This is a genomic window from Vibrio sp. G-C-1, assembly GCF_021728015.1.
In the GTDB taxonomy this organism is placed as follows: domain Bacteria; phylum Pseudomonadota; class Gammaproteobacteria; order Enterobacterales; family Vibrionaceae; genus Vibrio; species Vibrio splendidus.
Genome location: NZ_JAKKCR010000002.1, coordinates 115,343 through 173,013, shown reverse-complemented (window position 1 = coordinate 173,013; position 57,671 = coordinate 115,343). Strand labels below are relative to the sequence as shown.

Here is a 57,671-nt window from a genome sequence, read left to right as displayed (position 1 = left end):
CAGTGATGTAGAGTGGGGTTTTGTTCGGTGTGTGTTTCGCGTCGAGATGATAATCATCTTGGTGGTGATCATGATATTGAACAGTAAGCGTGAATAACGCGAACAGCGTCATCAGATCGTCAACCGTCATGATGTTTTTAGAAGATCGTGTCTCGATCACCGCTCGAGTGCCAGAGATCGAAACCATAGATTTCTGGTAACTCTTACGTGTTCTAGGTGGCGCCAACGCTTGATCAATAATCCCCGCCCAATTGGTTGGAGAAACAATGAATTGATCCGCTTCGTCTTTCATCGTCGGTGGTGTATTCAGTCCATGTTCATTCAGTAAGCGCTTGTTTACTTTGGTTTGAGCTAGTGCTTTAGAACGCTTCTGCTTTTCATTTTGCTTGACGCTTTCTGTCACTAAACTGGTGGCACCCAGTACCGATATCAATTGGTTTGGGTTCACAAAGCGATGCAACATGGTTTTACCCGCGAGGCCTTCTTCAAAACGAACTGGGATTTGTTTGAACAGACCAATACTTACAGCGGCTCTCAGCCTTTGTTGCAAGGCGGCGCGAGTCACTTGACCATCAGTTGATTCAATAATCTCGGTGGTGGAGACGTATCCATCTTTGCTGCTAAACCCACGTAGTGAAATTAGGTTAAGAAGCTCAACGATGCTTTTGGTGACCCCTTTGAAGTGTTGATATTGTTCTATCCATTCAACGGCTGTTTCAGATACCTCAAATAAATGACCATCTTTGTGGCTTCGTGCCTTAATTAACAATTTCTCTTCTGGTTTCATTTTTGATCCGTATCACACTAGCCGTAATTTCACTATAGTTCCTGAATGATAAAGAAAGAATGATCATAAATAAAGAGAATTTATTGGCTTTTAAATAACTGATCTTTTTGATTAATATGATCTTAAATGATTAAGTGATCTAATGATCTGGCTGTGAGTTTGCTTTTAAGTGCATGAATTATAAGTGTTAAAAAAAATCCGATTGGAAAGCATGATCATAAAGAACTCGAAACGATGATCATTAAATTAAAGAAAGCATGATCACAGAACCTCAGAACGATGATCATTAAGTCATTGTAAGCATGATCATTATCGGTTCGAAAGCATGATCATTATGCTTATACAGCTTATCCACAGTCCGTAATTGATCAAGTTGTATTAAGCGGCTTCTAAGTCACCTATGTGGATATTTTTGACAGCCAATTCATCGGAACAATGATCAAGTAATGCCCCTTTTACATCGTTTTTCCCCTTTGGCGTTCAAAATTCAATCGGTATTGGTTCCATAATCACTGGTTGGGGGTTTTTAGCTCGATACATCATAAATCAGGAAGCATGATCATGAAATTGTCATGTTTCTGTATTTGTAATCCGTGTCGATTGAATTTCCAAGCAATAAGGCCTTATAGAGCTTGAATCCCCATTGCAAAAGCATTTGTCCGTAAGTTAGCTCTATATTTATATGCTTCCGGAACGATATTTACTTGATCATTTTTCCGTGAGTTGATCATTTCTAACATGCACTTACTCCGATCAATATTGGTGAGTTTAGGCCTTGATCATGCTTCATAATTTGGCCCTGTCAATTATCTAACTGTTGATGTGCTCCATGATCATTCTTCCGGATAGGTTCCAATTCTCTTTTGTTTTATTACACTCGATTTTTACTTCGACTTTGAATTTTTTGTCTATTTAGTCTGTTTGGTTATTTTTTATTGAAAATCTGACAAATTCGAATGCAAATCACACCAACCGTAATCTATGGTTGTATTTCAATCGTTCCGAAGTTTATTTGTTGGAATTACATTTACATTGTAAATAAGTGACGATGTAACATTTTAAATGTAAGCCGGAAATAGCACTGTTAGCGGTGATAAAAATAGACGTTTTTGTGTTCATCTAAGCCTATTTTTCATCAAACTGTAAAAATACAGTCTATTTTATGTGATTTTACTCATAAATGTATGTTCATGTTTTTGTTGTGTTTGTTGTTAATCGCTGTACAATTTGTTCTAGGTTAATCATTACGGAAACTGGCAATGAAAAGAGAACAAACGATTGATAAGCTCTATCAGCTGGCCGAACAAACTCAACAAGTTCAGGCTGACCGAATTGAGATTATTCTGGAAGAGCGAAGTGATGAACATTTCCCTCCAATGTCTAAAGCTATGATGGAGACGCGTTCAGGCTTAACTCGTCGAAAATTGGATGAGGCTATCAACAAGCTTGAAGCGGATGGTCATCAGTTTACAAAGAACAACGCCAATCATTACTCGATTTCATTGACTGAAGCTCACATGCTGATGGACGCAGCTGAAGTGCCGAAGTTCCACCAACGTAAGCAGCATCTAGACAATAAGCCATGGGTTATTAACGTGCAGAACCAAAAGGGCGGTACGGGTAAATCAATGACTGCGGTTCACCTAGCGGCTTGTCTGTCTTTGAACTTAGATAAGCGCTACCGTATCTGCTTGATTGACTTGGATCCACAAGGTTCTTTGCGTCTGTTCTTAAACCCACAAATTAGTGGTGCAGAGCACGACAGTATCTATTCTGCTGTTGATATCATGTTGGACAATGTGCCTGAAGGCCAAGATGTTGACCTTGAATTCTTGCGTAAGAACGTACTATTACCAACACAGTATCCGAATCTAAAGACGATTTCGGCGTTCCCAGAAGACGCGATGTTTAACGCTGAAGCGTGGCAAAGCCTATCTCAAGATCAGTCACTTGATATTGTTCGTCTTTTAAAAGAGAAGCTTATCGACAAAATTGCTGATGATTTTGATGTGATTATGATTGATACCGGCCCGCACGTAGACCCTCTAGTGTGGAACGCAATGTACGCATCGAACGCTCTTCTGATTCCATGTGCTGCCAAGCGTTTGGATTGGGCTTCAACGGTTAACTTCTTCCAGCACTTACCAACCGTGTACGAGATGTTCCCGGACGACTGGAAAGGGCTCGAATTTGTTCGTCTAATGCCAACCATGTTTGAAGACGACAACAAGAAGCAGGTATCAGTATTAACTGAGATGAACTACCTGTTGAATGACCAAGTAATGATGGCCACTATTCCAAGAAGCCGCGCTTTTGAAACCTGTGCAGATACTTACAGCACGGTTTTCGATCTAACGGTGAGCGACTTTGAGGGTGGTAAGAAAACTCTGGCTGTCGCTCAAGACGCAGTACAAAAAAGTGCTCTAGAATTAGAGCGTGTATTACATAGCAACTGGCCTTCACTTAATCAGGGATAACAAGAATGGCAATTAAAACATCTGACTTAAATGCAAAGCTATTTGGTAAAGCAAACAAACGTCGCGTAGCTACGCCACAAGAAGCTCAAACAGCGGCTAAAGAACAGGCTCAAGTGATCGAGCTTTCTGTTGCAGGCGAAGAATTGGTTTCATTTGAACTAGTTCGAATCCCGGCGGCTGACGTAGCAACTCAAACGGTTGTTTTCGAAGAAAATGCTCGTGAGCAATCTTTCTTAAACGAGCACGCGCTTTCTGATGTTCTTACTACATTGAAAGAACGTGGCCAGCAATACCCAGCGGTTGGTCGTAAAAACAAAGACGGTAAGATTGAAGTTCTCGATGGTAGCCGTCGTCGTATGTCGTGTATTTTGGCTGACAAAGAGTTCCTTATCTATGTTGCTGAAAACATCAACGGCGAACACGCTAAGTTCCTATCTGATGTCGCTAACGCTCATAAACCGCTTTCTCTTTACGAGAAGGGTAAAGAGATGCAAGCGAAGCTAGATAAAGGCGAAGCTGAAGACCAGAAAGCACTAGCGAAAATGTTCCAGTGCAGTGAAGCTTTGGTGAGTGGCGCGTTGAAAGCGGCGGCTTTGCCTCTTGAACTGCTACAAGCTTACCCAAATGTGAGCGATCTTGGTCGCCCAACCATTGTTAAGCTACACAAACAATTTGGTGGCCTGACTGGCGAACAACAGCAAACATTACTGACTAAGTGTGATGCTTCTGAAGGTTTTGTATGGCAGCGTAGCGAAGCACAAGGTGTTACGCGTTTAACTAAAGACGTTACTGAAACTTTGGAAGGTTGGATTCTTGAATTGGCACCTGCGCCAGCGAAGAAAGCTTCTCCAAAAGTTGAGCTTATTAAGGGCCGCGCTTCATACAGCCGTAAGGGTTCAAACTTGGCGTTGAACCTTAAGAAAGTGGATGACGCGACAATGGAAGAGATTTTGGCCTTCGTTCAATCCAAGCTCGACTAAGTCGACAACTTTCCATTACGACTCTAAAGCCGCATTATGCGGCTTTTTATTTGGCTGTGATAAACTGTGTCTAGATGAATCTGGACGCTAACTATGACAAACCCAACCAACACTTTTCTGCATACACTTTCTGATGTTGCTCAACATAATGATCACCGTTACGGCGTGGTTTTTAACGGCGATGTCGACTGGCAAAACACGGCTATTTCAACTTTCCTTCAAGATAAGAACGTTAAATCCATTTTTCAGATTGGCGGTGTCCCATTCGACGATGTGACGCATGCACCGGTCAAGAAGGGGCAGAAACTTCTGGGGCGTGAATGCCAGATTCTTGTTTGTGATTTTAGAGAGCAGTTTGACGCGAATGGTTTCAGTGCAGCACTGGGGTCGTTAGTGGGTGGCGGTTTGTTGTTGGTGTTGCCGCCAAACGTCAATGAAGCTGAAGAGGGTAGGAGTTCTTGCTTTGGCCAACGTTGGTTAAAGGGGCATTTCGATAAACTCATTTCTGTTTCGCAAGCTAATGAAGCTGGCGATGTTACTCAAGCAAGTAACGCATTCCCCCCAAAACAAAACGCTGAAATCGGATTGGATAGATTTAAACAGCAAAACGTGGCAGTCGAGTTGGTCAAAAAGGTGTTGTCTGGGCATCGCAAACGTCCTTTGGTTCTCACCGCAGATAGGGGCCGTGGTAAAAGTTCGACGTTGGGGATTGCCGCAGCACAGCTTCTGGTTGAACGTTATGGATTAGATATTATTGTGACTGCGCCTTCAGTGAAAGCAATCGAGCCTGTTTTTTCCCATGCAATACAGCGACTCGAAGTCATCGAAGTGGTTAACGCTACACACATTCGCCATCAAGGGGGAAGTTTAAGATTCGTAGCTCCGGATGACTTACTTAAATCTAAGCCTGATTGCGACCTGCTATTGGTTGATGAAGCGGCTGCTATTCCAATTCCTATGCTCAAGTCCATGGTCGGCATTTATCATCGTATGGTTTTTTCAACCACGGTGCACGGTTACGAGGGTAGTGGACGAGGGTTTGGGATTAAGTTTGAATCTTGGCTTTCTGTACACCGCCCTGGTTGGAAAGGCTTTAAGCTTGAACAACCGATTCGTTGGAACAACAACGACCCACTAGAAGCTTGGTTGTTTGATTGCTTCCTACTTGGTAATGACGCATCACTCACTGAATCGGCTGTTGATGAAATCGATGGCTTTTCTGCTAACGCAATCAACCAATTAAACTTGGTCGAGTTATCAAAAGCAGAATGCTTGGCTAATCCTGAGCAGCTACAACAATGTTTTTCTCTTCTCGTGGATGCGCACTATCAGACCTCGCCTAATGACTTAATGCAGTTTCTCAACAATTCAGCAATCCGTTTGTACGCCGCCTGGAAGCAAGATGAATGCTTAGGTTGTATGTTGGTCATTGAAGAGGGTGGCTTAGATAAAGATTTGACTGCTCAGATTCAAATTGGAAAACGCAGGCCTCAAGGACACCTTGCACCTGTGTTACTGGCAAACCAACTTGGCTGTACAGAAGCGGCGACCAGTCGCTGCCTTCGAGTGATGCGCATTGCAGTTTCAACGCCTCATCAAGGTTTGGGCATTGGCGGTTGGATGTTGGCTAAGTTATCAGAGCAAACCAGCCAAGCGGATTATCTGGCGACAAGCTTCGGTGCGACTAGTGAGTTGATTTCATTCTGGCGCGATAACGATTTTGTACCTGTCCATATTGGCCACCAGCGCGATCAGGCAAGTGGCTGCCACTCGGTACTGATGGTTAAGGCGCTTACCTCAAACTCCCAAAGCTGGATTAACCAAGCTCTAAGTCACTTCGAGCGTAGCTACTGCTTTCTTGTTTCAGGTTCTTTAGTTTCACTTGAAACCGAAATGGTGCGCGTACTGCTGCCAAAGAGTGTCAATACCGTTAGCGAGTTTGAAACTCAGTTAGTTAGAAATTACGTGAACGGTGGCAACAGTTACGATGCGATTAGCTTCAGCGTACTGAACTTGATTCTACTTGGTAACGATCGAAATATAGGTATTTCTGACTTACTCATCGCAAAGGTCGTTCAGCAGAAAGAGTGGGGGACTTGTGTTGAACAGTCTAATCTTGTTGGTCGCAAACAAGCAGAGATTCAGTTTCGTAAAGACGTCGATGTTTTGCTAGCAAATTTACAGTGTAAATAGACAAGCCATCATTTAAATAGACTGACCGTTACAAATTAGATTTACAGTGTAAATTAGAATTTTGGATTTACACTGTAAACTGAAGCTCCATATTGAAATCCGTTTTTACCCTGATTATCAGCTTCATCACTTCTGTTCCACCTCTCCACAACAGCCTTTAATCATCTAAAGCTATTCGCCTTTACTATCTTGCTCTAATATCGAATCGACATTCAATCACACGAAATATTCTGAAAAATTTCCCTATGTATTTGTAAAGGCGAAGTAGATCATAAAATGTGTAAGTCTTATTTATGAGTCATGTTTGCAGAATCGAAAGTAAGTGATGTGACGCTGATTATTCTAATAATGTGATACTCAGCGCAGAACGAATTATATAGACTGAATAACAACTGAGTCATTAGGGATACTCAATTCGAATGTGGGATAACATTGTTACATTGTCAGAAGACAAGCAACAAGTGATGGCATGTCTGCCGTCGGGGTTTGTGGTTGAAGCAAGCTTTGATAACACGACGTTGCCACCAACCTTGGAAGCTTTGGACGCATCAAACTATTTTCTTTTTGAAGAAGAGGTGTTGCGCTTCGTCACTCTTGCCAAAGAAGGTAAAGGGGAAGCTTACGAAGGAGTCTTGATTGCCGAAGTTCGTAACGCAAGCGTTGCCGTCGAACTGTCTGATGACGAGATGCTCGCGAGTCTGGTGGTGACAGGACCACATCATGGTCACGCACTGCGCGGGAGCGACATCATTCACTGTTTAGCCCAAGCCCACATAACAAAGGGAATTAATAAGTTAGCGCTCAGAAAAGTGCTGATGATGAGTAACAAGCTTAAACCCGGTGAAAAGTTTACTCAACCCGTCGCGAAAGGGACGCAGCCAATAAAGGGCAAAGATGCTAAGTTTGCCGCCTTGGTTGAAGACATTACTCGCCAAGTCTTGAAGCCTCGCAGTAAAGACGAAGGCAAGATTGATATGCGAGACTTGGGGCAAACCATTACTGTTGGTCAAAATGATCACTTGATGAAGCGTACTCCCGCGACCAAAGGCATCGCTGGCTTTACAGTTCAAGGTCGAATTATCCCACCGCTTCCTGGACAAGACAGTTTAATTAAGCCTGGAAAGGGCACCTACATCTCCCCTGACGACCCCAATTTATTACTCGCTTCATTTCCTGGATTACCCATAATCAAAGATAGAACTATAGAAGTAGATGACGCCTTGTGTGTTAGCAACGTAGATGTATCAACCGGACACGTTAAATTCAAAGGCAATGTCTTTGTCTCTGGCAACATTGAACCGGGGATGATCGTCAAGGCGACAGGAAGTGTCACGGTTGGTGGCTTTATTGAATCGGCAGAAGTCCAAGCACAGGGTGATATAAAAGTCGCGAAGGGGATTATCGGTCATACGACTAAAGAGGGTGAGCCGAAAAGCTGCAAGGTGTTTAGCAAAGGTTCTATCACAGCAAGCTACGCGCAGAACGCCGAACTCCAAACCTCCACCGACCTTCGACTGGGTGTGCACAGCATGAGTAATGATATTCGTTGTGGTAACAACCTTATCGTGATGGACAGTTTGAAGAAGCACGGTACGCTCAGTGGCGGCGAAGCTAGAGTCGGTGGGAAAGTGGAGTGTGTCTTTTTAGGCGTAGAAGGAGATACCGCAACCAAGGTATACGGATTTGCACGTTACGATGGTTACCGACAAAAGATAGCCGAGCTGAAAGAAACTTATAAGCATGCTCAAGAGCAGACCATGGATGTGATTCGCCAAGAGCTCGAATTTAAGAAGCGACCAAAAGCGGAACGCAGCGAAGAGCAAGCACTAGAAATTGAGCAGCAAAGAGAAAAAAATAATCTTGCGATCGAAAATACTAAATCACAGTTAGATACGCTTGAAGCTGAGTTTGAAACCAACCTTGCCGAGTGCACAGTTGAGGCGCATGAAAAGGTGTATACGCGAGTGACGATTCAATTTTGTGATGAGACAGTCACCACCAAGCGAACCCACGGCGGCAGCGTATTCTCGTTCAACCAATACGAGATTCAATGTTCATTCAAAATGGAACAAGAAGATATCTCGTTGTAATTGGTGCCTATTTACGGCATCGACTCAGCGGTTATCAATAATATCTTCATCGCAATATGACATCATGTTAGAAGAGAGATATCTGTGAATGACATTGCCCCCTGATGTTCATTAGATAAAACAAAGACCAACGGCTATTCAATATTCTTCATTAATCAGAGGACCACACAGAGCGAATATCTGGCCATCCCCAATTAGTGAGCGATATATCTTCTAAGACGCCGTGAAAACGTAATGTTTGAGTGTGATGGAACATAGGAGCAATCCAATATTCACTGATTAGTGTTGAAGCGATGGGTTCTAGTGCGCTTAGGTAATCTTCAAGTGGAGTGAATGCTCGTACGTTTTCCAATTGTTCATCAAGCCATCTTGCATTTACCTCTCCTAAAGTGTGGTACAAAACGTTATTGCTGTAGAAATTAGAAAATGCTGAAGCATGACGGTTATCATCCAAATTGGTATTCGTTAAGATCAGTGTTTCATCGAGCGTGCCGTTCTCTGCTTTTTCACTCAACTCTCGATAGGAATACATTACTATTTCAACCTTACAGCCGTGATCGGTAAGTACAGAAGAAATAGCGCGAGCGCATCGACGCAATGCTGTGTAGTTGTAACCTGCGATGGTGATGGTTTTTGGTAACGCGCAGACTTCACCAAACGGGCGTAATACGGGGCTCCAAATGGGTAATAAGTTGTTGGCTAGTACGCTGCCATAATGCATTTTCTCTTTACGAAATAGTTCGAGCAGTCGCTGTGGGTGAATTAACTCCGTAATGTAACGACGTTGAGCGCGTGTTAATGGATGTTTCGTATGTTGGTTGAATAGAGCGAATAAGCAGCCGTCTTCAGTTCGACTGTGTTGACTCGAGTGAGAGGCATTAGGTGTTTGTATTGAAACCTCAATACCGCTCGTGGTTTCAGATACTTGGATAGGAGCATTACTTGATAGCGATGGGTTCTCCATTTTCTCATCATTTACAATCCAAATCGTGACTAAATCGACTAACACACGACACGAATAGTAGCCATCGAACGCTTGCAACTTTAGTTTATTTTTATCGTGCTCGACCACAGAGAATGGACCACTTCCAATCACCGAATTGTTGTTTGCAACATTCACTTGGTTCGCTGGCTGAATGCCGTATTTGACGCCTGAAATAAGCCCAGCGAACCCACGATCCGGTTTGTTCAATGTAAATACAATCTTTAAGGGATGTGGCGCCGCAATATCGGTGACGTGCGCTAGCTCTTTTTGATAATAATGAAGTGCGCTGAGCTTAGCAAAGAGACCCACAATCGTATCTGCGTTAATTGGTTCACCGTTGTGGAATGTGAGCCCTGGACGAAGATAAAACGTCCATTGATAATTATCCTCATCATAACGCCAATGATGAGCAAGTTCAGGCCTCACAACGCCTTTGTCATGACTGGATACCAAGCAGCAATAAACCTGACGCAAAAAGAAACGCTCACTACAACGGTGCAATTGGTGGGGGACAATGCGCTCAAACATTCGCTTGTATGTCAGCTGGATGTTCACTCGGCCTTCTTGAACAGAAGTCCCAGAGGTTGTTTTTAGTAGTCGGCCAAACATCGCTTCATCTTCATCGAGAATCGCTAATGCTCTCTCATACTTGCCTTGTTGGATTTGCTCTAGCGCTAGGTTCTCTTTTAGGGAGTTTAACTCAATGTTTAAAAGCAGCGTCGAGCGTTTGTTTCGACCTGCTTTTGGCTGCCAGGTCAACCACTCTAGCTCCTGCATTTGCGATAAAAGGTTGCGAGCATGTCGAGGAGAAGCACACAGTAAATCAGCAACTCCCTCTACTGTGGTCTTTATTTCGCTGCCGACTCCTGTGGGTATGAGTCGCTGGTAATACCTAAGCAGGTTGAGATTAGACACCAAAAGCCCTTAATTAGTGGATAGCCTGGTATTTTACTCAACTTAGGTCCAAGAAAATAAGAAAATGTTCGGTTACTTTTTTCCTCTTTTGTTACTTTGTAAGGTAAAAAAGGGGGAGCTGATGCTCCCCCTTTGCTTTTGCTGATATTGATTTAGTTAGATTCTTTAAGTCACATGAGCGCTTTAACTTGCTGCTCTTACCTTGCCTTGCTTCAAGTCTGACAGAACTTGTGCTTTCGGGCCGTCGGCAATAATGCTGCCTCTCTCCATCACAATCACTCTATCTACAATATCCAACATCGATGTTTTGTGGGTGATAAGAATCAATGTCTCGCTTGGCAATAACTGGTTGAGTTGATGTTTGATGTGCATCTCTGAGCGATTATCCATCGCACTGGTCGGTTCATCCATCAAAAGCACGGGTGGACGTCCTAAGAAGGCTCTCGCTATGGCAATCGACTGACGTTGACCACCAGATAGCAAAGCGCCACCTTCGCCCACTTGGCGTTCTAAGCCTGCTGGATCTTGCTGAGTAAAAGCGGTCACGCCTGCACGGTTGGCTGCGTCCATCACATCACGGTCATCGACCAACGGGCGACCTAAGGTAATGTTGTCTCTTACTGAGCCGTAGAACAGGTTACTGTCTTGCGGTACACAGCCTATATTGCGTCGTACGTCGACATGATGCAGTTGTTCCATGTCAGTGTCATCAATGCGCACATGACCTTCTGTAGGCTTGTATAGGCCCATAATCAAACGTTCTAGCGTGGTCTTGCCTGAACCAATTCGGCCAATGATCGCCACTTTTTCACCGGGTTTGATATTAAGGGTTAGGTCTCTGATAGAAGCGACAGGCGAGTCTGGGTAGTGGAACGTCACTTTATCTAGCGCAATATGACCCTGAATAATCGGACGGTGGATGTAGCGCTTACCTTCTTCCTGTTCATCAGGCATCGACATTACTTGTTCAATCAAGGTCATCGAAGACTTTGCTTGGTTGTAACGTGTAGAAAGCAAAGACAGTTGAACAAGAGGGCCAATTGCACGGCCGCTCAACATGGTCGCGGCAATCAAGCCACCCATGGTGAGTTCACCTTCTGCGATGAGGTACACACCAAAAATGATCATACCTACATTGGTACTTTGTTGAACAAAGCCAGCCGTGTTTTGGATGCTGTCGGTGATACGGCGACTTTTGATATTCCAGTTTGCCATGTGCGCAACCGCTTCTTCCCAACGGAATTGGAACTGACTTTGCGCGCTGAATAATTTAACGGTCTCTAACCCAGCCAAACTCTCAATCAGGTTCGCGTACTTCTGAGAAGCAAGTCTAGAGCCTTCTTCAATCGTACGACGTAGTGGCCCTTGGATTAACAGTGCATAGATGATCAAAATGACCACACCGACGACAGGAACAAACACAAGGTTTCCGGCCATCAGCCAAATTAACGCCAAGAACATCAGCGCGAATGGTAAGTCGATTAACGAGCCAATGGTTGCTGAGGTAAAGAACTCACGGATTGATTCAAATTCTTGCAGGTTTTTCGCGAAAGCGCCAACAGAGGCGGGCTTTGCTTCCATGCGAATCCCCAGAACTTTACTGAACAGTTTAGAGGAAATTAAGATATCGGATTTTTTCCCCGCGACATCAATGAAGTAACTGCGCATTAACTTGAGAAGCAGATCGAAAAGGAAGACGACGAAAATACCACTCGCCAACACCCACAGGGTTTCAAAGGCAAGGTTGGGGACTACTTTGTCGTACACCAAACGAGTAAACATTGGCGCGGCAATGGCGAAGATATTGATCAGAATGGATGCAATCAACACATCACGATAGATGTTTTTAGATTCCCAAATGGTGCTCCAAAACCAGTGACCTTTGCGTGTTTTTAGAACCTCTGGTGAACGTTCATCATAACGGAATTGTTTTTTTACCAAGAAGTAGCGGCCGATGAATTGTTCTTTGAGTTCATCGATTGTAATGACGATAGGCACCATCCCGCTTTCTGCGGTGATGATCTCTGCTTCTTGTTTTTCTAAATCGATACTATTTAGAACACATGCTTCGCCCTGTTTGAGAAGTAGAATAGCAGGCAGAATCAGGTGAGGAATACTTTCTAACTCGGAACGGTTTTCTTTCGCCACTAATCCTGCTCGTTCAGCAGAACGAGGGAATAGGAAAGGGGTTAGCTTTCCATCGGATAGTGGTAGCCCATTGATCAACGCTTCGGGCGAGTTAGCTAACCCGTAATACCGACTAACGTAGATCAGTGAGTTTAATAGTGGATCTTGCATGCGATATAACCCTTACAACTATTTATCAACAATGAAGCCTTGGAACACTTCTACGTAGTTATCAGACAGGATATCTAGCTGAGTCTGAGTTTCTATTCGAGACGCAATGGTAGTTATGCCTAGGTTGTGAGCGGTTCTAGAGATCGACGTTAAGGTGAATTTCTGTTTTTCATCATCAAGGTTGTGCGTAAACAAGTAATCCAACTTCACATAGCTTGGGCGGTACTCGTTGATGTAATCCAATGATTGGAAATTACGTCCGTAGTTATCAACCCCGAATACGGAGTCAGCGTTACGAATGGTGTTACACAGCAGCGCCGTGTAGTGCGGAACATTGATGAAACAATTTTCTGGAATCTCAAAATGTAACAGATGAGCAATTGAGGCATTGTGTTCAAGAGTTTTACCAATCCAGCGGATGAAGCTTGGCTGAGAAATACTGCTTGGCGAAATATTGATAGCAACGGGCCTCGTGACTTCTTTCGCATTCAGTTTCTCAATCATCTTCTCGATAACGTATTGGTCGAGAATGTGGCTCATTTCTAACTGTTCTAGTGCGTATAGATATTGGTTTGCACCGTAACGAACTCCCTCTTTTTCAATCGCAGAGAACACTTCTTGGTGATACGTTTTGCCAAAGCTATTGTTTGCAGCTTGCAGACGGAAGGTGACAAGGTCGTTGATGATCGCTTCTTCAACCAACATACGCCATTGTTGTTTGCCCATCACAGCACCATGATCGTCTGCCGTTACGTAGCCGTAAGTCAGTTCACGGTTCGCCTTCGCACTTGAGAGCGCGTTATCGACCAACGACATGATTTCGGTACTGGTTTTTCGCGTGTTGCTGTATGTAACACCTAGCGCGATGTGTGGATTCGCCGTACCTGTTGGGTCTGAACCTAGGTTTTGAATGCAGTTTACGATGCTGCCAGCAACAAGTTTAAGTTCGCTTTCATCAATGTTTGGCATGATGAAACCGAATTCGTCACTAGAAATACGGGCGATGGTGATATCTGGTGATGAGATTGAAGCTTGCAGCTGTTCAGCCAGTTGATGAACCAAGGCATCACCTTCTTGATAGCCTTTTTCGTCGTACTCTTCACTAATAAATTCGGCTTTTAGTACGGCTAAACCACCTAAACTCGACTCTTCTAACCATTGAGTTAACTGAGACATGTAGTAAGCGCGGTTGCCTAGCTGAGATACAGGATCGATATACGCTCTTTCACGCAGCTTTTGAGCTTCTTTCGCTTGGTTTTTAAAGGCCAGTTCAACTTGGGTCGACATGTGGTTGATACCGTCGACAACTAAGGTCAGGTCTTTTGTTTTCGGACGGGCCAGTGGTTCACCAAACTGATTCTTCGCGATCTGATCCATCTTGGTAATGATCAACGAGAGTGGGCGTAATGCGCGTTTAAGGATCCAAGAGATAGACACTAAACCGAGCAAGAAGATCGTGCCAAAGATGCCCAGTAAGCGGATGAACGCTTGCCAAAGTTGATCGTAGGCAGGACCAGGGTGACTTACGATCTCTACTTCTGCCAGTTGCATCCAGCCACTGGTAATCACGCGGCGGTCATGAACAGGCTCAAATAGATTTAGGTTGGTAAACCACTCTGGTACGCCGGTTGGCTTTACAGGGTATGAACGGAGAATGTCATCTCCGGTGTCTAGGAAAATCAATCGCACGACGGAATAAGAACTGCCATCAAATAGGGCGTTGATAACAGACTCCACTGCCACCTTGTCCTTTTCTTCTAGGTAAGGGGCGAGAGCCAGTCCAACAGTATTAATGGTATTACTTACCTCAGAGCGTTGCTGCTCCTCTAAGTATCCACGGGTGGTATTGAATTCGATCATAAAAACTGACGTCATCAGCAGTATGAATACCGCAACCATCCCGACCACAAGCTGTTTATATAAAGTCATTGTACCTACTCATCGTAATTGATAATGGGTTTGTTTAAATTGAGAGAGCGCTCACGAGAACGTAGGTCGTTCCATAAGCTCAATCTTGAAGATTTCCCTGCCAGCTTACCGCTGCCTGCTGCCGACTTAATTAACCAAAGGTTTTTACCATTGAAGCTGTATATCGGTCGCAGGTCTCCGCGTTTAGAACCGCGTTTTATTTCAGGGTTTAAGTTATCCAAAATTAGTGGTTCTGCACTGGGTGTTGAGTAGTACGCCAACACCATATGGAATTGGTTTAACTCAAGTGCTTTTACGTACACCAATCGTAATTTTTTATCTGGGACGCCGAGTTCAAGTAAAGAGAAGTATTTTGCGATAGTGAAGTCTTCGCAATCACCCGCGTTACTGCCTAAAAACTCCAGTGGTGTCGCCCAGTAGTCATTCTTTCCCCACAGTATGTTGTCATCGACAAAGTACATTTGGTTGAAGAACCGGTTTACCGAATCAAGCTTTTCCGTTTCACTTAGCCCTTCGTACGACGTCATATTGGAGCGCCATGTTGCCACTCGTTTTCCGGCTCTTTCCCCGTAGGTTGCAGTAACCGCGTCTATCCACCTTTGGTCGCTCTTGTTGAGCGCCACTGAGGTAAAAGAGGTGAGGACCAGCAACAATAACGAAATCCGAGATTTCATAGCCTCTGCTCTTGTCTGTTCACTGTGTATTGAAAGGCGCTATCAAGCATCAAACGTCCTTACTCTTTTAATGCGTTGTTTTGAGCGCTTAATAGTGGCTTCAACATGTATTCAAGTACGGTTCTCTTGCCCGTGATGATATCGACAGAGGCTGTCATACCAGGAATGATCGGCAACTCTTCGTTGTGTCCAAAGCTGTATTTATCGGTACGTACACGCACGATGTAGAAGCTATTGCCTTCTTCATCTTGAGTGGTATCGGCGCTGATGTGTTCTAGCACACCTTCTAAACCGCCATATTTTGTGAAGTCATAGGCACTAAATTTAACAATGGCGGTCAGTTCTGGGCGTAGGAATGCGATATCTTGCGGAGCGATTTTAGCTTCAACCAATAGCGAGTCTTCAGTCGGTACAATCTCAACAATGTCCATACCCGGCTGAATAACACCGCCCACGGTATTAATACCGAGTGTTTTGACTGTGCCCGTTACGGGAGAGACCACGATGGTACGGTTTACTCTGTCTTCAAGGCCAACCGAAGATTCGGTCATTGCAGAGAGCTTGTCTTGTGCTTGGTTCAGTTTTTCTTGTTGTTCCGAGCGGAAGCTCAATGCTGCATCAATACGGCTTAACATAGATTCTTTGATTGCGGAACGAAGGAGAGGGATTTTGAGTTCGCTCGAGGTCATTTCTCGACGAGTGTCATTCACTTGTCTTTGAAGCTTGAGGAGTTCAATTCTTGGCACAACGCCTTCATCGGCAAGCGGTTTTGTTATGTCTAATTCTTGGCGGGCAAATTTGTAACTTTGTCTTAAGTTATTGACGCGCGATTTTATTTCAACAAGGTCTTGTTGCTTTTGTTCAACTTGTTGATCAAAAACGGAAAGTTGGTTTCTTAGGTTGTTCAGGTCTTGACGATATTCGGCTTTTTGGCGATTAACCAGTTTAGGTTGAAGTTCGTATAGCTTTGGTGGGAAGGCGAGTTTGCCGTAGTCGAGTACCACACTTTGTTTCCAGTTTTCGACGGAGAACTCTTCGTTGATGACCACGCTGTTAAAGGAAGCTGAAAGCATCAACACGCTGGCAGTTAAGTTTGCCACTTGTTGTTCGCGCTCTCGGAAGTCAGAACGGAATCGAGTGTCATCGATCAACAGCAGCTGTTGACCTTTTTGAACGCGTTGACCTTCCCTTACTAATATCTCTTTTACGAGGCCGCCTTCAAGGTTTTGCACTACTTGGATTTGGGAAGAGGGAATGACTTTGCCTTGGCCAACGGTGACTTTATCGATCTCAGCCCAAGCGGACCACCCAATAGCAGCAATAAAAAACAGAACGATCACCCATAACATAATACGCGCACTGGTGGGCGTATTGAGTAGTAGTGCCGCTGTTTTATCATCGACATACTCAAGTTCGGTTTCGTTCAATTTGCTGTAATTCTTCTGGCTCATGACAGTCCTTGTTTGCTAAATAAAAGTGCAAGCCTATTGAGTGTATTCTTACTTTTGATAAATGTTAAGATTTTGCTCCTTTAAATCTTTGAATTTATATATTTTTTAAGACTTATCGGTTCTTGAAATCTGTTTTATCCAATTGGTGCTTTCTCAGCTTGTCATACAGTGTCTTTCGCGACACTTGCAGCTCTTGTTGCACTTCTTTTAAACGTCCTTGATGGCGATGCAGTGCCTCAATTAAGATAATTTGTTCAAAGCTATCAGTACGTTGGTTTAACGACTGTTGCTGCTCCTCAATGCTCACGTCACGTTCATCCGCGTCACTTTGCTCACCAGTATCACCGTCGAGCGACGGCTGCTTAATTTGAGTCAGCACTCTGAGTTCGGCATGTTGGCGAAGCTGACGAATGTTTTCCGTCCAATGAGTCGCAATGAGTCGTTGAATCTCTTTTTCTGTAATGACGGGTGGCGGCAGCTGATATCGACTTGCCGCACCACGAGCAAAATGCTTAAACAAGGAGCCAATATCTTCGGTTCGTTGCGCCAAGGTTAACAAATCAAATCGGCGGAACTCACCTACAATTGTAGTTGGAACTATTGTGGTTGCGATAATGATACAAGTTGCATTGGTCTTGCATGAGTTTTCACGAAGTAGAGTGGGTTTTAGAGCCGCTAACCAGCGCCACTGTTGTGAAGTTAATGCTTCTGTTTCATGGATATAAAGTGTTCCACCCTGATATTTTCTGAATAATTGCACGACAAACTGATCAAACGTAACTTGGTCATTGCGTGGTAAATTGAACGCAGCGACAGGGCAAAGCTCTGCGGATTGATGGCTGTGTAGATCGTGCGTGTACTGCGCCGTGACCCTTTTACCTGTCCCCAGATCGCCGACAAACAGTAGAAGAGGGTGAGTTTGGGTATCTAAAGTGATCAGTTCTCGGCGTAATGCCTGCATGGATGGCGATTGACCAATCAGTTTTGGTCCCACCTGATTCTGCATCGCCAACTCTTTACGCAATAAGTTGTTCTCTTCAACCAGTGCGAGTTTATCTGCGGCTTTTTTTACCGCGGTGAGTAGGCCATCGACCACAAATGGCTTTTCCAGAAAATCGTAAGCGCCGGCTTTCATTGCCGACACCGCGGTTTGCACGTCACCATGCCCAGTAAGGACGATGATCTGAAAATGAGGATTTTGGCTCAGCAACTTTTGTGTCAATTGAATGCCATCCATCACTGGCATGTGAATATCGGTGATGACAATTCCAGCTTGCGCGGTATCTATTTTCTTTAATACCTCAATAGCATTAGGAAAGCAGACGATATCGATGCCTTCAATGAGCATGGCTTGTTCTACGGAGTCTCGGATTGCGGGTTCATCGTCGACAAAATAGAGTTTAGGCATAGAGTGCAAAAGTCGAGTCCTTAACAGTATGTGATTTGCTGTATGTCAGATGAGCAGTATGTAACATTCGTTTTCTAATCAACAATAACAACCGCACGTCAGCCCTTATCGTTATATAACGGGATGTTTAGCGAGAATACCATGCCTGAAGGCTCTAATCGGTTCGCGCTGATCGTGCCGTGATACGCCTCAATAATCCGTTTCGATATTGAGAGCCCTAGCCCTAAGCCTTCCGGTTTAGTGGTAAAGAACGGGTCGAACAACTTTTCTAATTTGTCGTCCTGCATGCCAATTCCGTTATCCCAAATGATCACCTGACAAGAGTCATGATGCAGTTGCCATTCGATGCCTATCTGAGGGCTAGCCTGTTGGTCTACGTTTTCCAGGTTTTGTTGCTCCTGCAAGACTTTCTGTTCAAGAACTTGTTGTTGAAGCGCTTGAGTCGCGTTGTGAATCAGGTTAACCAGCACTTGTTCGAGCTCGGTTGGGTGAATCGCAATGTTAATGTCGTCTGGCACTGTGCTTAACCTTAGCGTGATGCCTTGTTTGATCATTAGCGCACTAAGAATACTGGTCGCGTTGTTGATCGATTGATGCAGGTTTGCGACGTGATGTTCTTGCTTGGTGACCTTACGAGTGAAGACTTTAAGACGCGCGATGATGTCGGTAATTGAGGTATTCAAAGCAATCATTTTATCGAGATTGCTTTTGACCAAGTCAGTCCGTTCCATTTCAAGCAGCTTTAAGCTGTTCTCACTGTATGTTCGCAGCGCTGCAAGTGGTTGGTTGATTTCGTGGTTAATGCTGGCTGACAGCTCACCGAGTACCGCTAATTTTGCGGTTTGTGTCAGCTCTTGTTCTGTCTGTTTCAACTTCGACTGCGACTCTTGGTATTGAAAAAGGGTTTGTTGCAGCTGTTGATTGGATTGCTTCAAGTAGTGAGTGCGTTTATCAACGGTTTGCTCAAGGTTTTGGTTGAGTCGGGTCAACGCCACTTTCGCGAGATAAGTCTGGCGCCACGACCAAGCGATGAGCACCACCAAGCTGTAAATCACCACGAAGATGACATCGATCTGCAAAACTTTAATAAGCTCCGCTCTGGTCTCTTTTAGGGCGACGACTTGGTACTGGTTGTTGCTGACCGTTGCAGGGTAAAGATTAAAAGCACTAAGCTTGAATAGCTGGTTAGCGGTGAGCTCTTTTCGGATTTCATTGGATTGAAGGTTCTTAGATTGATTGACGTTGCTAGCTTCTGACTGAGAGCTTGAAGAACGGAAGGCTTCGATGATCGAAATTTCGCTTTGACCGTATTGGCGTTGAAGTGCGATATCCGTTTGTTGTTGCTGGGTTAATGGCAACAATGAATGGTAAAGCCATGGAGCTTGGCTCGATAGAAAGACTACTTGGTTAGAGTCGAGTACCACGATTTCATAGTCGTCGCTGGTTAGGATGTTTTCGAGGTTCTCTAAACTCACCTTTACGGTGATAACACCAACAATGTCATTCTCAACATACAGTGGTGAAGATAAAAAATAACCGCGTACATTCGAGCGAGCGCCTAGCGCGACATATTGTGTATTGTTGCCTTGAATGGCTGAAGCAAAGTAGGGACGAAACGAGAAGTTCTCACCCACAAAAGTACGAGGCTTTTGGTAATTACTGGAAGCGACTACAGTGCCGCTCGGGTCATGAATATAGATGGTGTCAGCTTGGCTTTGGTTTGACCATTCAAACAGTAATTGATTGAGTTGAGTGGCGGAAATTTTGTCTGTTTGTGGTGATGAGTCAAAATAAGAGAGCAGACGCGGGTCATGGCTGAGTAAATCCGGGATCTGTTTGAACTTATCCAGTTCAGAATCGATTTGTAGATTGGCTTTATTAGCCGCTTCATTGAGTTGCTGAGTAACGATTTTTTCTTGGAATTGTACTGCCATAAAGTGGGTTGCAGTCAGCCCTGAAGCTCCCAGTAACAATGAGAATAAAACAAAGGGCGTCATTAGGTTAGGCAGTATCTTGGTCACTTGGATCTCAGCGTGTAATCGGTTTGTATAAAGATTATCAATATGATTGATTGAGTACCGAGATCTTGTTAACACCGAACACCTTCTGTGAGACAAAACCATGGCTTAGACTTGTGTTTCAAAGGATTACAGCGCAAAATCACAAAAAATTGAAAGGAGCAACCAAATGGAACTGACAGATATTCGTCGTGAATACGCTAAGGGTGGATTGAGACGTAAAGACTTGGCCGCAGACCCTATTGAGCAATTCAATCTATGGTTAGAGCAAGCCATCGAAGCTAAGATGACTGACCCTACTGCCATGACAGTTGCCACGGTTGATGAAAATGGTCAGCCATTCCAACGAATTGTTTTGCTAAAGAATGTTGATAAAGACGGTTTCGTTTTTTACACCAACTTAGGTAGCCGTAAAGCGCACCAACTTGAGCACAGCAGTAAGATAAGCCTGCATTTCCCTTGGCATCCTCTAGAACGACAAGTTCACATTACTGGCACCGCTGAAAAGCTGACAGCAATGGAAAACATGAAGTATTTCTCGTCACGTCCAAAAGAGAGCCAATTGGCAGCGATTGCAAGTAAGCAGAGTAGCCGTATCTCAGCTCGTGGCATTTTAGAAGGCAAGTATCTAGAGCTTAAACAGAAGTTTGCTAAAGGAGAGATTCCGGTGCCTTCTTTCTGGGGTGGCTTCCGAGTTCGCGTGGATAGCATTGAGTTTTGGCAGGGTGGTGAACACCGCTTGCATGACCGTTTCTTGTTCTCACGCCAAGACAACAGCTGGGATATTGATCGCCTAGCGCCTTAGGCTTACGGATCTTAAGTGGTCTACACCGAATAGAACATACAAAAATACCGCTGACTTAGTGATTAGAAACATCAAGCAGCGGTATTTTTTTATCTGTGCATTCCCAGATTCATCGACGAGTTGGTCATTCAACTCATTTATCACTGTGCAGCACAACGGAGATCTGTTTATTGAGCAGAGTTTCTGGGATCACGGAGCCTAAGCCCGAGTCCAGTGCATACTCAATTAATTGGCTTTTGCTGCGCGCATCGAACTTCTGTTTCAATCTCGCGACATGACCTTCGACCGTTTTGATTGAAATGTCTAACGTAGACGCAATGTATTGAGGCTTCTTGCCGAAAAGCAGTAAGAACAACACCTCTGATTCTCGCGAAGTCAGCCGCTTTTGCAGCTTAGACACGCGCGGCTCTGATCCCGCAAGTGATGCTTGATTACCTTTCGCTCCTGTTGCCTGACAAACCCAGTGGCCGACTTCTAAGATCGCAGTATCAGTGAGCTCTTGCCCATAGAAGATAGTGCCTTGGACATTGTCGTTATCATCAAGCCAAGGGGTTTTGGTAAAGATATGGGCGTGCCAGCGTCCGTCTGGATAGGGGTGAATATCGAGGATTTTAAGGGTACTGCGTGTATCCATCACATGTTTGTCTTGAGCTCTGAAATCTTGCGCGCACTCAATGGTTTGACTGGGCATGTCGAAGTCGGTCAAACCAGTACAAGTCTCATCGGGTTTTAAGCCAATCAGTTTGTTGTAGGCAAGGTTTGCGTACACGAAGACCGAATCAGTATCTTTGCAGCCCCAGCAACCTGGAAGTTGTTCAAATAAAGAACGATGTATGGAGTTGAATGGATCTGGCAAGGTTTTATCTCGTAAGCAGAGGTATAGCAATAATATCAGTTTCTTATAGCGCTGCAATGGCAATTAGAGTTTGTACTCTGCTCGAAAAATAGGGGGGTGAATGACAGTTAAACAGATTGTTGACTAACTGCTTCAATCACGGAGAATAGGTGGGCAGAAAGGGTGATAAACAGGCAAAAAAAAGCCAGCCTGAAGAGGGGCTGGCTAAAGACAAGATATGCCTTGTCGACATGTAGAAGATTTTCAGCTTAATTTACGAGGGTCAGGTAAATTAAACTGAGGCATCAATTTGATACCCAGAGTGACTTACTACTCTATCGACGAATCTACTCCTAGGAATGCTTATGCATAAGGGGGGAATTCCCCTATAAATGCTGCTCAATGTGATAATTGAGAACCTAAAGTAAATATTTGAGATCCAGAGTCAGTGATTGAAAGCCTACAGCTCTCGTACGACTCGGAATCCTAGATAGTTCGCTGCCGTTGAAGGCGGTACGTACAGTTCGTTAAACACTTTTGCCTCTTCTGGAGAGAAGCTCCACGCGCCACCTTTCGCTAAACCTTTCTGAATGGTTGTCCATTCCCATACGTTACCCACCATGTCGTAGAAGCCTGTTGGTGTTGGCAGGAATGATTTAACTGGAGATGTGCTAACGTTTGACCAAGGCGTACCCGCCCAGCCAGTGTTGGCCTTACCTGAGCGGAACTCGTTACCCCACCAGAAGTTGGTGTCTTGACCTGCTCTTGCTGCAGCTTCCCACTCTTGTGGTGTAGGTAAACGGTAAGTGAAGCCGGTATTTTGAGATAACCAACGAGTGTACGCTTTTGCATCATTTTGGCTGACACATACAACGGGTGAGTTATCTGCTTGTTTAAAGCCAGGGCTTTGCCAGTCATTGTCCGAAACGGTTGTGATCTCTGCATTCACGAACGTATCGCAGGTGTTCATCAGCTCAGCGTCTGTCTGGTAGCCAGTGCTGTCAACAAATGTTCTAAAGTCTTGAACACGGGTTGGAGTTGCGGCTAATGCAAACGGCTGTTTGATCGTCACTTGTTGTGCGTTGTTTTCACCGAGTAGGTAGCGACCTGAGCCGACAACAATCATTTCAGGGCTCTGAATGTTGTTTCCCATCGGGTCTGCAAACTTGGTACCGACATTCAATGAGTTCTGCTTGGCCTGTAATACGGCTCGTAGGTTGTGATCGCGGGCTATCTTCAGCTCTTGGTAGAAAGAAAGGTAACCCTCTTTCTCAATCGTGACCATGTGCTGGCCTGTTGGTAACATCACTTCAACGGGTGTGCTGCCATAGTTCACGCCGTTGATAGAAACCTTGTCGTTGTATTGATTTGAACGAACCACCAAGTTAACCCAAGCGACTTCTTTTTGCTGGTCGTTGGCTTGTTGATCGCTTTGAGTGAAACAGTTTGATGACTGAATACCAAGTAGACGACAAGGTGTGTTCTTATCTGGACGAGTTTCTAGGTTTGCCGCAATCACTGCTCGGTAACGGTTATCTTCAGAGAAGCCAGAGGATTTCACTTTGTGTTGCAGAACGTGAATGTTCAGCGAAGCAGACGCAAGGTGCTCTTTCACTGTTTTCGATTCAGTCGCGTTGTCCACCAGGCTGTGCTGGAATTGTTTTACCGCTTTTTGAAGTGCCAATGTCACCGTTTGGTTTGAACACTGCGCTAGTGTCATATCGCTGCTGCAACGGTTGGTAAAGCTAACAGTTTGCTCTTCCGTCTGAGTGATCTCGTTTCTGAGTCGCTCTGCTCTTGCTCTTAGCTTGTCTTGGTTCAGGTTTGCGATTGAAGCTTCTGCCGCGGCTTTCTCGGCTTGGATAGCCTCAAGCTCTATCACTAAGCCTTGCTGCTTCTGTTCTGAGTCTGAAATCGCAAGCTTGCCCTCTTTTACGGTTTTCCAAGCGTCTTGGAAGCGGTTTTGAGCAGGCGAGATATCGAAATCGGGCTCATCAATCATGCGCGTGTAATCTTGCTCTAGGCTGGCCTTTGCCTTTGCGAGTGTTAGCTCTGCTTGAGCCGATAACTTGGCTAGACGTGCCGTTTGCTGCGCTTGATTGTCGACTTCATTTTGTTTGTCAGCTAGTTTCTTCTCAACAGCCGTTAAGTCGGCATGCTTTTCGAAAAGTGAGCTTTCAATGTCGCTGACAGAAGACGCGATCGCTGGTGGTGTCGCCTCAGCGAAAACAGCAGGAGTCATTAGGCAGGGAGCAAGTGCAAATAGTAGAGTAGGAAGACCTTGGCGCATGATGGGCTACTTCAATCGTAATTTAGGTTAATCGAATATTCTAAACGAAAACGCCATTTCGTCTGCAGCTACTGTTTATAACGATCAAACAAGGTTATAACGACCGTACAGTTTATAACGATCATACAGATTATAACTACCAACAAAATGGCGAGTATTCATTCAGCTTTGTGAAATAGGCACGGCTATCTGAATTAGAGCGCTGAGCTATTCATACTGGACTTAGCTTTCCTTGCTAGGAAGAAGCTTAACCCAAATAGTGTCGCTACCGTTGATGGTAACTGTGCGGTTGTAAGACTCGTAACCTTGTTTTGAAATGGTTACTTGGTGACGACCACTTGGTAGCGCAACCTCAAGAGGGGTGCTGCCATACTTAATGCCGTTGATGGTCACTGAGTCATTGTACTGATCAGAACGTACCGTCACGTTAGCCCATTGTTTGTCACTCTTCTTAACGACTGCTGCGTCACTGCCCGTTAAACAGTAGCGCGTTGAAACGTTCAATAAGTTACATGCTGCAACCGCTTCAGGTTTTGCTTGAAGCTGAGCCTGCATCTTCATGAAGTAAGAGTTGTTACCAGAAAAGCCACTCTTGATCGCTTGGCTGTCTTGAACATGGATGTTCAGTTGAACACCTTGCAAGTTCTGTTTTGCTAATGAACTTTCCGTGAGCTGCTCAAGTAATTGGCTCTTGAACGTTTTCACCGCTTTTTGATTGGTCAGGTGTTTACCTTGAGCAGTACATTCACCCAATGTCATCGTTGATGAACATGTGGTGGTGTAGCTGGTTTCAAGAACGGCACTTTCGCGAAGTTCTGATGCAATACGTTTAACGCGAGCTTCAACTTTCGACTCTCTCAAGTTAGCCAGCTCATTATTCAGGCGAGCTTGCTTTTGCTTGATTTGAGAAAGGTGAATTTCGCTCTCGTTCATCGCTTGTTCGTTATCTAGCTGAGACGATTGATTCTCTTTAACCGCAGCCCAAGCGTCTTGGTAACTTTTCTGGAAAGAGACCAAATCCGTTTCTGGATCTTCAAGCAAGCGACTGTACTGTTTGTCGAGTACAGACTTGGCTCTGTTACGTTTTGCCTTAAGTTCTTCACCTTCGCGTAACAACTTGCTGTTCTTATTTTGAAGTTGTTTTAGGTTTTCAGTCGCCGATACTTTGGTTGCTGAAATACGCTCAATATCTGAGTTTTTCTCTGTTAGCTTTGCATCGATAGCTGAAACGGGATCGACTTGATTCAGTTCTTCAGCGGATACCGATGCAGATACCCAAAGTGGGGATAGCGCGAGTAAAAGCGCTGAAATTCGAAAGTTAGTCATAGGTCCCTGCAACTTGTAGATTGAAAATTGGCTCGTTAATAAAGTGTCTACTTCCTAGTTGTGAGTCACTAGTTATTAGCAATTAACACAGTACCCGTCTTTATACCGTTTTATTGCTATCCAATCTACTCAAAAGCCAAGTTTCGGTACTTCGGATACACTTTTTGCAGGTTTATCGCCAATTATTTGAGCTATATAAGAAAATTTATTCATTATGTTGGAGCGACAAAGTATTTATTGGTGGCATGGTTTGCTTGTCGGTGTGATTGCTTGTGAAGCCCCTAAACTCACCGGAACGATTGGTTTTACAATGCCCGTAGTTTGTGCACTCTTGATCATCTTTCCGGAGGCATGATCAAGACGATCTCGATGATGATCTTTTGTTTAAGGCGAGGAAATGACTCTCATGATCATTTACAAATTCATCTTATGCAGATTTCAGAGTATTATTCTTACTATGTCGACCTGAGTATTTTGATGTTATGCCTAAACCGTTACCCTTTCCGAACTTTGACTTGTCCCCGCTAAGCCTTACTGGCCCTCGCCCTGCGGAGATCATTACTTTGCCTTCGCATATGGATTGTCACGATCACCATTATTCGCAGGTAGTCATTGGTCTAAAAGGTCAGGCGGAATTTGAAGTGAGCGGTAAAGGTAATCTTGTCGGTCCAGGGCAAGGCTGTGTAGTCACGGCTCGCTCTGATCATGCTTTCGGTGGAGTGGTTGGTCAGTCGGATATTCTCGTACTCAACATGCCTATGCCAACCGATGATGACCCTCTGATGCTAGAGAAGATTAACCAGTTAGAATCCTCGAACGTCTACTTCCAATTAGATGCGCAAATTCAAAAGCTTATCCATATGTTGGTGCAAGAGATGCAGGCCAGTCCTGATGATCTGTTGTTGAGTCGAGCTTGTAATGACACGGTGATTGCGTTGATGCAAAGACACATCTCGGCATTTGAAACCTCGATTAAAGATTCGCGTTTCGATCTTGAGTCGTTGGATCGCTACATCGAACAACACTTGGCTAATAAGATCTCAGTCGCGCAGCTTGCAGGCAGTGTGTTCTTGGGCGAAAGCCAATTCCACATGCTATTCAAAGATCAAATGGGCATTACCCCTCACCAATATGTTTTAGGAAAGCGTATCGACCGCTCTCGACGCCTTATTGAACAAGGTAATCTTAGCCTTGGACAGGTTGCAGAACTGGCTGGTTTTTCCGGTCAATCCTCCTTTACTCACACCTTTTCTCGCCTTCAAGGCATGTCACCATCTCAATACAAAAAGCAAATTTCTGTTAAATAAAAAAACAAAACGGCATATTATATTAAAGTTTCATATGTGACCTTGTGTTTGTTTTGTTAATAAAGCGAGTTTTTAGCAAAAAACTCGGAGTTTTTGACAAGTAATCCTTATATACTCTAAATACACTGCAGCCATTGTAGAGATCCCGAACTCTTTTCGGGTGTGAGATTAAGGAAAACGCATGTTTACAGCTACTGATGTGTTAAAGCCAGAATTCAACGAGCAGTCGCTTGCTGATCTTTGGACGCTTATCTCACCATTATATATGGTGGATGAAACCCAATGGCTAGAGCAACTTCTGCCGCTAGCTACCCCTTCTGAGTCTGAAAAGCAGCAAATCACAGACAAAACGACATCATTGATCGAAGCTATCCGCGCGGATAAGACTTCTATCCAGATGATCGATGCACTGTTGCTTGAATACAGTCTAGATACTCAAGAGGGCATCTTGCTGATGTGTCTGGCGGAAGCCTTGATGCGTATTCCTGACTCAGCAACCGCTGATGCACTGATTCGTGACAAACTCAGCGTTGCGGATTGGAAATCTCACCTAAAGAATTCTGACTCAGTGTTTGTTAACGCATCCACTTGGGGCCTAATGCTAACAGGCAAGGTTGTTGGACTTTCATCTAACGAGCAGAGTGCGGGTCAAGCCGTTAACCGCTTAGTAAACAAGCTTTCTGAGCCGGTGATTCGTAAAGCGATGCACCAAGCGATGAAGGTGATGGGTCACCAATTCGTTCTTGGCCGTAGCATTGCTGAAGCGCAAAAGAACGGTAAGTCTATGCGTGATAAAGGCTTTACCTACTCATACGACATGCTAGGTGAAGCGGCACTGACTACTGCAGACGCAAACAAATACTTCAAAGATTACCTAATGGCGATTGAAGCCGTAGGTCGAGACACATATGTCTCTTCAAAATCGAGCCCTGCGCCATCGGTATCTATCAAGCTTTCTGCGCTTCACCCACGTTATGAAGTGGCGAACGAAGACCGCGTATTGACGGAACTTTGCGACACGCTAGAGCAGCTATTGCGCCGTGCAGTAGAGCTCGATGTTGCAATTACGATTGATGCGGAAGAAGCGGATCGCCTAGAGCTTTCTCTTAAATTATTCGAAAAACTGTACCGCACTGACCTTGTAAAAGGTTGGGGTAAATTTGGTCTGGTTATTCAAGCTTACTCAAAGCGTGCACTACCGGTTCTAGTATGGCTAAACCGCCTAGCGAAAGAGCAGGGTGATTTAATCCCGCTTCGCCTAGTGAAGGGCGCGTACTGGGACAGCGAAATCAAATGGTCACAGCAGGCTGGTTTCACTGATTACCCAGTTTACACTCGTAAAGAAGCGACAGACGTAGCTTACCTTGCTTGTGCGCGTTACCTATTGAGCCCAAGTGTTCGCGGCAATATCTTCCCGCAGTTTGCCAGCCACAATGCTCATACGGTTTCTGCTATTGCCGTAATGACCGACCATAAAGACTTTGAATTCCAACGCTTACACGGCATGGGTGATTCTCTGTACAACCACGCGATGGAAGCTTACCAGCAGTCGGTACGTATCTACGCACCTGTTGGTAGCCATAAAGACTTACTGCCATACCTAGTACGTCGCTTGCTAGAAAACGGCGCAAACAGCTCGTTTGTACACCGTTTAGTTGATGCTCGTTGCCCTGTGGCAGAGCTGACACAACACCCTGTCGATATGCTTCTTGCATTCGATACATTGCACAACACTAAGATTCCTCTGCCTCCAGCGGTATTCCCTGAGCGTAAGAACTCTTACGGTGTGAACATTGACATCGAGAGTGAAGCGCATCAGTTTGAAGAGCAGGTTAAAGCTTTCCTTAATAATCAATGGACTGCTGGCCCTGTGATCAACGGTGAATCTCTTGCCGAAAGCATGATCAAGGCTGAACAGAATGTTGAGCAAGTGACTGCACCTTACGATCGTCGTATTAATGTCGGTCAGGTGGCTTTCGCTAACCTTGATCATGTTTCCGCAGCGATCACTGGCGCAGATGCAGCATTTGCTGATTGGAACGCAACTTCAGTTGAAACCAAAGCGGCAGCGCTTGATAAGCTGGCTGACCTGATGGAAGACAACCTTGCTGAGCTGGTGGCAATTTGTCATCAAGAAGCAGGTAAGACGATTCACGACAGCGTTGATGAAGTGCGTGAAGCGGTCGACTTCTGTCGTTACTACGCAAAACAAGCGGATAACCTACAAGGTTTCGAACTAAAAGGTTTTGATGGCCAAACACGAATCGCTTCACGACAAGGTCGTGGTGTGTTCGTTTGTATCAGCCCTTGGAACTTCCCTCTAGCGATCTTCCTTGGCCAAATTACTGCAGCACTAGTGGCGGGTAACACGGTTGTGGCGAAGCCTGCCGAGCAAACAAGCTTGATTGCAGCTCGCGCGGTTGAACTGATGAATGAAGCGGGTTTCCCTGCTGGCACCATTCAGTTACTACCGGGTCGTGGCGCTGAGATCGGCAGTGCACTAACCAGCCATGATGCAATTGCTGGCGTTGCTTTTACGGGTTCAACACCAACAGCACAACGCATCAACGTTTCATTGGCAAGTCGTAACGCTAAGCCTGTTCCGTTTATTGCGGAAACCGGTGGTCAGAACGCGATGATCGTCGACAGTACCGCACTGCCTGAACAGGTAGTTCGTGATGTTATTCGTTCTGCATTCGCTTCAGCAGGTCAACGTTGTTCTGCGCTGCGTGTGCTTTACATTCAAGAAGACATCGCAGACCGCGTGGTTGCATTGATTCACGGTGCAATGGACGAATTGAGTGTGGGTATCCCACATCTTCATAAAACGGATGTTGGCCCTGTTATCGACCAAAATGCGAAACAGAAGTTGTTGGCGCACTTAGAAAACATGACCAATACCCAGAAGAAGGTGGCTCAACTTTCTCTAGGTAGTGATTGTGAACATGGTGATTTTGTTCCACCAAGTGCGTTTGAAATCGATGACATCAGCTGCTTGAAAGAGGAACAGTTTGGCCCTGTGCTGCACATTGTTCGCTTCAAAGCGAGTGAGTTGGCGCAAGTGGTCGATCAAATTAACCAAACGGGCTTTGGCCTAACCATGGGTATCCACAGCCGTAACGAGACAACTTACCGTTGGATCGAAAAACACGTTCGTGTGGGTAACTGCTACATCAACCGTGACCAAGTGGGCGCCGTTGTTGGGGTTCAGCCATTCGGCGGCCAAGGTTTGTCAGGTACTGGCCCTAAAGCGGGTGGTCCTCACTACCTATACCGTTTTACAGATGTTCATTTCTCTCAATCACAAGACAAGGCATAAGGAGCAGTATCATGGTTCATCAAGTGACAGGTTTTTCTGATGCTTTGCTAGCGTGGGAACAATGGAATCTTACCGACTTTGATTACAAGAGTGCTCAGGTACTTGCGCTGAAATCAGAGATCGAAAGTCAATCTGTGCCTTTGGCTGCAGTGGCAACTTATCATTTAGAGCAAGCGTCTGCGCTGCTTTCTGAGCATCATCTAATGGCGGGTCCTACGGGCGAAACCAATGAGTTGTATGCCGCAGGCCGCGGTGTGGCTTTGGTGATTGTTGATGATTGCGAAGAGAAAGTGCCCGCACTGCAAACTGCAACAGCGATGATTACTGCAGCACTATTGGCAGGTAACAGCGTTCAATTGTGCAGTGATGACGTGCAGTTCAACACCTTAATTGCAGATGCCGCGAAACAAGCGAATCTACCAACCAACCTGGTGCAGGTTGCCTCGTACGACGCTGCTCAACAGCTGTTGTCTTGCGATGTGCGAAGCGCGGGTTACGTAGGTAATTCACAAACGGCACAAGCTATCAATTTACAGCTTGCTAAGCGTGACGGTGCAATCGTCGGTTTAGTAGCTGAAACGGATCTGGCGACAATGAATGTTGCCAATGATCCACACCTATCGCTGCGCTTCATTACCGAGCGTACGCGAACTATAAATATAACAGCCGTGGGCGGTAACGCGACCTTGCTCGAACTTGGAAGCGAAGCTCACTAACCTTCAGTAAAATTGGCTCTAAAGACTTTTGGTTTCTCCATTGTTGGGTTTTCCCATTTTTGGATTTAACCCTGAGTGCTTTGGAGCCTCAATACCTAACTCAATGCACTTGCTTGCCTTTACGGTGAGTACCTTGCATTGAATTAGGCATGGAAGGCTTTCTACAAAATGAGGACTATCAAATGATAGAAAACAGTTTTGCAATAACGACGACGTTCATTGCGTATCTAATTATGATGCTAGCGATCGGTGTTATTGCTTACAAACGTACAGCTAACTCAACTGACTACTTCCTAGGTGGTCGTTCGTTAGGCCCATGGCCTGCTGCACTTTCTGCTGGTGCATCAGACATGAGTGGTTGGTTGCTGCTTGGCCTGCCTGGTTACGCTTACGCTGCTGGCTTTGAAGCATTTTGGCTTGCTGGTGGCCTACTTGTTGGTACTTGGGCAAACTGGTTAATCAGTGCAAAACGTCTACGTACTTACAGCATTACGACTGAATCACTGACGCTGCCTGAGTTCCTATCTCGTCGCTTCAACGATAATTCTAAGCTGATCCAAACAATTTCTGCTTTCTTTATCCTTTTATTCTTCCTTTTCTATACAAGTTCAGGCTTGGTAGCAGGTGGTAAATTGTTTGAAACGGTATTCGGCTTAGATTACACAACAGCGGTAATCATCGGCACGGTATGTGTGGTTTCGTACACCCTGTTTGGTGGCTTCCTAGCGGTATCTTGGACTGACTTAGTTCAAGGCCTGCTAATGTCGGCTGCGCTATTGATTGTACCAATCGCGGCAATGAACGGTGGCCTTGGTCAGCTATCTAGCGACCTGCACAACATCAACCCAGAGCTTCTAACGCTATGGAATGATGCGAAAGGTGAGCCACTGTCTGCTATTGCGATCATCTCGCTAGCGGCATGGGGCTTGGGTTACTTCGGTCAACCACACATCTTGGCTCGTTTTAAAGCAACTCGTTCAAACAAAGATCTTGTGACAGCACGCCGCATTGCGGTTATCTGGACTGCATTGTCTATGGTTGGTGCAATGCTTGTCGGTCTTGTTGGTCTAATCTACGTGACTAACTCTGGCGCGCCTAAACTAGACGATGGCGAGAAGATCTTCATGCTTCTTGTTAACGCGATGTTCCACCCAGTCATCGCCGGTATCCTACTTGCTGCAATCCTAGCGGCAATTATGAGTACTGCTGATTCACAGCTTCTTGTTTCTTCATCTGCAATGGCAGAAGACTTGTACAAGCAAATTCTGAAGAAAGACGCAACGTCAGAAGAGATTGTTCGTGTTGGCCGTTTCGCGGTTATCCTAATTTCTCTGATTGCTCTTGTGCTAGCGATGACGCCGGACAGTTCAGTTCTTGGCCTTGTATCTTACGCATGGGCTGGTTTCGGTGCTGCGTTTGGTCCAGCTATCGTATTGAGCCTTTACTGGCCTCGTATGAACCGTAACGGCGCTCTAGCGGGTATCGTGGTTGGTGGTGTTACGATTGTTCTTTGGAAGCAGTTCACGGGCGGTTGGTTCGATGTGTACGAAATCGTACCGGGAATCATCCTATCGACTCTTTCTATCGTTATCGTGAGCCTAATTACTGGCGAGCCTGAAGACGAAGTTAAGAAGCAACACGCTGAGTTCGAGAAGAACCTAGTTGAGCTAGACTAATTTACATTGTAAAACAGGTGTGAATTAGCAAAAAACATTAGCTAAAAAGCAATTGTAAAAAGAAATTGAAAAATAAAAGCAATAGAGTCACTTTGGTGGCTCTATTTTGTTGACTATACCTAAATGCTTTGACCTTTTGTTGCGTCTGGCAAGTTGAGTGTATTGAGCATGTTTACCTTGTTGGTGACGCTGGCTAAGTCATACTTCTAGGCTCGGAACATTTCAGTTCCCACTGGGATACATTACTCTTGCTAAGAGCTGTTGAGTAAATGAATAGGAAGGTAGTAGTGCCTCAAGTAATCCCGAATATTGGCTTTAACCATGAAAAAACGGCGCAGGCTGAGCTGGAGTTGGTGCCCTTATCTCGGCTCTATTCAGAAAGCAATATTAATCACGACCCTCAACTGCCACATCGTGTCAGCTTCTTCCTGATTCTGTTTATCGAGCAAGGCTCAGGCACACACATGGTCGACTTTGAGGACTACCCTTTTAGCCAAGGGAGCGTGTTGTTCATTCAAAGAGAGCAGGTGCACGCCTTTGATTTTAGTAATAAGCCACAAGGCACTGCGGTTTTGTTTACTCAAGCGTTCTTAGACAGCGTTCACGCTAACATGAAGTTGCCGAACTACACGCCTACTCATTTGAACAAGGCGCATTCGGCACTGTTGTCACTAGACGAATCCCACCAAGATCGAACGCAGAGCCTGTTACAGCAAATTACGATGGAACTGAATCAACCCGAATCTGATCCCTTGATCGCGATGTATCTGTTCTCGGCATTGGCGCTGATTCTTCATCGTCTTCGACCTGAAGTGAAGCAGGATGCCTTGAGCTTGCAGCAGAACATTAAGTTTGCCCGCTATTTTGAGCTTCTTCAAAACAACTACCTGCGCGTGCGAGATGCAAACTGGTACGCCAATCAAATTAACACCACCTACAAGACGTTGAACCAAGTGTGCAAAGTCGCAACGGGGTTAACTGCCAAGCAAATCATCGATTCTTTTACCGTTTTAGAAATGAAGCGTCAGCTGGTGGTAACCAATATTACGTCTCAAAAAATGGCGTCAGATTTTGGTTTTGAAGACGCCAGTAATTTCGTTAAGTACTTTAAAAATCATACTCAAATGACGCCTAGCGAGTTTCAAAAGAAGTATTCCAAGCCTTCCCTCTCTGAATAGTGAATGGGTCGACACGAATCATCTAAGGTTCGATATCTACCATTTTTCTGCCTAAATCCACTCTGCCGTGAGCCTCTCTCGTTGATTAATATAGTTTCCAAGCCAACGAGAGGACTTTAAAAATGAAAACAATAACTAAATCTACATTACTAGCGGCAAGCGTATTTAGCGCTTCTACTTTCGCAACCACTGCGACTGCACAAGAGCTGTCAATTCAAGAAAAAGCGGTAGCGGTTATTTCGAGCATTGAAACGGGCGACGCAAAAGCGGTGAGCTACATTAACCCTGAAAAGTACATTCAACATAACCTAGCAGTTGGCGATGGCTTAGCGGGCTTTGGTGAAGTGCTACAAATGCTGCCTGAGGGCTCTGCGAAAGCACAAGTGACGCGCTCATTTCAAGATGGCGACTATGTTGTTGCTCATACCGAATATAACTTCTTTGGCCCGAAAGTCGGCTTTGATGTGTTCCGCTTTGAAGATGGACAGATAGTTGAGCATTGGGACAACCTGCAAGAAATTGCCAAGCCAAACGCAAGTGGACGAACTCAATTAGATGGCGCGACTAAAGTCGTAGATCTCGATCAAACGGACAAAAATAAGCAGTTGGTCAGTGGTTTCGTTACTGACATCCTGATCGGCGGTGATATGGCGAAGATTAATAACTATATCGATAATGAAGACAGTGCTTACTTACAGCACAACTCAGGAGTAGCCGATGGTCTAAGCGGGTTGGGTGAAGCTTTGGGTGCGCTAGCAGAAGCGGGTATGCCAATGGTTTATACCGCCAACCATAAGATTTTAGGCCAAGGTAACTTTGTGTTGTCGATCAGTGAAGGCCAGTTCATGAATAATCACGTTGCTTTTTATGATCTATTCCGTGTTGATAACGGAAAAATCGTAGAGCACTGGGATACCATTGAAACTATTCCTGCTCGTTCAGAGTGGAAAAATGACAATGGTAAATTTGGCTTTTAAATTGTGAGCTAAATTTAACCAAACATGGTTTGCTTAAGCGGTACTTTCGCAGAGGAAGTGCCGTTTTTTTATCGATCAATTTGATGACTAAGACGGGGGAAGTACTGTCGCTATGGGGTTTTACAATGTAAATCGAAACCGCATGAACGAGGGAGGGTAAATGGAAGAAGAAGGATCTTGATGGCGTTTGATGTCAAAAAACGAAAGAGAAAAATGGCTATTTTTTGAACTTGGCGCTCACTTTTGTGATTAGCTCGGTGAATAGTGCAACCAAATTCGACATGATGTGTCAATTGTCAGTAACCACTAAAGACCTATAGGACAAAGGTATGCCTGATCTCTATTGCAAAGGATGTAAAAAAACAACACTACATAAGTCTATAATGAAACGTTGTGAATCTGAGCCCGAGACAACCTCTGGCCGTATGATGCAATGGACGTCAAAGCTATTTAGTGGAAACCTGTATTACGATATGGAAACTCAGCACTTCTGTCGAACGTGTAATTGTCGTTGTGAAACAGGAAGTACAGTTCCCCAAGTTGGAATGGCTTAACTTATAGTAAGTGCTTACCAACCTAGATAAAAAAACCTCCTTAATGGAGGTTTTTTCGTTTTTTATGCCGCTTTGAGTGCAAGTTTTGTGTCAATGGCGTTGCCATCAATCTTCACTTCCCATCCATAGTTCGAGTATTCACTTGCGAGTGCTTCAGCAACATCTTTTGATACTGTTACGTGTGTCCATGAGCCAATACCGTATGGTTTGTACGCGAGTTCTTGTGTCTTCATAATAGAGTTATCCTTTCTCTTTGATAATCCCATTATTCACTTTGGCCTATATCCTTTCTTTCGTTTCTGGCTCAACTTATTTGTTATCTGGGTCATTTCTATAATAATTTGTTAATAGTCAAAGATTGATTTATAAGGGGTCTTATCGTTCCATGTTGATTTATATTTGATGTGAATGCTAAAGGCATATTTAGTTTTTTAAATGTGTGAGCGAGGTTTTCTTCGATTGTTCGTGGTATGGAATATACTGAGCGGAATTTAGAATGTTTAAGGAATGTTATGTCTCAGCATCAACTCGATCGTATCGATAAAGAGATACTAAGAATTCTGCATATGAAAGGGCGTTTGCCTGTTGTTGAGTTGGCAAAGCAGGTCAACCTAACGACGTCCCCTTGTTCTGATAGATTGAAGCGATTGGAGAAAGAAGGCTATATAACGGGCTATCATGCCGAGCTCTGTTCAGAAAAGCTGGGACTCGATGTCCAGGTCTTTATCCATATTCGTCTCGACCAGACCAGCTTCTCGATTTTCGATAAATTCGCCCAAGCGGTTGAAATGATGCCTGAGGTGGAAGAGTGTTATTCGCTGTCGGGTGATTTTGACACCATGATCAAGGTTCGAGTGAAAGACATGAAGGCGTACCAAGCGTTTATGGCAACCAAGCTTGGTACACTGCCGGGCGTGATTCAGACTCGCAGCGAAGTGGTGATTGAAGAGCATAAGAAGGGCTTTGGTGTGAACCCTGAGCTATTAGCAACCCTAAAATAGCGGCCTGCTTTCGCCTTACCAAGGTGATTTAGATATAAAAAATGGAAGCTCGTGAGCTTCCATTTTTTATTGAGTGCCCGAGAAAAAGTCAATCAGATTAAGTTAGAGCAGTTAGAGCCGTTAGAGTGAGAACAGATAAACCGCTTACAGCGTAATTGCCGCAGAGATTAAGCCAATCACACCGCCAAACACACCGCCCCAAACCACTAGCCAACCAAGGTGCTTCTTGATCATGGCTTGAACCATCTCTTTAACCAGCTTTGGTGTCAGTTCATTCAAGCGCTGATCGATGATCGCTTCAATATTCTCTTTGATTTCATCCATCATTGCAGGCGATTCAAGTTCATCCTTGATGGCATTTTTTACAGAATCACTCTTGCTGATTTCAATCACAGACTCTTGCATCTTCTCCACGAATGGCGCTTTCATTGGCTCTAGTGCTTCAGTGCCGCCAACCATCGCTAACATGCCACCAAATTGTGAGTTCTCGATAACATGCACTAGTGAATCGAATGCAGGGTTGAAGTCGATCTTCTTAATCACGGGTTCTAGGTTGAGCGACTTACCGCTCATCTCGCTGCTTAGGAAGCGGTCGATATTACCTTCGGTAAAGAATTGTTCCATCATCAGTTGTTTAATAGCCGCCTTGAACTCTTCAAAACGAGCTGGAATAACGCCAGAACCGTATAAGCCGGGTACTTTTTCGAACAACATGTGAATCGCAAGCCAGTTGGTGATGGCACCAGAAAAGGCGAATAGGCCTGCATAAAGTAAGTATTGGTTTGCTGTCGCATAGCCGCCAGCAAGCAGTGCTAACGCGATTACGTTAGTTAAGACACTTTTGTTCATGGTTGATCTCTAGAAAGAATACTGCGCGCATTTTAAGAAAAAAACGCCAAGAAAAAAACAAAAGGATCGATGAAGTTTATGGGGCAGACGAAAATAGATGAGAAAGGGGCGAAGAATAACAGATATAAAAAAGGCTAGCCTCCCCCCGAAGTCTAGCCTTATTCCAGAACGCGCAAGCGAGGCGTCTTTGGTGTTAATGTCATTATATAATTACGACATAACATTCTGCCACGTGTAATTTACCATTAATTAACAAATTGGTGTGAATTACGCCGCACTTTTAAAGTAGCACATAAATTAAGCACTCGACGCTTGGTCAAGATTATCGGCAATGAAGCCTCCGGTCTGGTGATTCCACAATTGAGCATAGATGCCATTTTGTGTAATCAGCTCTTGGTGAGTGCCTTCTTCGACGATATTGCCTTGGTCGAGTACGATTAAGCGATCCATTGCTGCAATCGTCGATAAACGGTGTGCAATTGCAATCACGGTCTTGCCTTCCATCAACTCTATTAAGCTTTCTTGAATTGCGGCTTCTACTTCTGAATCAAGTGCTGATGTTGCTTCATCCAGAACCAACAGCGGTGCATTCTTCAGAAGTACGCGTGAGATAGCAACACGTTGACGCTGACCACCCGAAAGCTTAACGCCTCTCTCACCAACTTGAGCATCGTAACCAATGTTACCAAACGGGTCGGTGAGCGTTTCAATGAACTCGTGCGCGTGCGCTTGTTGGGTTGCGGCATACACTTCTTCATCTGTCGCGTCAGGTCGACCGTAAAGGATGTTCTCTTTGATTGAACGATGAAGCAGTGAGGTGTCTTGAGTCACCATGCCGATGTTGCTGCGCAGTGAGTCTTGGGTGACATCTGAGATCACTTGGTCATCAATCAGGATGCGGCCGCTTTCTACATCGTGGAAGCGCAGTAGCAAGTTAACCAAGGTTGATTTACCTGCACCTGAACGGCCAACCAAGCCGACTTTTTCACCCGGTTTGATGTTGAGGTTTAGGTTGTTAATTACACCCTTATTCTCGCCGTAGTTAAAGCTCACGTTATCGAAGTTGATGCCACCTTGTGGTACATCCAAAGGCTTAGCGTCTTTTTTGTCTTCAATAGCGATGGGCTTAGACAGCGTTTTAATGCCATCAATCACGGTGCCTAGGTTTTCAAACAAGCCACCAATTTCCCACATGATCCATTTCGACATACCGTTAATACGCAAAGCCAAGCTGACTGCGATGGCAATTGCACCAACAGTGATTGCGTTGTCTAGCCATAAGTAGATAGAGATGCCGGCAATACTGAACACCAACAAGTAGTTAGCGAACTCAACGCAGATGTTGAAGCCGGTCACTAAGCGCATTTGGCGATGGACGGTATCTAAGAAGCCTTCCATGCCTTCTTCGGCGTATTCTGTTTCTCTTTTGCTGTGTGAGAACAGTTTGACCGTTGCGATGTTGGTGTAGCTATCCACAATACGACCCGTCATCAACGAGCGAGCATCGGCTTGCTCAGAAGACACATCTTTGAGTTTCGGTACGAAGTGCAGCTGAATGCTGACGTAAATGAACAACCAAACCAGCATCGGAGCCATCAAGCGCCAATCTGATTCTGCGAGTATGAATAACATCGCCGTAAAGTAGACCGTCACATAGACGAACACATCGACCATTTTGGTCACGGTTTCACGTACTGCGAGCGAGGTTTGCATCACCTTGGTGGCGACACGTCCGGCAAAGTCATCTTGATAGAACGACAAGCTTTGCTTCAAAAGGTAGCGGTGCGCTAACCAACGAATCGACATTGGGTAGTTGCCCAGCAAAGTTTGGTGAAGCAATAGCGAGTAGACGCTGATCAAGATTGGCATCACGACCAACAGTAGAACGCCTAGCCCCATCAGTGTTGATTTATTATCAGCAAGGAAGGTTTCGGGATTGCTTGTTGATAGCCAGTCAACCAGTTGTCCCATGTAGCCGAACAGCGCGACTTCGATGATCGCGATGGTCATGCTCATCAACCCGAGCAAGATCAACGGCTTTTCGAAACCTCGAGTGTAATGGCGGCAGAATGCCAGTATTCCAGTAGGAGGTTGTATCGGCTCTCCTTTTGGAAAGGCTTCAGTAAAGCCTTCAAATTTCTTGTACATAGATTTCCCTTTATAAACTAGTGCATCTATAAGCGACTGCATCGTTGGTGCAGCTTTGTTTTTATAGTCTTGATTTGAAATTTTACCGTCTTAGTTTGAAATTATATAAGCGCCCATGGGTTCTTATAAGCATTGAGTCATTCGATGGGTGTTGTTCTAGCTCTTATCTAAGTACTTGGTTTAAGCGCTTAGCTTTAATTACTTAGCTTTAATCACTTGGTTTTAACGTTAAATGCTTAGTTTTAAAGTTAATTACTTAGTTTAAGTGACGAAGGAAAGATCCAAAGAGTGTCTTTCATGGCGCTTATTTTAGATTGAATTAGACAGGAAAAGTTAAGCTTATTTCAAACGTAATTGATGGTTATGCAACGATGATAATCCTAACGTTAAATGGATTGAATTGTAACCAAAACTCGTGGTGAGCGAGAAAATGAAATCGGAATATTTATCCATAAAGCGCCTTAACGAATATGCATACAGTTGGTTCTTTCTGATGTGCTGTTATCTTGCAGTAAAAATTACCGATTAATCTAAGATCTGCAGTGATTGTTTGGGATAAATATTCAAATCATTATTATTTTCAGTGAATCTTGTTGTAACAAGTTGTTTACAATTCTGAGGTAAATAAAAGATAGGGACGGTTGAGATGTTAAACCTACACAAAAAATCACTTCATATTACTAATGTTCAAAATGCCAATTGCGTTGTTATGGTTCCGCCAAAAGAGTTTCGATTTAACGAAGAAACAGCACGTGATAACGAGTTTCAGCACAGAGTCAATCTGACCGAAGCTGAGGTGAAGCTAGAAACGATGGCCGAATTTAAGGCTATGGTGGCTTCGTTGCGTAAAGAAGGTGTGCAAGTTGTAGAGTTTGATTACCCAGAATTGGGTGTCGAAACCCCTGACGCAGTGTTCCCAAACAACTGGTTCAGTACTTGTAGTGATGGAAGTTTATTCACTTTCCCTATGGCCTGTGAAAACCGTCAGCATGAAGTTAAGCCTACTGCTCTGATTGAAGTGTTGGAAGCGTCAGGTCGCATTGTTAACCACAGTGAGTCTATGGAGTCGTACGTTGCTCAAGGTTCTTATCTAGAGAGCACCGGTGTGATGGTTATCGATCACATCAATAAGACGATCTATGCTGCGCTTTCTCAGCGTTGCGACCGTGAAGTACTAGAAGATTATGCGAAGCGTATTGGTTATTCTCGCGTGGTTTCGTTCCAAACGGCATTACCGTCTGGTCAGCCGATTTATCACACCAATGTGATGATGGCGATTGGTGATAACTTCTGCGTGATCTGTGATGAAGTGATTCCTGAGTTTGAACGCCGCTTTGTGGTGAAATCTCTTGCCAAAGACAAGCAAGTTATCTCGATCTCGATCGATCAGATGAACCGATTCTGCGGCAACATTCTGCAATTGGAAACCGTGAATGGCGATAAGGTAATCGCGATGTCTCAGTCGGCTTACGATGCATTTTCTCCAGCTCAATTAGCTCAGCTTTCGACACACGGAAAGCTGCTGCCATTTAACGTGAAAACGATTGAAGACATTGGTGGTGGTTCGGTGCGATGCATGTTGGGTGAGGTGTTTTTACCAACGCGAGTGAATCGTCTGTAACAAGCATAGAAAGTATAACAAGCACTCACTTCCAGCATTGAATTTTTGAATACCACTCTCATCGCAGAGTGGTATTTTTGTTTTTATCTATCTTTGTATCGGTCTACCAGAAGTAAGAAAACAGCAATAAGAGAACCAGAGCTAGATACACGAGCTAACGCGCACAAAAGTTAACGGAAAACAGCTAACGCAAAAGCTATGAAGCGTCCTTAAAAGCTCTGTGTTCGATGAATTGAGCCGACAGTGCCACGACTTCCTTGGAGTAGACAAGCGCCGTGTGGTTGAGTTTGAGAGCGTAAGTATCCGTTGCCCCTCTCAGGTTTGCGTCTTCGAGTGTTACCGTGCCATCGCCCGGATTTTTTCCGAGTACAATACGTCCAACTCCGGCGTCGTAAGTGCCTGTAATCACGCCAATCGGCACATCAATATCGTAGTCACCCAAGCCATCGCTTAAGATCATTTTGCTCGAACCAAATATAAATCCAAGCCCATGATTCGACAGTGTTTTGGCGATGGTTGCCCCATTGTGCGGTGTGCCTGCGGTAATAATACAGGTGTCTGCAAAGTCGGGTTGGTAGAACTTAAAGTAGTGGCGAATCAGCAAGCCACCCAGTGAGTGACCAAAAAAGTAGACTTCATCATATTCATCGAAACGGGCATTAATGAAACGATTGAGACGTTTAGCGGCCGAAGGGAAGCGCAGCGAGTTGTAGGCAAACTTGTGGGTAGTAAAGCCGCGTTTTTTGAAGTTTCTATCCAGATATTGCATGATCAACGCAGGCATATATAGACCATGAATTAAAACTATATGTTTGTTTTTATTATTCATTTTTGTCCTCCGTCTGATGATATCCCCAGTATATTTAGTCGCAAATCTAAACTCAATAAAACTTGCCACTAATGGGACACAAAAGACAGAGGTGTACGTTATAAACAGGACGTTTGTTATAGATAGAGCGTTCGTTATAGAAAGAATGCGCGTTATAGACAAAGAGTGCTTGATGGACAAAAGGTGGGTTAGTCCGATCTCACTCCACCATAAACATCTATGGTTAAGCCGCCTTGTTTAGCGTAAGTATTGGGTGTTAGACCGATGGTTTTCTTTAGGTAACGAATCAGGTGCGGTTGGTCGCTAAACCCAAATTGAAAGGCGACGTCCATCCAGTCGATGTCATCCAAATTTCGCTTATACAAGTATTCCAACATCGCTTCGAGTTTGTTCATCGATTGGCACTGTTTTAATGTCAGCCCAGTTACCTTGTTGAAGCTTCTTTCCAATGTTCTTTGCGAGCAAAACAGCTTGTCGCCAAGCTCTGCAATCGGTGTCGAACCAAGCACAGCCAACACCTTACGTGTGAGTTCGCTGTGCCTATCCGTTTTACCTGTCGATATCCAAGGACGTAGCAAATCATCTAACTGCTGACAGCAGGCCTCAACATCAGTTTGAGCGAGTTTGATCAGTAGCGTTGCATCGGCGTTTGGGTTGTTTAGTAAACCTGCGAGATCGACTGGACTAACACTGTCTAAGCTAGGGTGAGGACTATCTGGGATAGCCAATGAATACAAGGCACCGACATGGAATTTGATGCCCAAGTGAATAAATGGCCGCGAGTGGTCCAATTCGATGGCTTTATGGTGTGGCAGCAGTAGATGGCAACCAACGCCTTGATCGACCTGTTGCTCAATCGTGTAGTGATATGCCTGCTCGCTTGGCGATAAGATCAGGTGTGCCGATGGATCGGGATTGAGTATCGGAAATTGATGAGTTTGAGCGTCGGGCGTCTTTTCAATTAGCCAGTAGCAATCAATGAACTGAGCAACTACAGGGGACTTTGGAGACTGTAACCAATTGATCATTAGACCTTCTATTTCAGATGACTGTCACCTCCAACTATATGTGGATATCGTTGGAGGTGACAGTTTTTATCAGTATCTATTGTTAGAACTTAGTCTTGATGTTTGTTAATCCGAATCAAGGCTAATCAGCTTCCTTTAATTCGCTAAAATCAAACTGCAAGATACGATGCTTTGATGATAACCCAGCGCGTGTGATGGCCTTTTGTGCGCCAATATTACTGCTTTCCGTAGAGCACATAGCTTCTAATCCTTGGCTATTAGCGTGTTGCTTTAGAAAGTGAATAACACGCGTCGCTAAGCCTTTACCGCGTTCTTCTTGTGCGACAATCATACCTAGGTCGGCAAACTGTATTTGATGCTCATCGAACTTACGGCACTCTCCAGTAGCGAGAATGTCGTCACTTTCCCAGTAGCCCCATAGCTCTTGACGGGCAATCAAATTACCGTAGTAACCGGTGAGCCACTCTTTTGGCGCGCCAATCGCTGATGAGGCAAACTTAACGAACTGATCCAGTTGTTCTTCTGTCGCGAGGCTCATCTCTATCTCTTCAATACGGTCTGAATGACAATCAGATCTGGCTTGAGAGTTTTGGCGGTACATCATCGCATTCACTTTAAATGACTCTGTGTTGTCGACACACAGTGATAAATATTGTGGTTCAGCGGTGCTCACGAATGCGCCTTTCACCTTACCAATCACAGAGCTGTTGTTCTCTACGATTAAGGGGAACAAGTCTTCAATATGAGTACTGGCTGTTGGTGCTAGGTAGAACTGAAGTAAGTAGCCTTCGCCATTCAATACGCAATAACCGACAAGATTACCGTTTTCGTAAAAACCAAAATGGTCAGACATTGGCACAAAGCCCAAGTGCCACATGCCATCGAGTGGCGCTGTTGACTCAGCAAAGTAAGCCGTTTTAAATTCGTTTAAGTCGCTAAGTGTTGAGATTTTTTTGATGTCTAACATCGCTTGAATTCCTGCTGTCTTGATTCGGTAGAGTGCGTGGTCGTCATCTTGTTCTCAGGTACGTCAATTGACGATGAGATAATTGATTAGCTGAGCCACGTTTCAATAACTGCAATTGTAGGCGACGGCTTGAGGCCGGTATTGAATAAAAACGACAGTTTTGAAAGGTGTGTAGGTGTTAACAGAAGAGCTGATGTTAATTGAAAGAGGGCAAGATATTTTGCCCTCTGCTGAACTTATTGATTGGGACGTTGAATAGGGCGCATTACTTTCCTGAGTCTTCAGCTTTGATGAGTTTTGTATCGACAGTTTCACTCTTTAACTCAGGCTCAACTAATACCTTTATCACGCCTTTTTGTAGGATCAGGTTATTAGGGTAGGTGATGATGTTGCCCGAACTGTGTCGAAGAATAACGTGGAACATGGTGATATCGATGATCACACCGCTGATGTCTTCGTCTTTCTCCGCGACTCTTACTCTGTCGCCAATGCGATAAGGGAATACGAAAAATATTAGTACACTGGCTGTGAGGTTACTTAGAATCGACCATTGCGCGAATAAAGCGACACCCAGCACCGCAAATATGGATGATAAAAACAGCGAAATATCACCAAAACCCAAGTTAAGAACAATCGTAAACACAGCGATGAAGAGTAGAAACAGAACGATATTGAAACACTTAATCACGAACTGCTTTCGCTTCAATTCGACGCGCTTATTTTCCGCTAATGTTTCTATCCAGTTTTTCCCCAAGCGTTTTATCACCCAATAAACAGTGATAAGAAGTAAACCTAAACCCACTTGTTTAAGCCACATATTGGATTGCAAAAACTCAACCATTAAATAAACCTCAATTTTTTCAAAATAATGACCTCTGCCGCTATGACCACGAGCAGCCCAACGCAAAATAGTGGGAATGCTATTGGGTTATCTGTTCCGGGTATCCCAGCGATATTGACCCCCAGTAAACCGGTGAAAAACCCAGCAGGGAGGAAAATACCTGCAATGATAGAAAATAGGTACGTATTTCTATTCATTTTTTCAGCTTGTTGCTGACTTAGGCTCGCTAAAAATACATTAATTTGTTCGATGTAAAACTCAACAGACTCATTAATTCTCAGGATGGTATCAAGGCTGTTCTTTATATGACTGTTGTGCTTACTCAATGGTGCAGGCAGGTCACTCATTAAATCCTCAAAAACGTATTTCTGTGGCTTCAAATAGCGCCTTAGTCTAAGTAGCCTTGAATGCAGAGCGTTAATGGTTCTTATGTCGATATTGGATGTAGATTCTAACTCGTCAATTAAGAGTTCGACGGGTACTAGGAAGGTTGAAATACTGTGGTTGATTCCACGTATCATGCCCAGTAATACATCAGGTAATGATGTCGGGCCTTGGTTTTGTTTGAGATCAGATATCAGATTACTGACCGCTTTTGAAGGAACTTTGCGTGTCGATATTAAAGTGCCTTTGTACCATAAGATGCGTAGGCTAAGCATGTCGTCAGGGTTAGCACCTTCGTTTAGATTAATACCTCGCAGAATCATCAAAAAACAGTCGTGGCCAAACTGTTCGAACCGAGGACGGGTGTCATCGGTGAGTAATGAATCGATGATGGCATTTGGAACCGTATTACTGTGGAGCCATTCTCTCAAACCGTCAGCATCTCTTTGGCAGTGATACCAAGTTGATTGCTCGAATGAGGCTGGGCTGGTGGTGTGTTCATGTGCCACACCCTCAGAAAAAAGCCAGCTTGAAATTATGAAAGCGTCCATTCATTTGTCCTTAATGATATGACGTAAACATTGATATTGCGGCGCCATTCAGGTGCCGTATTGAACTGAGCTTAATCGTGGTAAGTTCAATGAGCGATGTGAGTGAGATAAAGTCTAATAAGACTAGTTGGTCTTTGGAGCACGCCGGACTCTTCCATTATTGTGTCTATTAAATGTAGCTCATTGTTTCATCGTTATAAATTAGCACTCTGGCTCCATGTTAGCGACGAAAAAAAAGAAAAGACCGAGGTCTTTTCTTTTTAGGAGAAGTTGAGGAGAGCTTGTTCAGGCAACTCGAGTTTTCCGATGGTTTACATAAGCAAAAGCACTACCGACACGCAGAAAAAATGTCTTGGTTCTCTCGATATTCTTTGGTTTGTACATCCATCAAGCCAAGTAAGGAGTCGAACAGATTATCTTGGGAGAAGCTCTGTTCTTTGCCTGCCTTTCTTAAGCAGGTCTGGTTTATCCCTTTCTGCTCGGCGAAACCATCAGACATCCATAGGATCATAGGCACATGGGTTTGCTCTTTCGGTGCCAATGAATAAGGCATGCCGTGTAAGTAGATGCCATTTTCTCCCAATGATTCTCCGTGATCGGAAATGTACATCAGCGCGACATTGTACTTATCGGTGAGTTTCTCTAGTTTCTGAATAGCCTGTGATAGAAAGAAATCTGTGTACAAGATGGTGTTGTCGTAGGTGTTGACCACTTGCTCTTTGGTGCAGTTTTCGATATCAGAACGTGGGCAGTCTGGTACAAACTTCTTATGATCTTCTGGGTATCGCTCAAAGTAAGTTGGGCCGTGAGATCCGGAGATATGATAGAAAATGATGCTATCTTGTTTAAGATCTTGAGTATCTTGTTCGAAGTTCTCTAGCATGGCTGTGTCATAGCACACATCTTTATTACACAGCGGGTCGCTGTCTTTGGCGACGAGAGTCATCTCTTTGATTCGATGTGCGACCGCCTTGTCTCCACCATCGTGCTCTCGCCAGATAGAGTGAATGCCCGCGCGGTTCATAATGTCGACCACGTTATCTTGGTTGTAGGCTTTGTCGCGATCGTAGTTGCTGCGGTTCATGTTAGAAAACATACACGGCACAGAAACCGCAGTGGCTGTTCCGCATGACTGAACATCAGAGAAAAAAATCGGATTATAGGGTTTGGTATGAGCATTGGTTTCTTTCTCATAGCCATAATATTGGTAGTTATATACACGTGCTGTTTCACCAAGAACAAACACCAATAAGGTTGGTTTTTCAGCTTGTTTAGCTTCTGGTTTTAGCTGCGCATCTAAGCCGATTTCTTGGTAAGGAATCGGTTCTTTGATGTAAGTATTGTTGATGTATTTTGCGGTTGAAGCGACGTATTCGGTCGGAATGATCATCTTTTTAAGATGAGAGTTATTACGACCAATCGACACATAATCTTTGTAAAACAGTCCAGCAATAATCGCTATGACAATCAACGAAGAGAGCAATCCAATCGCCTTCCAAATAGCAAAATCTTTCCAAGATTCTCTTTCAAGATCCGTAAATAATAGCAGCAGTGACGGGACTCCTCCCATCAGAACAAACCATAAAATAGAATAGCTGCTTAGGTAGCTAGCGGCTTCTCCGCTGTTGGTTTCGAAGACGTTTTCTATCATTCCATAGTCTACAAAAATGCCGTAGTTGAACATGCTGTAGCTGACTAAAGAGGAAGTAAGTAGTAACAAGATAAAAAAAGCTTTGGCGAATATCGGCCAGTTGAATACTTGAAAGATAAAGTTGAATGCGGCGAGAAAGAAAAATGGGATCGAGATGATAAACCCAATACTTTCGGCTTGTGAGGCACTAAGAATATTGAACAGTTCGCGTGAGATAGGCAAGTTAATGACAAGCAGGTAATACACTGCCAAAACGAAAGGGAGTTTGTTTATCGACATGTTTAAGCGTGGTAGATTCATAGGTATTGTTTTCCTGTGTCACTTATCCCTTTATTTTAGTCTCGCTACCAAGAAAGCTCTAATATCATTGCATAAAGCTCAAATAGAAGGCGCTGAGCGATAAACTGGCTAAAGTGAAATGACGCTAAGGTGTGTAGATACAAAAAATTCACTTTACTGAGAGACCTTCATGACAAGGTGGAACAGCAAAGTGAATTAGTATGTTCAGCTTATTCTATGTGGTTCAATCACATTAGAAGTTGTATGAGCCACCGAAGCTAATGCTGCTGAATGCTAGTGTTTTGTCTTCTTTCTTAAAGCCGTAGTCGTTTTCAACACTCACTGCGTCTGCTTGTGAAATTAGACGTAGTGTTAGATGCTCGATTGGCGTGTATTCAACACCAACACCAAAGTGGAAACCAGTACCGCTGTCATCAGCGTAACCAGCACTCTTATTTGCGTTTAGGTCAACAGAGCTTAAACCAGCCAAAACGAATGGGCGGATTGTGTTGTCGAATGTGTAACCAAGATTTGCTGACAAAGACACAGATGTTGGAGACAGTTTTGTAGTCCCTTTTTTGTAGTCTGCGTAGTCGTTGTAGCCAAGTTCAACACCAACGATACGGTTGAATTGGTAGCCGCCGTATAGGTTGTAGCCCATGCCATCTGAATCTAAGCTACCTTGACCGTCTGTATCAGAATCTTGGTATATGCCAAGACCGCCACCAATGTAAGCACCGCCGTCAGTACCTGCTGCTAAAGCTGGAAGAGAAACTGCGCTGATTAAACTCAGTGCTAATGCTGATTTTGTTATCTTGTTCATCTTTGTTACTCACTCTGTCATGTCTTCAAATGTGATTGTCGGTCACTGTCGATTTTTAATCGTTATTGGTTTTAGGTCTCTCGACCGTTGTTGACAATTATCCCTGAGTCTTTTGCTCATTACTGTATGGCTTTGTAAGTTGAATCGTTACATAGATACAAAAAATTCACTTTACTGTGCTGCCTTATCACAGGGCAGAGTAGCAAAGTGAATTGGAGCTACTTACTTACGACTTAGTCGTTTGGGGAGAATATTAGAAGTCGTATGAACCACCGAAGCTCACACTGTTGAACGCCAGCGTATGGTCATCAGTTTTGAATGAACTATTATTTCCAATGTAGTAATCATCTACACTAACCGCATCAGCTTGCGAAATTAGGCGAAGTGTTAAGTGCTCAACTGGTGTGTATTCAACACCAACACCAAAGTGGAAGCCGGTGCCGCTATCATCATTGTAGCCAGCGCCGCTATTCGCATTGAGGTCGACTGAGCTTAAACCTGCTAGTACAAATGGGCGAATGGTGTTGTCGAACGTGTAACCGACATTTGCTGATACAGAGATAGACGTTGGTGAAAGCTTGTCTGTGCTGTTCTTGTAATCTGCATAGTCGTTGTAGCCAAGTTCCACACCAACGATACGGTTGAATTGGTAACCGCCGTATAGGTTGTAGCCCATGCCGTCTGAATCCAGACTTGGTGCTCCATCCGTATCGGAACCTTGATAGGCACTAAGTCCGCCACCTACGTATGCGCCACCATCGATACCTGCTGCAAAAGTTGGAAGTGAAACTAAACCGATTAAGCCGAGTGCTAATGCTGATTTTTTCATGATAATACCTTGTTTACTCATCCTGTGATGCAAATCACGGTATCGCTGATGATTGATTTATAAAACCCTCACAAATGAAACCTATTTTTTCATTGATAACGTGATTACCTGCGCCCCTTGATTTATCAAGAGCTAACGAAATATTTGTTGGTTATATTGTTTATAAATAAAATTCATATATTGACAAATGGTTAAATTTGCTAAATAAAACGATGTTTTTTAAAGTTGAAGTGAGATTGGGTTTATATAACTGATTGAAAAATAAAACATAATAAATAATAAATATTGAATTTGTTCTATTGTAGTATTTATTGCGGTGTTTATTGAGAGTAAAGCAGTACGCTGATTCTAATCATGACAAGGAGAGTTGGATGTTAAACCGAGCAAATACAGGTTTGGTGGTTGTGGACGTACAAGGCAAGCTCGCACGCCTTGTTGATGAGAGCGATACGCTGATTGCTAATTGCGGAAAGTTAGCTCACGGAGCGCAGGTTTTGGGGCTGCCAATTATTCGTTTGGAGCAGAACCCAGAGAAGCTAGGTGCAACGGTCGACGAACTGAATGACCTATTGAGTGATGCTAAGCCGATACCAAAATTTACCTTCAACGCGTGTGATGAGCCTAAGTTTGTTGAGGCGGTGCAAGCCAAGGACGTGGATACTTGGTTAGTGTGTGGTATTGAGGCTCACATTTGTGTTTATCAAACCGCAATGGGGTTGTTGGAACTTGGGTACAAGGTTCAGGTAGTTGGCGACTGTGTTAGCTCGCGAACGGCGCTCAACAAGGATCTGGCAATCCGTCGACTAATGGATGCTGGTATCGAAATCACAGGATTGGAAATGAGCTTATACGAACTGGTAAAGGACTGCCGCGCACCAGAATTTAAGCTCATTCTATCCTTGATTCGTTAATCACCGAGAGGCTGTCGGTCGCCACCGCCTCGGTAGGAATCTAACGCAACCTTCAAACGACGCAGCTTGTCGCGCGAACGATTCTTATGATTGACCGCAATCCCCATAGAAAGCACATCCACTAACGCCAACATGGCGTAGCGAGAAGCCGACGGTTTGTAGATGAAGTCAGTTTCCATATGCTTGATGGGTAACAAGATATCGGCAATCTTTGCTAGCGGTGTATCTTGTGGGGTAATCGCAATGATCTTAAGTCCGTACTGCTTAGCCAGCTCTGCCGTTTCTGTGATCACTGGTGTAAAGCCAGTCGCAGAGATCATCACCATTACGTCATTAGCATCTGCCGTGGCTGCAACCATACGTGACATCAAGCCATCGTTGTACGACACCACTGGATAGCCCAAACGAAACAGTCTATGTTGCAGCTCTTGAGAAGCAATGGTTGAACCACCACCCATACCAATAGCAATGATCTGTCTGGCGTTATGCAGCCAGCTGACTGCGGTTTCAACGTCTTGCTCTTTGAACAGAGTGCGGTTGATGTCTAGGCTCTGCTTGATCGATTCGTAGATACCTTGATAGCCCGTTTGGTCAACAGGTTCGAGGATAAAGCGCTGGCCAACGGTTAGTGTCTGAGCCAACTTAATCTTCATATCACGCACGTTGTTACAGCCGATCGCTTTAGCAAAACGTGTGATGGTGGCTTCACTGACTTGAGCACCCTCAGCAAGTTCTGTAATGCTGGCATTGGCAGCAAAATCAATGTCGTCCATGATCAACTTGGCGACTTTCTTTTCTGCATCACGAAGAACAGGGAAACGCTCTGTTATCTGTGAAATGATATCTACTTCTAAACTCAAGAATCCTGATCCTTTGTTGATGGGGCTAATCGTATCACTTAGTTTTTAAGAACCTAGCTCTTAAAGCTGAGCCTTAGCCCCGTTAGTATATCTTATTGCTTCGCTGATTCTAGCTTATTGAAAAATCGAACTAGAAGCAGGTTTCTACCCATTTGGTCACCTGATGTTCGTCATCGCTGATGGCAATGTAGCGCCATTTGTCGAAGGTTAAACACGGGTGTGAGGTCGAGAAGGCAATCATGTCGCCCACTTCAATCTCAGAAGAGCCGTCCGTTTCAACAAAGGTATGTTGATCCATCACGGCAGTAGAGGTTAAGCCTTTCACTGAGATCGCTTCACCATTGCGATAGCCGCGCTCGGCAATCGGTAAACCTGCATCAAAGGCCACATCACGCTTGCCTAGCCCAACCACTAACTTGGTCGGCTCTGGGCGAGAGATAACATATGCCCACACCTCAAGTGCCGATTCTAAATCACCCCCCAATTCACACGCGTAACCTTGGTTTACTTGGGCACGTTGCAACACCTTGCTCTGTGCGTCTAGGTAAATACCTGTGTCGTGAATGGCATAGCAACCCGGGCGGATGATCGCCAAGTAATCGGTTAGGTTTGCTAAACATTCTGCAACCACATCGTACCAAGCAGAGCCGGCACCCGTGATGATAGGTTGCCCTGTAATTAGGCCATCTGATGCCAGGCTTTCGACCGAAGTGAGCGCCTGATTTAAGAAGGTACGAATGTCTTGTTCTGCATTGTCACCGTGAATTACACCCTCGTACACTTCAATACCTGCCAGCGAAAGGGTTGGTGTGTCTTGGATGGTTTGAGCCAGTTCTAGAACTTCTTGTGGTGAACGACAACCACAGCGACCGCCCGGTACACCAAATTCGATCAGTACCTTTAGCGTCTGCTTTGTATTGGTGAAATATTGGTTAAGTTGCTGCACGTTTACCGATGAATCTACACAACAGTAAAAATCGACATCAAATTCGCGAATAAGCTGTTCGATGATCGCCATGTTGGCTTTACCCACCAATTGGTTTGCCATGATGATTCGTTTCGCACCCGCCATAGCGGCAACTTCTGCCTGTGCAGGCGTTGCTACTGTAATACCCCAAGCGCCATTTTCTAGCTGTTGGCGGAAAAAAGCAGGTGTCATTGATGTTTTGCCATGTGGCGACAATTTAACCTGATGGTGATCGGCGAATGATTGCATCCAATTCAGGTTATTGGTTAAGGCGGATTGTTTGATAATTGCTACCGGAAGCGAAATATCTTCATCAACCAGTCGGTAAATACCGTTCTCAGATTGTGATATTGCTCTCCCTTTTTGGCCTTTTTCAGTCAAGACGAAACTATCGTTTTGATACTTTATAACATCTTTATGCGCGGGGTTATGTTTCATTGCTGATTCCTAACATGATTTAAGTTGTTGTTATTTAATGTTTAAATATATCCGTAATCTAATTTGTGGTAGAAACTATCACACAAATTAAAATATTATGTGTGTTTTGTCACTGAAAATAATCGGCTGGATTCTTAATATAGCTCCATCAACACAGTGGATTGAGAGAGTGAAAAATGTTGTTCGATACGATAATCAAAAATGTAGAGGTGTTTGACGGCACCGGCGAACAATCGTTTTGTGCCGATGTAGCAATCCGAGATGGAAAAATCGCCGAAATTGGTCAAATCGATCATGAAGATTGTGGCCAGTTGGTTGAGGGAGCTGGCTTAGCATTGGCTCCTGGTTTTATCGATGTACACACACATGACGATACCAATGTAATTCGTTACCCAGACTGCCTGCCTAAGATCAGCCAAGGTGTTACAACCGTGATTGTTGGTAACTGTGGTATCAGCGCATCACCAACCGTTTTGGCTGGCGATCCACCAGACCCAATGAATCTTTTAGGCGCACAAGCTGACTTTAAATACCCAACTTTCGCCGCGTATGCACAAGCGGTAGAGCAAGCTAAACCCGCAGTAAACGTTGCAGCGTTAGTCGGCCATACGACATTACGTAACCAAGTGATGGACGACCTGCAGCGCACTGCAAGCGAAGACGAAATCGGAGCGATGCAAACCAACCTTGATTTGGCGATGGAACAAGGCGCATTAGGTTTGAGCTCGGGTTTGGCTTACGCCAGCGCTAAACAAGCGAATGCCAACGAAGTGATGCAATTAGCGAAAGTGCTTTCTAGTCACGGCGGCATCTATACCACGCATATGCGCACCGAATTTGAAGAGATCTTAAGCGCGATGGAAGAGGCGTTTGAGACAGGACAATACGCAAAAGTGCCGGTTGTTATCTCTCACCTTAAATGTGCAGGTGCGGGCAATTGGGGCAGAACCGTTGAAGTGCTTGATTTGATGGACAAGGTTTCTGAGCACCAAGATGTGTCTTGCGACTGTTACCCATACTCTGCGAGCTCTTCGACATTAGATTTGAAACAAGTGACTGACGATTTCGACATCTTCATCACTTGGTCTGAAGCAAAACCAGAACACGCAGGCAAAACGCTGAAGCAGATTGCTGATGAAATGAATCTCCCCCTGATGGACGCGGCAAAAGCGCTTCAACCAGCGGGTGCGGTTTACCACTGCATGGATGAGAACGACGTAAAGCGTGTATTGAAATACAAACTGACCATGGTCGGTTCAGACGGTTTACCTAATGACCCGCATCCACATCCAAGATTGTGGGGCACCTTCCCGAAAGTGCTAGGCCACTACTGCCGAGATGAAAAACTGTTCTCGTTGCCAGAAGCGATTCACAAGATGACCGGAATGTCGGCTCAGCGTTACAACTTAGCGGGTCGAGGCGAAGTTCGCTGTGGTGCCTTTGCCGATTTAGTTTTATTTGATCCAAAGAATATTAAAGACACAGCAACATTTGAAAATCCTATTTCAGTTGCTGAAGGAATAGAAAGTGTATTTGTAAATGGTGAGTTAACTTACCAGCAAGGAAAAGTAAGAAATAATCGTTCAGGCGTTTTTATTTATCGAAACTAGAGTTTAAATTATTTATTAAATTCAGGTAATTATAAAAACGGCGAATTAATTTAAATATATTGGAATAGAATTTGTTTTATCTATAAAGCCAATGTTATCTATAAATAAGTGGAGTTAAAAAATGACTATTAAACGTTACGGTGTTGAAGGCGGTACAGGTACAGGCGGACAACATTTACCATTTGCACGTGCAACTGAAGCAGGTGGTTTCCTATACGTTTCTGGCCAGACACCGATGACAGATGGTGAAGTGGTTGAGGGTGGCATTGTTGACCAGTCTCGCCTAGCGATCCAAAACTGTGTCGATATCATGACTGAAGCGGGCTACGGCCTAGAAGACGTAATGCACGTAAAGGTTGTGCTAACGGATTCTCGTTACTTCCAATCTTTTAATAAGGTATTCAAAGAGTTCTTCGGTGCTAACCCACCGGCTCGTATCTGCATGGTTTGCGACTTAGTTGTAGACGTGAAGGTTGAAGTAGATGTGACTTGCTACCGCGCCGATCGCGGATAGTAATAACCTAATCACAATTACCTACTTAGAGAGTATTAGGGGTTAGTCATCCCTGTTATTATCCTTTAATACTCTCACCCTACATTTATAAAAATTACTTTAATTAAAAAAGATAAAATCAATGAAGTAATTATATGAAATATAAAATGAATGAATCATAAATAAAGTTCAGGAATGAACTCAATATTTCACTGAGAGGTGTCAAATGAACAGCACACTTTTTCTTACAGGCTTCGGCGTGTACGTATTATTTTTAATTTGGTTAGGCTGGTTTGTCTCGCGTAATCAAAAATCTGGCGAAGATTTCTTATTAGGTGGCCGTGGCCTACCTATGTTCTTAGTACTTGGTACAACAGTAGCGACGATGGTCGGTACGGGTTCAAGTATGGGTGCGGTTGGCTTCGGCTACGCAAATGGCTGGGCAGGTGCTCTGTACGGCATTGGTGGTGCGATAGGCATCCTATTACTTGCACTTTGGTTTGCTCCGGTTCGTAAATTGAACTTCATGACCATGAGTGAAGAGCTGGCTTATTATGTTGGCGCTAACCGCATCGTGAAAAACGTTGTAGGTGTACTGATCTTTGTTGCTTCAATTGGTTGGTTAGGCGCCCACATTCTAGGTGGCGGCATGTACTTAGCGTGGATTGCGGACATCGATCTCAACCTAGCGAAAATCATTATTGCTGCAGCATTCACTATTTATGTGGTGATCGGTGGTTACACGGCGGTGGTGTGGACCGATACCATTCAAGCTATCATCCTTTTTGCTGGCTTCATCTTGATGGCGGTAATGTCAGTCGATTACATCGGCGGCATGGATAACCTTTACGCTGCGATGGACCCTGCTGCTACAAGCTTTTTAGCAATCGATAAACTGGGCCTTCTGCCTGCTGTGTCTCTGGCTGTGGTTATTGGTGTGGGTGTACTGGCGACGCCTTCATTCCGTCAGCGTATCTACTCGGGTAAAGACGTATCAACCGTTCGTCGCTCGTTTGTTGCATCGGGTGTGTTGTACCTTTTCTTCTCAATCATCCCTGCAATCATTGGTATGGCAGCACATGCGATTGACCCATCATTGGATAACGCGAACTACTCGTTCCCTTACGTTGCTGCAACGGTTCTTCCGGTTGGCGTTGGCATGATTGTTCTTATCGCGGGTCTTTCTGCAACCATGTCGAGCGCAAGTTCAGATGCGATAGCTGGTGTTTCTATCCTACTTCGTGATGTTTACGTGATGTTCACTGGTCGCGTACCAAACAAAGAGTCAATGGTGAACTATTCTCGCTTGGCATTGATTGTGGTGATTGGTTTTGCCCTGTTGTTCGCACTAACGTCAAACGACATCATTGGCTACATCACGAAAATGATTTCAACCGTAATGTCGGGCATGTTTGTGTGCGGTATGTTGGGTCGATTCTGGAAACGTTACAACTGGCAGGGTGCGCTTGCTACTCTAGCGGGTGCATCTGTGGCTTCATTTGTTGTAATGCTAAACGCAGACTACACGGCTTTCTGGGGTAACCCTGTGATTCCTTCTTGTCTAGTAGCTCTAACGGCTGGTGTGCTGGTAAGCCTATGTACTCCAGCTAACCAAGTGACACCAGAAATGGCGAAAGCAATTCTTGATGACGAGCGCGCTCTGATGGAAATGGAATTGTCAGACTCAGGTGTGCTTGAAGAAGACGCGTCTTCTCAACGTCCTGCTAATCAAACAAGCTAATCTAAAACGCTCCACAGCTAGTTAGTACAACAAATTCAGTACAACAAGTTGTGGAGTGGCTTAGCTAGCTCAGGCTCTGCTTCTCGGTAGGGCCTTCTTCCCCATTTATCTCTCTATTTTAGGATCTGCTATGCCTGCATCTTCTAACTTCAATATTGTTTTCTTTGGCGAGTGCATGGTCGAAATCAGCGGCTCTCCATTAACCAAAAAATTCGGCGGTGACACACTCAATACCGCACTTTACCTTTCTCGCTTAACCCAATATCAAAACCTCTCTGTTCATTACGCGACAGGTCTTGGTTGCGATGAACTGTCTCAAAATATGATTGATAGCTGGCAGCTCGAAGGTATCCAAACCAATTTCGTTGAACGCATTGCGAACAAGCTTCCTGGACTCTACATGGTCGAAACCGATGAAACGGGTGAGCGACACTTTCACTACTGGCGCAACGACGCGGCAGTAAAATCTTACTTTCAAATCGATAACTTAAACAAGCAAACCGACAACCTGAATAAGCTTGAAATCGCTCTGACAGAGAAGCAAGTCGACGCGGTTTACATCAGCGGTATCAGTATCGCGATCTTGGATGACGCCTCTCGCGAACGCCTATTCAAAGCCATTAGCGTGTTCTCAAACCAAGGTGGCAAGGTGATTTTTGATAACAACTATCGCCCACAGCTTTGGAGCACTGAACAAGCTCAACATTGGTACGCCAAGTTACTGCCGCTGGTGGACATCGCTTTGATTACCGAAGACGACGACCTGCTGGTTTGGGGTAACTCAGAGAGCGTTCAACAACGCTGCCTGCGTTTGGGTTGCCAAGAGATCGTCATCAAACGTGGCTGTGAGCCATGCAAGATTGTTCAAATTGAACAGGACGATATTGTTGAGAATTATGTTTCAGCGACTCGTGTTTCTAACGTGGTCGACACCTGCGCGGCGGGCGATTCATTCGCGGCGGGTTATTTAGCTGCGCGCCTTACAGGTGAGAGCACCACCGATGCAGCTGAACTAGGCCACCAACTGGCTTCAATCGTTATTCAATACTCTGGCGCAATCATCCCCGTGAGCGTTATGAGCCAACTGATTAAAAAGTAAAATAAAAAGCGGAATTATTATGTCTCAAGAAATGATCAACAAACTTAAGCAATTCAAAGTTATCCCTGTTATCCAAATCAACAAGGTTGAACACGCGATTCCACTGGCAAAAGTGTTAGTAGAAAACGGCCTGCCCGTTGCTGAAGTGACATTCCGCACTGAAGCGGCAGCAGACGCGATTCGTGCAATGCGCGATGCGTACCCAGAGATGTGTATCGGTGCCGGCACAGTATTAACGCCTGCGCAGATCGACCTTGCAAAAGAGTCGGGCAGCGAATTCATCGTGGCTCCGGGCCTGAATCCAAACACCGTAAAACGCTGCCAAGAAATCGGCATGCCAATCGTTCCGGGTGTAAACAACCCAAGCCAAGTTGAGCAAGCGCTGGAACTGGGCCTTAACTTCTTGAAGTTCTTCCCTGCAGAAGCATCTGGTGGCATCAACATGGTGAAGTCTCTGCTAGCGCCATATGTTGATGTGTCTTTAATGCCAACGGGCGGTATCGGTAAACACAACGTGAATGACTACTTAGCAGTGGATCGCGTGGTGTGCTGTGGTGGTACTT

General features: G+C 44.6%; 44 protein-coding genes (2 of these 44 running past the window's edge). 20 read left to right on the top strand and 24 right to left on the bottom strand.

The window, feature by feature from the left end; all coding sequences use genetic code 11:
* On the bottom strand, positions 1 to 787 hold the start of the coding sequence (locus L3V36_RS03865) for a replication initiator protein RctB domain-containing protein (RefSeq protein ID WP_004732568.1). It extends 1,193 nt beyond the left edge of the window; 787 of the gene's 1,980 nt are visible here — the first part of the coding sequence; its start codon is at positions 785 to 787; its stop codon lies off the left edge, out of view.
* Between the two features lie 1,259 nt (positions 788 to 2,046).
* Here L3V36_RS03865 and L3V36_RS03860 point away from each other — a divergent pair.
* From L3V36_RS03860 to L3V36_RS03845, 4 genes are all read left to right on the top strand, one after another.
* The gene (locus L3V36_RS03860; RefSeq protein WP_065680953.1) at positions 2,047 to 3,264 is read left to right on the top strand and encodes a ParA family protein; all 1,218 of its coding nucleotides are present in this window, start codon (positions 2,047 to 2,049) and stop codon (positions 3,262 to 3,264) included.
* Positions 3,265 to 3,269: 5 nt separating this feature from the next.
* Positions 3,270 to 4,244, top strand: a complete 975-nt coding sequence (locus tag L3V36_RS03855; protein ID WP_004732564.1) for a ParB/RepB/Spo0J family partition protein — start codon at positions 3,270 to 3,272, stop codon at positions 4,242 to 4,244.
* 93 nt (positions 4,245 to 4,337) lie between these two features.
* The gene (locus tag L3V36_RS03850) at positions 4,338 to 6,437 is read left to right on the top strand and encodes a GNAT family N-acetyltransferase (RefSeq protein WP_065680952.1); all 2,100 of its coding nucleotides are present in this window, start codon (positions 4,338 to 4,340) and stop codon (positions 6,435 to 6,437) included.
* 419 nt (positions 6,438 to 6,856) lie between these two features.
* Complete coding sequence (locus tag L3V36_RS03845) at positions 6,857 to 8,527, top strand: FapA family protein (protein ID WP_065680951.1); 1,671 nt, start codon at positions 6,857 to 6,859, stop codon at positions 8,525 to 8,527.
* A 151-nt stretch (positions 8,528 to 8,678) separates the two neighbouring features.
* Here L3V36_RS03845 and L3V36_RS03840 read toward each other — a convergent pair whose 3' ends face one another.
* The 7 genes from L3V36_RS03840 to L3V36_RS03810 form a co-directional block, all read right to left on the bottom strand.
* Positions 8,679 to 10,427, bottom strand: coding sequence for an SgrR family transcriptional regulator (locus tag L3V36_RS03840; RefSeq protein ID WP_065680950.1), 1,749 nt, complete (start codon positions 10,425 to 10,427; stop codon positions 8,679 to 8,681).
* 183 nt (positions 10,428 to 10,610) lie between these two features.
* Positions 10,611 to 12,725, bottom strand: a complete 2,115-nt coding sequence (locus L3V36_RS03835) for a type I secretion system permease/ATPase (protein ID WP_017084947.1) — start codon at positions 12,723 to 12,725, stop codon at positions 10,611 to 10,613.
* Positions 12,726 to 12,743: 18 nt separating this feature from the next.
* Entirely contained in the window at positions 12,744 to 14,654 is a 1,911-nt protein-coding gene (locus tag L3V36_RS03830) for a LapD/MoxY N-terminal periplasmic domain-containing protein (RefSeq protein WP_065680949.1), read from the bottom strand.
* 5 nt (positions 14,655 to 14,659) lie between these two features.
* On the bottom strand, positions 14,660 to 15,328 hold the full coding sequence (locus L3V36_RS03825; protein WP_017078414.1) for a transglutaminase-like cysteine peptidase: 669 nt from the start codon (positions 15,326 to 15,328) through the stop codon (positions 14,660 to 14,662).
* 59 nt (positions 15,329 to 15,387) lie between these two features.
* Positions 15,388 to 16,779: an HlyD family type I secretion periplasmic adaptor subunit gene (locus L3V36_RS03820; protein WP_017081323.1), complete on the bottom strand. Its 1,392-nt coding sequence runs from the start codon at positions 16,777 to 16,779 to the stop codon at positions 15,388 to 15,390.
* 112 nt (positions 16,780 to 16,891) lie between these two features.
* On the bottom strand, positions 16,892 to 18,187 hold the full coding sequence (locus L3V36_RS03815; RefSeq protein ID WP_208774605.1) for a response regulator: 1,296 nt from the start codon (positions 18,185 to 18,187) through the stop codon (positions 16,892 to 16,894).
* 98 nt (positions 18,188 to 18,285) lie between these two features.
* Positions 18,286 to 20,208 carry an ATP-binding protein gene (locus tag L3V36_RS03810; RefSeq protein WP_029406058.1) on the bottom strand — a complete coding sequence of 641 codons (1,923 nt, stop codon included), beginning with the start codon at positions 20,206 to 20,208 and terminating at the stop codon, positions 18,286 to 18,288.
* 166 nt (positions 20,209 to 20,374) lie between these two features.
* Between L3V36_RS03810 and pdxH the strand changes: the two genes are divergently transcribed.
* Positions 20,375 to 21,010, top strand: a complete 636-nt coding sequence (gene pdxH, locus L3V36_RS03805) for a pyridoxamine 5'-phosphate oxidase (RefSeq protein WP_065680947.1) — start codon at positions 20,375 to 20,377, stop codon at positions 21,008 to 21,010.
* A 133-nt stretch (positions 21,011 to 21,143) separates the two neighbouring features.
* Here pdxH and L3V36_RS03800 read toward each other — a convergent pair whose 3' ends face one another.
* The 3 genes from L3V36_RS03800 to L3V36_RS03790 form a co-directional block, all read right to left on the bottom strand.
* Entirely contained in the window at positions 21,144 to 21,929 is a 786-nt protein-coding gene (locus tag L3V36_RS03800) for a helix-turn-helix transcriptional regulator (RefSeq protein WP_017078417.1), read from the bottom strand.
* A 376-nt stretch (positions 21,930 to 22,305) separates the two neighbouring features.
* Positions 22,306 to 24,135 carry a formylglycine-generating enzyme family protein gene (locus tag L3V36_RS03795; RefSeq protein ID WP_208774540.1) on the bottom strand — a complete coding sequence of 610 codons (1,830 nt, stop codon included), beginning with the start codon at positions 24,133 to 24,135 and terminating at the stop codon, positions 22,306 to 22,308.
* A 222-nt stretch (positions 24,136 to 24,357) separates the two neighbouring features.
* Positions 24,358 to 25,461: a PEGA domain-containing protein gene (locus L3V36_RS03790; RefSeq protein ID WP_029221913.1), complete on the bottom strand. Its 1,104-nt coding sequence runs from the start codon at positions 25,459 to 25,461 to the stop codon at positions 24,358 to 24,360.
* A 482-nt stretch (positions 25,462 to 25,943) separates the two neighbouring features.
* On the opposite strand from L3V36_RS03790, the gene L3V36_RS03785 reads away from it, so the two are divergent.
* From L3V36_RS03785 to L3V36_RS03755, 7 genes are all read left to right on the top strand, one after another.
* Complete coding sequence (locus L3V36_RS03785) at positions 25,944 to 26,768, top strand: AraC family transcriptional regulator (RefSeq protein WP_017075637.1); 825 nt, start codon at positions 25,944 to 25,946, stop codon at positions 26,766 to 26,768.
* A gap of 181 nt (positions 26,769 to 26,949) precedes the next feature.
* On the top strand, positions 26,950 to 30,087 hold the full coding sequence (gene putA, locus L3V36_RS03780; protein WP_208774543.1) for a bifunctional proline dehydrogenase/L-glutamate gamma-semialdehyde dehydrogenase PutA: 3,138 nt from the start codon (positions 26,950 to 26,952) through the stop codon (positions 30,085 to 30,087).
* Positions 30,088 to 30,098: 11 nt separating this feature from the next.
* Positions 30,099 to 30,803: a 1-pyrroline-5-carboxylate dehydrogenase gene (locus tag L3V36_RS03775; RefSeq protein WP_004732537.1), complete on the top strand. Its 705-nt coding sequence runs from the start codon at positions 30,099 to 30,101 to the stop codon at positions 30,801 to 30,803.
* A 185-nt stretch (positions 30,804 to 30,988) separates the two neighbouring features.
* Positions 30,989 to 32,479 carry a sodium/proline symporter PutP gene (gene putP, locus L3V36_RS03770; RefSeq protein ID WP_102445741.1) on the top strand — a complete coding sequence of 497 codons (1,491 nt, stop codon included), beginning with the start codon at positions 30,989 to 30,991 and terminating at the stop codon, positions 32,477 to 32,479.
* A 287-nt stretch (positions 32,480 to 32,766) separates the two neighbouring features.
* A complete protein-coding gene (locus tag L3V36_RS03765; protein WP_004732533.1) occupies positions 32,767 to 33,657 on the top strand; it encodes a helix-turn-helix transcriptional regulator in 891 nt (296 codons plus the stop codon).
* A 122-nt stretch (positions 33,658 to 33,779) separates the two neighbouring features.
* Positions 33,780 to 34,634, top strand: a complete 855-nt coding sequence (locus L3V36_RS03760; protein ID WP_017078424.1) for a nuclear transport factor 2 family protein — start codon at positions 33,780 to 33,782, stop codon at positions 34,632 to 34,634.
* Between the two features lie 329 nt (positions 34,635 to 34,963).
* Positions 34,964 to 35,188 (top strand): hypothetical protein, encoded by a 225-nt coding sequence (locus L3V36_RS03755; RefSeq protein ID WP_004732530.1) that lies wholly within the window; start codon positions 34,964 to 34,966, stop codon positions 35,186 to 35,188.
* 62 nt (positions 35,189 to 35,250) lie between these two features.
* On the opposite strand, the gene L3V36_RS03750 is transcribed toward L3V36_RS03755, so the two are convergent.
* Complete coding sequence (locus tag L3V36_RS03750) at positions 35,251 to 35,421, bottom strand: hypothetical protein (RefSeq protein ID WP_017078425.1); 171 nt, start codon at positions 35,419 to 35,421, stop codon at positions 35,251 to 35,253.
* 279 nt (positions 35,422 to 35,700) lie between these two features.
* On the opposite strand from L3V36_RS03750, the gene L3V36_RS03745 reads away from it, so the two are divergent.
* Positions 35,701 to 36,189, top strand: a complete 489-nt coding sequence (locus L3V36_RS03745) for an Lrp/AsnC ligand binding domain-containing protein (RefSeq protein ID WP_004732526.1) — start codon at positions 35,701 to 35,703, stop codon at positions 36,187 to 36,189.
* A 144-nt stretch (positions 36,190 to 36,333) separates the two neighbouring features.
* Here L3V36_RS03745 and L3V36_RS03740 read toward each other — a convergent pair whose 3' ends face one another.
* Positions 36,334 to 37,038, bottom strand: coding sequence for a hypothetical protein (locus tag L3V36_RS03740; RefSeq protein WP_004732525.1), 705 nt, complete (start codon positions 37,036 to 37,038; stop codon positions 36,334 to 36,336).
* 297 nt (positions 37,039 to 37,335) lie between these two features.
* Entirely contained in the window at positions 37,336 to 39,186 is a 1,851-nt protein-coding gene (locus L3V36_RS03735; protein WP_017078427.1) for an ABC transporter ATP-binding protein, read from the bottom strand.
* Positions 39,187 to 39,832: 646 nt separating this feature from the next.
* On the opposite strand from L3V36_RS03735, the gene L3V36_RS03730 reads away from it, so the two are divergent.
* Entirely contained in the window at positions 39,833 to 40,807 is a 975-nt protein-coding gene (locus L3V36_RS03730) for an arginine deiminase-related protein (RefSeq protein WP_004732521.1), read from the top strand.
* A 196-nt stretch (positions 40,808 to 41,003) separates the two neighbouring features.
* Here the strand turns inward: L3V36_RS03730 and L3V36_RS03725 are convergent, their stop codons facing one another.
* The 8 genes from L3V36_RS03725 to L3V36_RS03690 all read right to left on the bottom strand — a co-directional run bounded on the left by L3V36_RS03725 (position 41,004) and on the right by L3V36_RS03690 (position 49,010).
* Positions 41,004 to 41,636, bottom strand: a complete 633-nt coding sequence (locus L3V36_RS03725; RefSeq protein WP_004732520.1) for an acetyltransferase — start codon at positions 41,634 to 41,636, stop codon at positions 41,004 to 41,006.
* A 188-nt stretch (positions 41,637 to 41,824) separates the two neighbouring features.
* On the bottom strand, positions 41,825 to 42,664 hold the full coding sequence (locus tag L3V36_RS03720) for an AraC family transcriptional regulator (protein WP_102447310.1): 840 nt from the start codon (positions 42,662 to 42,664) through the stop codon (positions 41,825 to 41,827).
* 121 nt (positions 42,665 to 42,785) lie between these two features.
* On the bottom strand, positions 42,786 to 43,631 hold the full coding sequence (locus tag L3V36_RS03715; protein WP_102447309.1) for a GNAT family N-acetyltransferase: 846 nt from the start codon (positions 43,629 to 43,631) through the stop codon (positions 42,786 to 42,788).
* Between the two features lie 265 nt (positions 43,632 to 43,896).
* Positions 43,897 to 44,472 (bottom strand): mechanosensitive ion channel family protein, encoded by a 576-nt coding sequence (locus L3V36_RS03710; RefSeq protein WP_017078430.1) that lies wholly within the window; start codon positions 44,470 to 44,472, stop codon positions 43,897 to 43,899.
* Positions 44,472 to 45,407, bottom strand: a complete 936-nt coding sequence (locus L3V36_RS03705; protein ID WP_102447308.1) for a CorA family divalent cation transporter — start codon at positions 45,405 to 45,407, stop codon at positions 44,472 to 44,474. The genes L3V36_RS03710 and L3V36_RS03705 overlap by 1 nt, the downstream gene beginning before the upstream one ends.
* A 328-nt stretch (positions 45,408 to 45,735) precedes the next feature.
* Positions 45,736 to 47,358: a phosphoethanolamine--lipid A transferase gene (locus L3V36_RS03700; protein WP_102447307.1), complete on the bottom strand. Its 1,623-nt coding sequence runs from the start codon at positions 47,356 to 47,358 to the stop codon at positions 45,736 to 45,738.
* Positions 47,359 to 47,590: 232 nt separating this feature from the next.
* Positions 47,591 to 48,160, bottom strand: a complete 570-nt coding sequence (locus tag L3V36_RS03695) for a porin family protein (RefSeq protein ID WP_102447306.1) — start codon at positions 48,158 to 48,160, stop codon at positions 47,591 to 47,593.
* 253 nt (positions 48,161 to 48,413) lie between these two features.
* The gene (locus L3V36_RS03690) at positions 48,414 to 49,010 is read right to left on the bottom strand and encodes a porin family protein (RefSeq protein ID WP_017081334.1); all 597 of its coding nucleotides are present in this window, start codon (positions 49,008 to 49,010) and stop codon (positions 48,414 to 48,416) included.
* A gap of 350 nt (positions 49,011 to 49,360) precedes the next feature.
* Here L3V36_RS03690 and L3V36_RS03685 point away from each other — a divergent pair, with 350 nt between their 5' ends.
* Positions 49,361 to 49,900, top strand: coding sequence for a hydrolase (locus L3V36_RS03685; RefSeq protein ID WP_102540035.1), 540 nt, complete (start codon positions 49,361 to 49,363; stop codon positions 49,898 to 49,900).
* On the opposite strand, the gene L3V36_RS03680 is transcribed toward L3V36_RS03685, so the two are convergent.
* Together L3V36_RS03680 and L3V36_RS03675 are read right to left on the bottom strand one after the other, a co-directional pair.
* The gene (locus L3V36_RS03680) at positions 49,897 to 50,760 is read right to left on the bottom strand and encodes a MurR/RpiR family transcriptional regulator (RefSeq protein WP_004732501.1); all 864 of its coding nucleotides are present in this window, start codon (positions 50,758 to 50,760) and stop codon (positions 49,897 to 49,899) included. The genes L3V36_RS03685 and L3V36_RS03680 overlap by 4 nt on opposite strands.
* Positions 50,761 to 50,890: 130 nt before the next feature.
* A complete protein-coding gene (locus L3V36_RS03675; protein WP_102447304.1) occupies positions 50,891 to 52,165 on the bottom strand; it encodes an amino acid deaminase in 1,275 nt (424 codons plus the stop codon).
* A gap of 176 nt (positions 52,166 to 52,341) precedes the next feature.
* On the opposite strand from L3V36_RS03675, the gene L3V36_RS03670 reads away from it, so the two are divergent.
* The 5 genes from L3V36_RS03670 to L3V36_RS03650 all read left to right on the top strand — a co-directional run.
* Complete coding sequence (locus L3V36_RS03670; RefSeq protein ID WP_065680931.1) at positions 52,342 to 53,775, top strand: D-aminoacylase; 1,434 nt, start codon at positions 52,342 to 52,344, stop codon at positions 53,773 to 53,775.
* Positions 53,776 to 53,896: 121 nt separating this feature from the next.
* Complete coding sequence (locus tag L3V36_RS03665) at positions 53,897 to 54,289, top strand: RidA family protein (RefSeq protein ID WP_004732497.1); 393 nt, start codon at positions 53,897 to 53,899, stop codon at positions 54,287 to 54,289.
* A 205-nt stretch (positions 54,290 to 54,494) separates the two neighbouring features.
* Positions 54,495 to 56,009, top strand: a complete 1,515-nt coding sequence (locus L3V36_RS03660) for a sodium:solute symporter family protein (protein ID WP_102447303.1) — start codon at positions 54,495 to 54,497, stop codon at positions 56,007 to 56,009.
* 130 nt (positions 56,010 to 56,139) lie between these two features.
* Positions 56,140 to 57,108: a sugar kinase gene (locus tag L3V36_RS03655; protein ID WP_102447302.1), complete on the top strand. Its 969-nt coding sequence runs from the start codon at positions 56,140 to 56,142 to the stop codon at positions 57,106 to 57,108.
* A 19-nt stretch (positions 57,109 to 57,127) separates the two neighbouring features.
* Positions 57,128 to 57,671, top strand: partial view of a bifunctional 4-hydroxy-2-oxoglutarate aldolase/2-dehydro-3-deoxy-phosphogluconate aldolase gene (locus tag L3V36_RS03650; RefSeq protein WP_017084927.1) — the 5' portion only. 92 nt of this gene lie beyond the right edge of the window; only the first 544 of its 636 coding nucleotides appear in the window; it begins with the start codon at positions 57,128 to 57,130; the stop codon falls past the right edge of the window.

Excerpts from the sequence above, each read along its gene's own strand:
- L3V36_RS03860 (WP_065680953.1), top strand. The coding sequence starts at position 2,047 with ATGAAAAGAGAACAAACGATTGATAAGCTCTATCAGCTGGCCGAACAA.
- L3V36_RS03855 (WP_004732564.1), top strand. The coding sequence starts at position 3,270 with ATGGCAATTAAAACATCTGACTTAAATGCAAAGCTATTTGGTAAAGCA.
- L3V36_RS03850 (WP_065680952.1), top strand. The coding sequence starts at position 4,338 with ATGACAAACCCAACCAACACTTTTCTGCATACACTTTCTGATGTTGCT.
- L3V36_RS03845 (WP_065680951.1), top strand. The coding sequence starts at position 6,857 with ATGTGGGATAACATTGTTACATTGTCAGAAGACAAGCAACAAGTGATG.
- L3V36_RS03835 (WP_017084947.1), bottom strand. The coding sequence starts at position 12,725 with ATGCAAGATCCACTATTAAACTCACTGATCTACGTTAGTCGGTATTAC.
- L3V36_RS03830 (WP_065680949.1), bottom strand. The coding sequence starts at position 14,654 with ATGACTTTATATAAACAGCTTGTGGTCGGGATGGTTGCGGTATTCATA.
- L3V36_RS03825 (WP_017078414.1), bottom strand. The coding sequence starts at position 15,328 with ATGAAATCTCGGATTTCGTTATTGTTGCTGGTCCTCACCTCTTTTACC.
- L3V36_RS03820 (WP_017081323.1), bottom strand. The coding sequence starts at position 16,779 with ATGAGCCAGAAGAATTACAGCAAATTGAACGAAACCGAACTTGAGTAT.
- L3V36_RS03815 (WP_208774605.1), bottom strand. The coding sequence starts at position 18,187 with ATGCCTAAACTCTATTTTGTCGACGATGAACCCGCAATCCGAGACTCC.
- pdxH (WP_065680947.1), top strand. The coding sequence starts at position 20,375 with ATGGAACTGACAGATATTCGTCGTGAATACGCTAAGGGTGGATTGAGA.
- L3V36_RS03795 (WP_208774540.1), bottom strand. The coding sequence starts at position 24,135 with ATGCGCCAAGGTCTTCCTACTCTACTATTTGCACTTGCTCCCTGCCTA.
- L3V36_RS03790 (WP_029221913.1), bottom strand. The coding sequence starts at position 25,461 with ATGACTAACTTTCGAATTTCAGCGCTTTTACTCGCGCTATCCCCACTT.
- L3V36_RS03785 (WP_017075637.1), top strand. The coding sequence starts at position 25,944 with ATGCCTAAACCGTTACCCTTTCCGAACTTTGACTTGTCCCCGCTAAGC.
- putA (WP_208774543.1), top strand. The coding sequence starts at position 26,950 with ATGTTTACAGCTACTGATGTGTTAAAGCCAGAATTCAACGAGCAGTCG.
- L3V36_RS03775 (WP_004732537.1), top strand. The coding sequence starts at position 30,099 with ATGGTTCATCAAGTGACAGGTTTTTCTGATGCTTTGCTAGCGTGGGAA.
- L3V36_RS03760 (WP_017078424.1), top strand. The coding sequence starts at position 33,780 with ATGAAAACAATAACTAAATCTACATTACTAGCGGCAAGCGTATTTAGC.
- L3V36_RS03755 (WP_004732530.1), top strand. The coding sequence starts at position 34,964 with ATGCCTGATCTCTATTGCAAAGGATGTAAAAAAACAACACTACATAAG.
- L3V36_RS03750 (WP_017078425.1), bottom strand. The coding sequence starts at position 35,421 with ATGAAGACACAAGAACTCGCGTACAAACCATACGGTATTGGCTCATGG.
- L3V36_RS03745 (WP_004732526.1), top strand. The coding sequence starts at position 35,701 with ATGTCTCAGCATCAACTCGATCGTATCGATAAAGAGATACTAAGAATT.
- L3V36_RS03740 (WP_004732525.1), bottom strand. The coding sequence starts at position 37,038 with ATGAACAAAAGTGTCTTAACTAACGTAATCGCGTTAGCACTGCTTGCT.
- L3V36_RS03735 (WP_017078427.1), bottom strand. The coding sequence starts at position 39,186 with ATGTACAAGAAATTTGAAGGCTTTACTGAAGCCTTTCCAAAAGGAGAG.
- L3V36_RS03730 (WP_004732521.1), top strand. The coding sequence starts at position 39,833 with ATGTTAAACCTACACAAAAAATCACTTCATATTACTAATGTTCAAAAT.
- L3V36_RS03725 (WP_004732520.1), bottom strand. The coding sequence starts at position 41,636 with ATGAATAATAAAAACAAACATATAGTTTTAATTCATGGTCTATATATG.
- L3V36_RS03720 (WP_102447310.1), bottom strand. The coding sequence starts at position 42,664 with ATGATCAATTGGTTACAGTCTCCAAAGTCCCCTGTAGTTGCTCAGTTC.
- L3V36_RS03715 (WP_102447309.1), bottom strand. The coding sequence starts at position 43,631 with ATGTTAGACATCAAAAAAATCTCAACACTTAGCGACTTAAACGAATTT.
- L3V36_RS03710 (WP_017078430.1), bottom strand. The coding sequence starts at position 44,472 with ATGGTTGAGTTTTTGCAATCCAATATGTGGCTTAAACAAGTGGGTTTA.
- L3V36_RS03705 (WP_102447308.1), bottom strand. The coding sequence starts at position 45,407 with ATGGACGCTTTCATAATTTCAAGCTGGCTTTTTTCTGAGGGTGTGGCA.
- L3V36_RS03700 (WP_102447307.1), bottom strand. The coding sequence starts at position 47,358 with ATGAATCTACCACGCTTAAACATGTCGATAAACAAACTCCCTTTCGTT.
- L3V36_RS03695 (WP_102447306.1), bottom strand. The coding sequence starts at position 48,160 with ATGAACAAGATAACAAAATCAGCATTAGCACTGAGTTTAATCAGCGCA.
- L3V36_RS03690 (WP_017081334.1), bottom strand. The coding sequence starts at position 49,010 with ATGAGTAAACAAGGTATTATCATGAAAAAATCAGCATTAGCACTCGGC.
- L3V36_RS03685 (WP_102540035.1), top strand. The coding sequence starts at position 49,361 with ATGTTAAACCGAGCAAATACAGGTTTGGTGGTTGTGGACGTACAAGGC.
- L3V36_RS03675 (WP_102447304.1), bottom strand. The coding sequence starts at position 52,165 with ATGAAACATAACCCCGCGCATAAAGATGTTATAAAGTATCAAAACGAT.
- L3V36_RS03670 (WP_065680931.1), top strand. The coding sequence starts at position 52,342 with ATGTTGTTCGATACGATAATCAAAAATGTAGAGGTGTTTGACGGCACC.
- L3V36_RS03665 (WP_004732497.1), top strand. The coding sequence starts at position 53,897 with ATGACTATTAAACGTTACGGTGTTGAAGGCGGTACAGGTACAGGCGGA.
- L3V36_RS03660 (WP_102447303.1), top strand. The coding sequence starts at position 54,495 with ATGAACAGCACACTTTTTCTTACAGGCTTCGGCGTGTACGTATTATTT.
- L3V36_RS03655 (WP_102447302.1), top strand. The coding sequence starts at position 56,140 with ATGCCTGCATCTTCTAACTTCAATATTGTTTTCTTTGGCGAGTGCATG.